The following is a 50395-nucleotide window of genomic DNA, read 5'->3' as shown; positions in this document are numbered from 1 at the left end:
ACGCTCGTCGGGTGCGACCACGGCCATCACATAGGACTGGCGCGTGGGAACATCCATCTGCGAGATCGAGCATCGGAGAAGGAAGACGGCGATGCTCAGCGGCAGCGTCGGCATCGCAGGAACCAGCATCAGCAGGAGGTTCGACGGGATGTGGGTGAACACCATCGTCCGAATCAGACCAATCCTGCGTGCCAACGGCACGGCCGCCAGGGCCGAGGCGCCTGCCAGCAGGTTGGCTCCGAAGAAGATCGCCCCAAGTGTCGACGGCAGAGTGCCGAAGCGCAGATGAAACCAGTAGACCACGATGCTCTGCACGACGAATCCGCCGCCGAAGGCGTCCAGGGCGAACAGGGACGAGAGCTTCAGCACCACCTGTGTGGACCGGTGGAGCCCGAGCAGCACGGGCGCGCGCCGCTCGACGCCGCGAACAGGCGGAAGTTCGACGGCCGGCGTGAGCCGGGCGAACAAGCCGGCCAGGACCACGCCCAGGCCAGCATAGACCGCGATGAGGACGCGGAAACTGGTGAGCGGCGACCATCCGGACCGTTGCAACCCAGAGACGACGCTCCCTGCGACCAGCGCGCCCAGGGCCGTCGCGACGGACCCAGCCAAGTGGTACCGCGCAAAGACGGCCGTTCGCTCGCCGTCGCCGACGATGTGAGCGAGCGCTGCCTGCTCGATGGACAGGAACGGCCCGACCTCGTTGCCGCTGGGACTGATCACGCCAATCGTGGCAGCCAGTACCAGGAGCCAGTAGGTCTGGGTGACGCCAAACACGGCGCCGGCCCCAGCCAGCAGGAGCGCCCCGATCGCCAGCATCTGCCGTCGGCCAGCTCGATCGGCCCTCGTGCTGATCCACAGCGAGATCACCGTGTCGCCCACCAGTGTCAGAGTGAGCAGCAGCCCGATCCTCGGTCCGGACACGCCAATCTCTGCCAGGTAGAGGACGAGGATGATCGAGATGAGCCCGTAGCCGAACAGACGAATGAACCGAGTCAGAAACAGCAGACGGCCGTCACGGGACAGCGCGATTCCCGGCTGTGTCCCGCCCGGGCTGGATCGCCGCCCTACCTGTGATGTATCATTGCACACATCATAGTAGTAACAAGCATTACGCCACACGTCAAGCTGGAGGCGAATGTCATGAAGTGGATTACTCGCTGCGATGTCCACGGGGACCGCGTCGCATGCCCCTGGCTGATCAGGCGGTTCATCGTCGGGCCGTTGGCATGGGATTCGCGTTGACCGGTGTCAGTGACGGTGAACGTCTCGTTGGGCAATGGCCTGTGTACGATGCCCTGTACGCCTACGCGTTGCGTGGCTCCGCCTGACCCTGCTGGCTCGGGCATGAGACGGGCCGTCACGCACGTGCCGGTTCCTAACGAAAACTTAAGATTCGGCCGGGCCAGCCTCCGCCTATCCTTATTACCGTGACCGGGACGATTTTGGTGGTCGAAGACGAGGCCAAGGTGGCGCACGCGCTGCAGGAAGGGTTGCTGCCGGGGTGCGACGGCCTCCACGTACTGACGAGCCTGCGCGGGCGCCAAGTGCGCACGCCGGTCGTCGTGCGCATCATCCGGTCGGTGGCGCCGCTCGAGGAGGAGTTGCGCCGGCTCCTGCTGGTCCTCGGGCTCGGCCTGCCGGTTGCCTTGGGCCTGGCTGGTGGCGGCGGGTACGTGCTCGCCCGACGAGCGTTGGCGCCTGTCGGGGACATTGCGAAGCGCGCGCGGGTTATTACGGCCGAGCGCCTGGCGGAGCGAGTTCCGGTCGGCAACCCTGGTGATGAATTCGGTCAGCTGGCCGTCGTCCTCAACGACACGTTCGCGCGCCTCGAACGGTCGTTCGAGCAGATGCGCCGGTTCACCGCCGATGCCTCGCACGAACTGCGGACGCCGCTGACGGCCATTCGTAGCGTCGGCGAGGTGGGCCTGGAAGAACCGCGGGAGGCCAGCGCCTACCGAGACGTCATCGGGAACATGCTGGAGGAAACCGATCGGCTGACGCAACTGGTCGATAGCCTGCTGTTGCTGTCGCGGGCCGACGCCGGCCAGGTGGTGCTTCACCGCGAGGCCGTCGACCTCGCCGCACTCGCGCGCGAGGTCGCCGCGCACTTGGGCGTGCTCGCCGAAGAGAAGGGGCAGCAACTCCGAGTGGATGTCGACGGCGCGGTCGACGTGCAGGTGGATCGACTGGCCGTCCGCCAGGCCCTCATCAACCTCCTGGACAACGCGATCAAATACGCTCCAGAGCGGAGCGACATTCGGGTCGAGCTGCGCTACGAAGGAACCGCAGCCCTCGTGGATGTCGTGAATCTGGGCCCTGGAATTCCCGCGGAGCATGCCGTTCGCATCTTCGACCGTTTCTATCGGGCTGACCCGGCCCGAACGCGCGCGGACGGCGGAGCGGGCCTCGGACTCTCCATCGCACGGTGGGCGATCGAAGCGAATGGGGGCACGCTGCGCCTGGCATCGTCCCGTGAGGGTGAGACGCGCTTCCGAATTTCGCTGTTCAGAGGCTGATGTCGTTGGGTCACTGCGGAGTAGCCGGAGGAGCTTCGATGAAGAACCGATTCTCGCTCGTCGTTGCGATTGCCGCGACCGCCCTTGCGGGCGCGCAGGCCCAGACCACGCGGACCATCACGTTCGACCAAGATAAGGTCGGCGGGGTGCCGCAGGGCTTTTCGACGGCGCTCACAGGCCAGGGAAAGCCGGGCGTCTGGGTCGTGATGAAGGACCCGAAGTCGCCAGAAGGCGGGAACGTGCTGGCGCAGACGGACGCAGATTCGACCGACTACCGGTTCCCGGTGTGCGTGCTCGACGATCTGTCCGCCAAGGACCTCGACCTGAGCGTCATGGTCAAGCCGGTCACCGGGCGCGGCGACCAGGCCGCCGGCCTGGTCTGGCGCTACCAGGACTCGAACAACTACTACATCGTCCGGGCGAACGGCTTGGAGCACAACGTCGTGCTCTACAAGGTGCAACAGGGCCGTCGGACCGATTTGCCACTGAAGGGCGCCGGCCGCACCTACGGGAAGCAGGTGACGGTGCCGTCCGGACAATGGAGCACGCTGCGCGTGACGGTGGCCGGGCCGCTGTTCACGGTCTACTTCAATGGCGAGAAGCTCTACGAGGTCGAGGACGCGACGTTCCCAGGTGCCGGCAAAGTCGGCGTCTGGACGAAGGCGGACTCGGTCTCGTACTTCGACAACCTGACGATCAGCCCCAAGTGATAGGACGCCGTGCGGTGCCCGCCGTCGTGTCGGCCAGGCCCTGAGTCCATCGAGTGATCGTGCATCGGAGGTCTGGCCCGTGAGCGGACGTCGTCGTTCGAATCTTGTGCAAGTCCTCGCGCTGGCTGCCCTCCTCGGAACGGCGGCCGTGGGCGAGGCTCAGACTGCCGGCACGCCGGCGTCAACGGTCACCGCGCCGACCGCCGGAGCGTCGCAGACACGCGCGCCCGCCCAGCCGGCCGGCAACCCCTACACGCTGAAGGCCGGTGCTCTCTCGACGGACCTCCGCATCGACGGGATCCTCGACGAGGGCGCCTGGGCGACGGCGGAGGCGATCGAGAACCTGACGATCATCGAGCCGCAGCAGGGCGTCGCCCCCACCGGACGGACCCGGGTGCGGGTGCTGGCAAATTCGGTGGGGCTCGTGTTCGGCGTCGAATGCGATGACCCCAATCCCCGCGGCATCGTCAGCTACACCAAGCAGCGCGATGGCGCGATGAGTTCGGAAGACCACATCGAGATCGTCGTGGATCCCTTCATGGACGGCCGGTCAGGCTACGTCTTCTGGGTGAACCCGAGCGGCGCTCGGTATGACGGCCTGATCAATCCCGGTTCGGCCGACGTCAACAGCAACTGGGACGGCATCTGGGAAGCCGCCACCAAGCGAACCGACCGCGGCTGGACCGCGGAGGTCCGCATCCCGATCCAGACCCTGAGCTTCGCCAAGGGCAAGACCGCCTGGCACTTCAACATCCAACGGCGGATCCAGCGGCTTCAGGAGACGGACCGGTGGGCAAGCCCGCAGCGTGACTACAAGATCACACGCATGAGCCGGGCGGGGCTGCTCACGACGCTGCCGGAGTTCGATCTCGGCCTGGGTCTCTCGGTGCGCCCCGCCGGCATCGCCGGAGGCGGCGTCCCGATTCAGGGCGCCGATTTCGAGAACGACAGCCACGCCAGCTTGGACGTGACCCAGCGCCTGGGGCCAAATCTGCTCGCCTCCGGATCGGTGAACACGGATTTCGCCGAAACAGAGGCCGATGCGCGGCAGACCAACCTCACCCGGTTCTCCCTGTACTTTCCCGAAAAGCGGACGTTCTTCCTCGAGGGCGCCGACATCTTCCAGTTCGGGCCCGGTGGGACGGACGTCGTCCCGTTCTTCAGTCGGCGCATCGGACTCGTGGACGGCCAACAGGTGCCGATCCGCGCTGCGGGGAAGGTGAACGGCCGTGTCGGGAACACGAGCGTCGGAGCGTTGGTCGCTCGCACGGGGAACGAGGACGCCGTCGCCCCCGCCGCCACGATGGGCGTCGTCCGCATCAAGCAGAACGTGCTGGGGGAATCGACCGTCGGCATGATCGCGACGTTCGGCGACCCCCAGGGCGCGGCCGGCAGTTGGCTCGCGGGCGCCGACTTCACCTACCAGACGTCGCGGTTCCGTGGCGACAAGAACTTCCTCGTGGGCGTGTGGGGCTCGCTGATGGATCGGTCCGACGTGGCCGGTGACAAGACGGCCGCCGGATTCAAAGTGGGGTATCCCAACGATTTGTGGAATGTGTCTTTCAGCGCGCGTCGCGTCGGCGACGGCTACCAGCCGTCGCTTGGCTTCGTGCCGCGTCCGGGCGTCTACAGCTACGACTTCGCGGGCGAATTCGATCCGCGGCCGAACTTCTGGCACATCCGCCAGATGTTCAACGAGTTCAGCGTGTCGGCCGTCACCGACCTGCAGGGGCGCTGGGAGACCTACAGCGTGTTCACCGCGCCGGTGAATTGGCGCTTCGACAGCGGCGACCGTATCGAGTTCAACTGGGCGCCCGCCGGCGACAACCTCAGAGACCCGTTCGAGATTTCGGCCGGAGTGGTCATCCCGCCCGGTCCATATCACTGGACACGGTGGCGGCTCGAGGCGGGCACGGCCAACAAGCGGAAGCTGAGCAGCCAAATCACCTGGCGTTTCGGCACGTTCTACAGCGGGAGCCTCGACCAGGTGCAGCTGACACTGTCATGGAATCCGATCGCGCTGTTCACGTTCAGCCTGTCTGGTGAACAGGACTTCGGGCGGTTGAAGGAAGGCGATTTCGACGCGACGCTGATCGGCACGCGGGTCAAGTTCAACGTGTCGCCGAACCTGAACATCAGCAGCTTCGTGCAATACGACACCACGAGCCAGTCGGTGGGGACGAACAGTCAACTGCGATGGACGTTTCGGCCGGTGGGAGACCTGTTCGTGATCTACAACCACAACGTGCGCGATCTTGGCACGCCGATCGGCTGGGCCAGGGATTCGAATCAGCTGCTGATCAAGATGCAGTACGCGTTTCGCTATTGACCCGATGGAATGGCCGGTGAGCGTGTCGCCCAATGCCTTGGCCGTGGCCGTCGTCTTCTCAGCGGGCGTCGGCGTGTTCTTCGGTTTCTACCCGGCACGAAAGGCCGCGCAGCTCGACCCGATCGACGCGTTGCGCTTCGAGGCATAACGACCAGTGCGGTGCGACCGGCCGTGTCACTCCACGCCGGGCGCCGCAGGAGGAGAGAGAGATGAAGTCGCCCGTAATCCGATCACTCATGACGGTGGCCGTCGCCGGGCTCGCTTCCATCGCGCTCACGGGTGCTGATCAGCCGCTCGCACTCGTGAAGACCATCCCGCTCCCGGGCGTCGAGGGCCGCATCGACCACCTGGCGGTCGAGCCGGGGGGAGCGCGGCTGTTCGTGGCGGCGTTGGGTAATAACAGTCTCGAGGTGCTCGACCTCTCCGCCGGACGCCATCTTGCCAGCGTGAAAGGCCTGAAGGAACCTCAGGGCATCGTCCACATCCCCACGCCGCCGCAGGTCGTCGTCGCAAACGGGCAGGGCGCGGTGGAGTTTCGCGCAGGCGACGACCTGCGCGTGGTCAGGAGCGTGGCGCTCGGCGAGGACTCGGACAACGTGCGGTACGACGTGAAGGCGAAGCGCATCTACGTTGGCTACGGGAGCGGCGCGATTGGCGCCATCGATGCGACCGACGGACGCCAGCTTGGCGACGTTCCAGTCGGCGGCCACCCGGAGTCGTTCCAGCTCGAGGCAGCCGGCTCCCGCATCTTCGTGAACGTGCCGGCGGCAAAGCAGGTCGCGGTGATTGATCGTCTGTCGATGAAGGTCGTCGCGACGTGGCCGCTGACCGAGGCGGCGTCCAACTTCCCGATGGCGCTCGACGAGGCCGGCCACCGCCTCTTCATCGGCTGCCGGAAGCCCGCCAAGGTCCTGATCGTGGACACCTCGTGCGGCAAGGTGACGAGCGCGGTGGACATCGTCGGCGACACGGACGACATCTTCTGGGACTCCGCGCGAAAGCGGCTCTATGTCATTGGCGGACAGGGATTCGTGGACGTGCTGCAGCCGGACAGCGCGAGCCTCGTTCGCTCGGCGCGCATCCCAACAGCCGCCGGTGCGAGGACCGCACTATTCGTGCCCGAGCAACATCGTCTTTACGTCGCGGTGCCGCACCGGGGCGCCCAGACCGCGGAGGTCCGAATCTACGACGTGAAGGACTAGAGGCGCCCGCCGGTTGGCGCCTTGGCTACCGCATCCGTATCCGAAGCCAGCGTCCCGAGTTGCCGGAGGCCTCATGCACCCAGCTTGACGTCAGCCGAATATCGCCTCTTCAATAGACTGCGGTCGCGTGGCCATGTGCGTTCCGACGCATGTGTGCCATGACTCTGCCGCAGAGTCAGCCGATTTCCTGATTGGCATGGACGGCGTCTTCGGATGACGGTCACCATCAGATGACAAAGAGCGGACTCGGGTTGTCTCGAGACACAACCAGCAGGACGTGGTATTTCGCGCGGCTGAGGGCGACGTAGAGCAGGCACCTTGCATCCAGTGTATCGGGAAGAGTCTTCTTGTCGCAGGGCATGACGACCACGCTGTCGCACTCCAACCCTTTGGCCGTGTAGATGATGCTGATCGCTCTGGGCGGCGGCTTCGGCCGCGAGTAGGTGCGGCGGTGCGTAATCTCCTCAAGTCCGGCATCAGGTGTCTCGAAGCCACCAAGACGGATGGCGTCCCGGAACTCGCAGTAGCAGTCCATCTCAACCTCCTCGAAGGCGCGCCGCCGGCAAAGGGATCGTGAAACGCCGGCAGCTTGTAGCGATCGAAGAGTTCCTTCGCCCGCGGGTGGTCGGCGTTTTCCGCGCAGGTGTGTCGCCAGCTCTGCCAGATTTCCGCCCGGGCGGCCTCCAGCACCGCCTCGTTGGTCGTGTTCTCCCACTTCACCAAGTTCTTGATGATCTCGAACAGCCGCTGGCGTTCCTTCTCCTGCTTCTTCTCGGTTGGGAAAAGATCGGGATGGGCCGAAGGGTCGTCCACCATCTGGGCGAAGATGACCGCCCGCGCGGCGGCCAGCGGCCGTGAAGATCACCGACATCGAGGCGCTGACGCCAGCCCTCTGGCAGCCGGCCCGCGACCTGTAGCTCGCTTACCTCTGACTTACGAAGGATAGGGTCCTGCGTCAGCCGTGCCGGTAGTTCCGCCTGGGGATCCCTTGGCTTGGCCTTGGTGATTGTGTCGCGCCTCCGATTCCAGGCTCAGACGTCTCGCCACCTCCGCGAGGTCTCCGCTCTCAAACTGTGGCGAAGGGCAATCGCCATCGCAATGGCCTGGGGGAATCGCGCCGGCGGGATGTTCTCGGACTTGCCGACGGTGTCGACGAACAGGTCGTCGATGTAGAGTTCTTCGAGCAGCAGCAGGAAGAGAGCGCCATTCCATTTCAGTCCGGTCAGGCGCCGGGCGAGTTCCCTCAGCGCGGGGATCCGCGAGTTTGCGCGCCAGTCGGTCAGCTCGGTGCCCGCCTAGCCGCGTTCGCGTGCGCGGTCTTTGGTTGGGATCGGACGGCGGCTCGCTCGGCGTTTCGGCTTCCGGCCCCGTGCTTCTCTCATGGCAGTTCCCCCCGGCGTTGACCGCGTGGAGACTCCGAACTGCCCTAATCCAATTGCACCGGCTGGACCTGGTTGTTGAGGTGATGAATTCCCAGCTGGCCATCAGCCGGATGATCGCCGAGGGCCACAACGACCATACGGTCATGGCGCTCTCCGGCCACTCATCGACGCGTATGCTCGAGCGGTACACCCACCCCACCCAAGAGCACAAGATCGGGGCGCTCGAGTCGATCGGGCAGGCCCTGGACGCCACAATCGCCCGAACGAGCCCCTGTACGCGCAAAACGCGGGAGTGAAATCCCGCGTTTCTCTGAGCATATTGTTTGGTGGACGGCAGGAGGCTCGAACTCCCGACCTCCGCGTTGCGAACGCGGCGCTCTCCCAGCTGAGCTAGCCGCCCACTCTTAGACGGTCCGTCGCGACCGCCGACGGAATCACGATTCTAGCATGCCATCGAATCCCGCCGCAACGAAACGCGCGGGACGACGCAGGGGAGAAACGCGTCCGAGACCCACCCCTGCCGCCCGCGAACAGCACTGCTGCTGAGCGCCGGCAACGCGGCATCTCAGCCGGCAGCGACGTGGTGACGCCTGCCTTTCCCGGCGTCGCACGGGTGCGTTTTCGCACAGAGCGATCGCTGGCACTCCAATTGCCATCCTGTGACCGCGAGGGCGCGACGCACCAAGAGGAGCCTCCTGCGGGACGCGTCAGAACGCATTGGTTCTCGCGAGAACGGCGCCATGTGGGACTGGATCAACTGCTACCTGCTCGGACGACACGAGAACAGCGTGTGGTGCAACCAGGGAACAGTGCACCTGAAGTGTATGCGCTGCGGACATTGTTCACCCGGATGGGATGTCGAACACCACGACGCGGCCGCGCGCGCGGCACGAGCGCGCCGCCGATGGTTGTTCGCGCAGATTCGAACCGCGGGACCGAAGTAACGCACTCCTTTCGGGCAGGCCGAGCCCCCACGTCCCGCGGAGTGCGCCCCGACTTTCCACCTCGACTTTCCGCGCTTGACACCGTCTCGGACCGGCGGGGACAATACGCCATGCCCGTTCAGCGCATCTCCAAGGAAGATCTGAGGCAGCGGCTCGAGGGCGATGCGGCCGCGCGCCCGACGATTCTCGACGTCCGCCTGAAGTACCCGTACGAGCACAGCACAATCCTGCTGCCGGGTGCCATTCGCATGGCGCCAGGGTCGATCGACTCGTCGCGCATTCCGCGCAACCAGGACGTCGTGGCGTACGATTCGGATCCGGACGAGATCTCGAGTTCCGGCGTGGCCACCGAGTTGATCAAGCAGGGCTACCGCGTGTCGGTGCTCGCCGGCGGCATCGCCGCGTGGGCCGGTGCCAACTTCCCAACCGAGTCGAAGACGGCCCCAAAGCCCTCGCCTCCGGCAGCCGCCGCGAAGGCGTAGTCGGACGAAACGCGCTGTGTCCTCCACGCGCCTGCGCCTGCTGGCCGCGGCCTCCCTGGCGGCCGTCGCCTTCCTGCTCTACGTCACCACACTGCTTCCCGGCCAGGATCTCGGCGACACGGCGTCGTTCCAGACCGTCACCGGCCGGACAGTCCTGACGCCGCGAGAGGGCTACCCGCTCTACTACGCCGTCACCAACGTCTTCCTCCACCTCCTGCCTGGCGAACCCGCGCGCGCCTGCAACCTCGCGTCGGCCGTGGAGGCGGCGCTGGCGGTTGGCCTGCTGGTGCTCGTCGGCGCGGAAGTCGGCGGCACGGTCGTCGCCGGACTCGTCGCGGGACTGTTCCTCGCCGGCTCCTACACCTTTTGGTCGCAGGCCATCATCGCCGAGGTCTACTCGCTCCACCTCTTCCTGGTCGGCGCCTGCGTGCTGGCGCTCCTCGCGTGGCATCGGCGGCCGACGCTTTCGCGGCTGTCGCTCTTCTTCGGCATCTTCGCGATCGGATTCGGCAACCACCTGTCGATGGTGCTGTTACTGCCGGGCTTCGCGCTGTTCCTGCTCGTGGCCGCCCCCGACGGTTTGCGGTCGATGCTGCGGCCGCGCGTCGTGCTCCTCGCGGTCGGCATCGCGTCGCTCGGCGCGCTGCAGTACTACTGGAACTTCTCCGCCCTGATCGCCGAGCCCGACCACGCCGGCCTCGTCGAGATGCTGAAGTCGTTCTGGTTCGACGTGACGAAGACCGACTGGCGCGCCGTCATGGTCGTCGGAGTTCCCAACTCGACGATTGGCGACCGGTTCGCCATGTACTGGTTCGACGTCGGCCAGCAGTTCGGCGTGGCGGGCGTGATGGCCGCGCTCATCGGCCTGTGGGCGGCGTGGGTGCGCCGATGGCAGATCGGGCTGCTGCTGGCCGTGTTGTGGATCGTCAACTGGGGCTTTGCGTTCACCTACAACGTCGGCGACACGCACGTCTTCTATCTCCCCTCACACTGGGCGATCGCGCTGGCCGCCGGGTGCGGCGCGGGCTGGCTGGTCGAGCGCGTGGACCTGGCTGGCGCGCCTCCGCGGGGCGCCGGACCACGTCGCGCCTGGCAGGTACCGGCCCGTGTGGGCGCCGCCCTGGTTCTGCTGGCCTACCCCGCCTGGCGGGCCTACGACACCTACCCGGCGATGGATCGCAGTCGCGACTGGGGCCCGAAGCAGTTCTACGACGGTCTGGTCGCGGGGCTCGACAGCAACCGCGAGATCCTCGGCGCGGACATGAACTGGCAGTTGCACAACGGCCTCGACTACTACAGCAAATGCACCCGCCCGGATCTGGTCATGTTCGACGTCCCGGAGATCATGCTGACGTTCCCGTTCCTCGTATGGCACAACCAGGAGATGGGACGTTCCGTCGCACTGACCGAAGGCTCGGCGGCGATGCTGCGGGCGGCGTACGGCGATCTGCTGCCGATTGAGCGTGACCCCAGGGCCGCACAGCCGACGCTTGCAGAGAAGATTGCCGCGCTGCCGCGCGGGACGAGTTACGTGCTCGGACTCATCGAGGGCGATCCCGACACGCCGGTGGACCAGGCTGAGCTGGCCAATGCCGCTCGGGCGCTGGGATTGCGCCCGAACGACCTGCCGCGAGCCCGATTCGCCGTCCTGGCCGGCCGAATCGGCGAACCGCCCGTTGCGCGGGAGGCCGGCGAGCGGCCGTTCCGACTGAGGACGGCAATGGCCGGCCACCGCCTGGATGTCCGCATGGAATGCTGGCTGCCCGCCGACACCATCCGGCGCATGGGCTTCGGCCACGTCATCGTCGATCGACGGCACGCGCTCACGCTCGACCGCGGCGTGTCGTTCGTCGCGCTGAACGAGGACGGAACGCCACGGGCGACCGGGTGGCTCGGCGGCCTGTTCACGCCCCAGACGCGGTTCATCATCCGGCCGGGTAAGTGATATCGTTGCTGATGAGCCCGTTGGGCCAACATGCTGACTATCGCCGCTGCCGTGTTCGTCTCGATGCTCGTCGCGACGCCTGCCCCGCCGCAGGCGTCGAGGCCGGCGCAGGACCTCGCCCGCGACCTCCAGAGGAAATACGATCAGGTGCGCGACTTCTCGGCCGACTTTCTGCACACCTACGAAGGCGGCGTGCTGCGGAAGAAGGTCACCGAGCGCGGAACGGTGCTGATCAAGAAGCCCGGCAAGATGCACTGGACCTACACGTCGCCCGAGAAGAAGGAGTTCGTCTCCGACGGCGTGAAGATCTACTCGTACGTGCCGGAGGATCGCCAGGTCGTCGTGACGACGGTGGCGCCGGCCGACGAGGCGAGCAGTCCGGCGCTGTTCCTGGCAGGCAAGGGCAATGTGTCGCGCGATTTCAAGCCGTCACTGGCCGACTTCCCAGGCATCGGACCGGGAGAGGTCGCGCTCAAGCTCGTGCCGTCCGCGCAGCAACGGGAGTACGACTGGCTGGTGCTCGTGCTCGATGTATCCAGCCTGCAGATTCGCCGGCTCGTGACCACCGACGCCCAGGGAGGCACCTCCATGTTCGTCTTCACGAATCTGAAGGAGAACGTCGGGCTGCCAGACAAGGCGTTCACGTTTGTCATCCCGCGCGGAGTGGAGCTGATTACAGATGCAACCCGCTCGCGCTAGTGGACCGCGGCTTTGCGCCGGCCCACGCTGCCTCATCGGCGTTCTTCTCCTGCTCCTCGTCACCGGGTGCGCGTCCACGCAGATCGCGCGGCGCGGCCGCGAGGCAGAGGCACGGCAGGACTACGATCGTGCCGTCGCCGAGTACACGCAGGCGTTACGGCTCAACCCCGGCAACCTCGACACGCGCCTGGCGCTCGAGCGCTCGAGACTCCGGGCGGCGGAGTTCCACTTCGGCCGCGGGCGCCGGTACGCGGCGGTCGGCAAGCTGGAAGAGGCGCTCGTCGAGCTGCAGATTGCATCGGAGTTGAATCCGACGAGGGGTGACATCGACAAGGAACTGCGGACGGCCCGAAGCCAGCTGCGGGCGCGCGTGGCGGTTGCGCGGGAGGGCAAGACGCAGCTCGAAACGCTCATCGAGCGGACCCGCGACATCCCACCGCCGGGACTCGACCTTCCGCACGACATCAAGCTGCCGGCATCGCTCGTCTTCCGCGAGGCGGGCAGCCGCGACGTGTTCACCGCGCTCGCGCGCTTCGCCGACGTGAACGTGCTGTTCGACCCCGCGTTCCGCGACGTGCCGGTGTCGATCGACCTGCGCAACGTCGACTTCGAGAACGCGCTGAACGCGCTGTCAAGCACGACACGTAACTTCTACCGCGTCACCGCGCCCCGGGCGATCACGATGATCCCCGACACGCCGGCCAAGCGCCGGGAGTACGAAGAGGAAGTCGTCCGGACGTTCTTCCTGAGCAATGCGGATCTCAAGGAGACGATTGACCTGCTGCGGATGGTCATCGATCTGCGGCGGATTGCGCCGACGACGGCCACCAACGCCATCACCATCAAGGACACGCCAGAACGAATCCAGGCTGCCGGCCGGGTGATTGCGGCCATCGACAAGGCGCGGCCGGAGGTCGTGGTCGACGTCGAGTTGCTCGAGGTGGATCGCACGCACATGCTCGAGTACGGCATCCAGCTCGCGTCGCCAGGCTCGACGCAGAGCCCAGGCATCGACGGACAGGCCGAGGTCAACCGCACCGGGATGACGCTTCGCGACCTGACGGCCCTCACGTCGTCCAGCGTCTTCCTGACGGGCCTGCCGTCGTTGTACTACCGGCTGATGAAGAGCGACGGCAACACGCGGACGCTCGCGAACCCGCAACTTCGGACCTCTGAAGGCATCACCGCGCAGGCGAAGTTCGGCGACCGCGTCCCGGTGCCGATGACGACGTTCTCGCCGATCGCCACGGGCGGCGTCGCGCAGCAGCCCATCACGTCGTTCAATTACGAGAACATCGGCGTCAACATCGACCTGACACCGCGCACGCACCACAACGACGACGTGTCGCTGCAGCTCAAAGTCGAGGTGAGCAGCATCTCCGGCAAGGGTTACGGCGACCTGCCCACGTTCGGCAACCGTTCGGTGACGACGGTAATCCGTCTGAAGGACGGCGAGACGAGCATCCTCGGCGGGCTGATTCGCGACGACGAGCGGACGGTGCTCGACGGCATCCCTGGCGTGAGCGACATCCCGGTCGTCGGCCGCCTGTTCGGCCGCAATCACCGCGAGCGCCAGCAGACCGACATCATCCTCACCCTGACCCCGCACATCATCCGCGTGTTGGATCTGTCTGAGACGGACCTGCGGCCGTTTCGCATCGGTCGCGATTCTGGCGGGAACTTCCTGGAGCCGCCCGTGGAGATTCCGCCCCGCGACGTGCCGAAGCCGCCCATCAAGGAAATCAAATAGTCGTTGCCTGCGGCGCCCACCACGCGCCCGGCTCAGGCCTCGATGCGCTCGACCTGCGCCCCGAGCGCCTGCAGATGTCCCGTCAGGTTCGCGTATCCGCGCTCGACGGTTTCGAGCGGGCCGAGGCGGCTCAGGCCGTCGGCCGCGAGAGCAGCGGCAGCGAGGGCCATCCCGGAGCGGAGATCGCGCGTGTCGAGCGTCCGGCCGCGAAGGCGCTTCGGACCGGTGACGATGATCCGGTGCGGATCGCAGAGGAACAGATCGGCCCCCATGCCGCTCAACTGCTCGAGCGCGAACAGGCGCAGTTCGTACATCCAGTCGTGCAGCAGCGTGCGGCCGGTCGCCTGCGTGGCCAGCACGGTGATCAGGCTGATGAGATCGCTCGGCACGCCGGGCCAGAGGCCGGTGACGATGCGGGAGCCGCCGACGGGCGACGAGGGCACCACGCGAAGCAGGTTGTCCTCGAGTTCGCAGCGGACCTGCATGCGGTGGAGCACCGATGCCACGACCTCCATGTCGGTCGCGCGCACGCCCTCGACGTCGATCGCCCCACCGGTCACGGCTGCCACGACGGCCCAACTGCCGGCCTCGATGTAGTCGCCGCTGAGGCGATGCGAAGCGCCCCGCAGGCGGGCGGCGCCCTCGACGCGGATCGTGTGGGTTCCTTCGCCGGTGACGCCCGCGCCCATCTTCCGCAGGAACTCGCAGAGCTCGACGACGTGCGGTTCGCAGGCGGCGTGGCGAATCTCCGTGGTGCCCTTGGCCGCGGCCGCGGCCAGGAGGGCCGTCTCGGTGCCGGTGACCGAGGCCTCCTCGAGGTACATCGAGGCGCCATGGAGTCCATGCGGCGTCTCGAGCACGTGGCCCTCGCCTTCCAGTTCGCGAGCACCCATCGCGCGCAGCGCCTCGAGGTGCATGGCGATGGTTCGTCGCGCCGGAAAGTCGCCTCCCGGCGCCGCGAGGCGCGCGCGGCCGAGGCGCGCGAGCATGGGACCGAGCAACAGTACCGACCCACGCAGGCGGCCGACGAGGGCGCTCTGGGGCTGGTCGCGCTCGACCTTCGCGCAGCGAATCCGCAGCGTGCTGGTGCCGATGCCGTCCACGGTCGCGCCGAGATCCGCGAGCAGGCGCGCCATCACGGTCACGTCGCTGATGCAGGGCACGTTGGTGAGGACGCATTCCTCGTCGGTCAACAGGCAGGCTGCAACGAGCGGCAAAGCGGCGTTCTTGTTGCCGCCAACGACCAGCCGTCCGGACAGGGGACGACCGCCTTCGATCAGGAGTGTGGACATAGATTGACCGGGCAGGACCTCAGCCCTGCCGCCCGACACATCGGATTTCCTCGCGCAACTCTACCCCGAATCGCTCGCGCACGGTACGCCGGCACAACGTCATCAGGGCCCAAATGTCGGCCGCCGTCGCGCCGCCCTCGTTGACGATGAAATTGGCGTGGGTCGTTGAGACTCGTGCTCCGCCGATCGCGTGCCCCTTGAGGCCGGCGCGGTCGACGAGCGCGCCGGCGGACGGCGGGATGCCCTCCGGCAACCGATCGCGCGCCGGATCCGGATTCTGGAAGATGCACCCGGCGCTCGGCGTGTGGAGCGGCTGCGTGCGCTTGCGGTGCGCCAGTGAGCGCCGCGCGATCTCGCGGAGGTCGGCGGGATCGGCGCCGGGGCGAAGGAGGAATGTCACCGACAACGCGATCTCGCCGGTCTCCTGGAGCCGGCTCCGATCGTACGCGAAACCGAGGTCGCGCGCCGGCACTTCGGCGATGCGGCCATCCGGCGCCAGGAGCCTGACGCACTGAACCAAGTCGCCAATCGAATGCCCGCCGTAGTGGGCGTTGCCGAAGACGGCGCCGCCGACGGTGCCCGGCGTGCCCGCCCAGGCCTCGAGTCCCGCGAGACCACGCCCGATCGTCCAGCGGACGACGCTGTTCAGCAACACGCCGGCGTCGGCCCTCACCTGCGAGCCCCCGTCGAGGCCGACGTGTCCCCCCTTTGGACGAACGACAACACCACGAATGCCCGCGTCCGACACGAGCACGTTCGACCCGCCTCCGAGGATCGTCACCGGGAGACCGTGCCCGCGCGCGAGCGTGACGGCCCGCGCCAGTTCATCGCCGTCGCGTACCTCGAGCAGCCAGTCCGCCGGCCCGCCGACCCGGAAGGTGGTCAGGGGCGCGAGCGGCACGTATTCCCTCAGCCGCTCCGGTCCGAACGCCGCATCAATGGCCTCGGTCCACGACATCGACGTCTCCCACGGCGCCCGATCACCACGGGCACCACGAACACCAGGTCCCTGACGATCAGCCAGCGGCGCGCAGCGCGTCCATCACCTTGCCGTGGATGCCGCCGAAGCCGCCGTTCGACATCAACACCACCTGGTCGCCTTCCTTCCGCTCCCGCACGAGCGTGGATACGATCTCGTCCACGCCCTGAATGTGGCGGGCTCGCCGGCCCGGCCGTTCGATGTCCGCAACCAGTTGGTCGACCGACAGCCGCTCCGACTCGGGCAGGTTCGATCGGAACACGGCCGCGATGATCACATCGTCGGCCGCCTCGAACGCCTCGGCGAACGCCTGCTGGAACACCTTGCGGCACGACGAGGCGGACCGGGGCTCGAAGACGGCGCGGATTCGGGACGACGGATGCGCGGCACGCAGGGCGCGCAGCGTCTCCGCGATGGCGGTCGGGTGGTGCGCGAAGTCGTCGTAGACGGTCACGCCGGCGACCGTGCCGAGGGCTTCGAGGCGGCGCTTCACACCCTTGAAGCTGGAAAGGCCGTCCGCTATCGTGCCCGGGTCGAGACCGACCGCATGGCCGATGGCAATGGCGGCGAGCGCGTTGCGCACGTTGTGCGCACCGAGCAGCGGCAGGTGGAACTGGGCGTAGCTCTTTCCCCCGAATCGCACGCCGAACAGCACGCCGCCGTCTTTCACGCGCAGATCGTAGCCATACCAGTCGGCGTCGGACGCCAGCCCGAACGTCTCGACAGGTGAGCGCGCGAATTGGTGCATCGCTGCCGCCTCCGGGCTGTCGGTGCCGAGGAGCAGCAGGCCGTGGCCGGGCACGAGGTTGACCAGGCGCCGAAACGCCAGCCGGATCTCGTCCAGATTCGCATAGATGTCCGCGTGGTCGAACTCGATGTTGCCGATGACCGCGATGTCCGGCAGATACTTCAGGAACTTCGCCGTCTTGTCGAAGAACGCACTGTCGTACTCGTCGCCCTCGATGACGAACTCGCGCCCCTGTCCGAGGCGGTAGCTCGACCCGTCCGCGCCGAAGTTCGCCGCGATCCCGCCGACGAGCATGCTCGGGTCGCGGCCACCCACCGTCAGCAACCAGGCCGCCATGGACGTCGTGGTGGTCTTGCCGTGCGTGCCTGCCACCACCACGGACCGCGCGCCCCAGAGGAACTGCTCGCGCACGGCCTCCGGCAGTGAGCAGTGACGGATCTTCCGATCGAGCACCTCTTCGACTTCTGGGTTCCCGCGCGACACCGCGTTGCCCACGATCACCAGGTCGAGATCCGCCGTGATGTGCTCTGCCCGATAGCCCGACAGCGTGTCGATCCGTTCCTCGGCGAGGAACGTGCTCATGGGCGGATAGAGGTTCTGGTCCGAGCCGCGAACGTCGAACCCTTCCTGCTTGAGCATGGCCGCAAGGGTGGCCATCGCGGTGCCGCCGATACCGATCAAGTGGATGCGTTTCATGGTTGTCGTCGCCAAGGGCACGGGCGAGACGCCCGCGCGATACCTGTCACCGAGGCAGCCCGTGCCGCTCAAGCGGCCGCCTCTAGTCGGTCACGGCGGCCTCGGTAATGGCCACCACCGAATGCGGGCCCGCCACCACGCGTGCAGACACGCCGAACGGAAGCGTCAGCGCCGGGCCAGCCGTATGGCCCGACGGCAGACCGAACAACACGGGCCCGGGAAACTCCGACGCCAAATCCGCCAGCACGCTCCGGCCCGTCAGCGAGCTGTCGCCAGGCTCGTCGCAGCCCGGAAACGTGCCGAACACGATGGCCGTCGCGCGACCGAGAATCCCTGCCAGCCGGAGCTGCGTCCACAGCCGATCGAGGCGATACGGCCGTTCGTTCACGTCCTCGAGGAAGAGGATGCAGCCGGCAGGCGGGTCGAACGCGTACGGCGTGCCGAGCGACGCGCACAACTGCGTGAGGTTCCCGCCGTAGAGCGCGCCACCGGCCTCGCCGGGTTTCACCGCCTCCAGGTCCGACGCGGTCAACTCCCCAATCGGATCCAGGCTCGCTACCGCCCCGAGGAACGACCGCTTGTCGTAGCCGTCAGCCCCGCGGTCGAGGCGGCCCGCCACGGTCGGGCCGTGCATCGATACCATGCCGCAGTTGCAGGACACAAATGCGAGCAGCGACGTCAGGTCGCTGTAGCCGACGATCGGTTTCCTGGCCGTGCGGATCTCGTCCACATCCAGGAACGGCAGGACCTGCACGCTCCCGTATCCGCCGCGCACCGACAACACCGCGCGAACGGACGGGTCTGCCAGGGCCCGCCGAAGGGCGCCGGCGCGCGTCCGCGCGCTGCCAGCCAGGTACGCGCGTCGTTCGAACAAGCTCTCGTCGTAGGCCGGCTCGAATCCAAGGCGACGAATCTCCGCGAGCCCCGCCTCGAATTCGTCGCGCTGAAACGGGCTGGCCGGTGCGACCACGGCCACACGATCGCCGGTCCGGAGTGCTCGCGGCTTCAACATGGTCGTCAGACGAAGCGTCGCATCTCCTCCGCAATCAGCTGATGAGTCGTACAGCCCAGCACGGACGGGAGCGTCGCGGCTGGTTTCGGTCGCCAGGATCGGCCCAGCGAGACGCCGGCAAACCGTTCTTTCGCGAACCGCTGATGCTGCAGGGCATTCTCGATCCGCTTGTAGGAGATCTCCTCCTGCTCCACCGCATGGACGAGCGCTTCGAGGGCGCTGGCGTGAGCCGCACAGTCCGTGCCGCACAGCAGCGCGACGTCACAACCTGCGGCGATGGCACCGCTGACCGCACGCTCGCGCGACATCCGCGCCGAGATGGCCTTCATCTCCAGATCGTCGGTGAACACGAGGCCGTCGAAGCCGAGTTTCTCTCGCAGCAGTCCCTGCACGATCGGCTTCGACAGCGTCGCCGGGTGCCGCTCGTCGAACGCCGGAACCAGGAGGTGCCCCGTCATCAACGCCGCGACATGCGCGTCGATGGCCGCCCGGAACGGCACGAAATCCACGGCGTCGAAGGAGTCGGGCGGGTTCTCGATGAGCGGCAGATCCAGGTGCGAGTCGACGCCCGCAGCGCCGTGCCCGGGGAAGTGCTTGCCGCAGGCCGCCACGCCGCCGTCCTGCAACCCCCGGATGATTGCCGTCCCCAACGAGGCCACGGTGTCGGCGCGGTCGCTCAGTGCGCGGTCGCCGATGGCGGGGTTCTTCGCGTTCGTGAGCACGTCGAGCACGGGCGCGAAATCGATCGAGATGCCCACTTCCCGCAACTCGAGCGCCAGCGCACGCGCGAAGCGCTCGGCCAGGGCTGCGTCGCCCGAGCGGCCCAGCGCGGCCATCGGCGGCCATTCGGTGAACCCCCTCTTCAGCCGGGCGACCCGGCCGCCCTCCTGGTCGATGCCGACCCAGAGAGGAAGATCACGCGCGAGTTGTCGCGCCTCGACGGCAATCTCGGCCACCTGCTCGGGCGTCTCGACATTGCGCGCGAACAGGATGATGCCGCCGAGATCGAACTCCCGCGCCAAGGCCGCGATCTCCGGCGGCAGTGTCGTTCCCGCGAACCCCACCACCGCCAACTGCCCGACATGTCGATGCAAAGCGACCGGCACGATTGGATCCTCCCCGGTTGATCATTATAGGCGCTGGGCCCTGGGCACCGGTCTCCTGGCTCCTGACTCCTATTCCGTGACGCTATAATATGTCGTGCTCATTCATTCCTCCGCTCCGACCCGCATCGATCTGGCTGGCGGCACCATCGATATCTGGCCGCTCTATCTGTTCCACGATCAGGCGCAGACGCTGAATGTCGCGATCAGCCTGCTCGCACGCGCGACGATTGAGTCGCGCGACGACAGCCGCATCGCCATTCGGTCCGAGGACACGGGGCGGTCGATCGAGGTGGCCGACTTTCGCGAGCTGACGCTCGACGGTGACCTCAGCCTGCTTCGCTGGTTGCTCCACTTCTTCCGCGCCAAAGGTCTCACGTTGACGACCCGCGCCGAATCTCCGGCAGGAGCCGGGATCGCCGGCTCGTCGGCGCTCAATATTGCCGTCTGCGGCGCCATGTCCCGATGGACGGGCGCAAACTACGACCACGAGACGTTGCTGCGCATCGCGATGAACGTCGAGGCCCAGGCGATCGCCGTGCCGACCGGCGTGCAGGACTACCGTCCCGCCCTCTACGGCGGCATCTCCGCCGTCGAGCTGGGCGTCGACACCGTCACGCGCGTCGCGCTCGAGGTGGATCCCCGCGAGCTCGAACGCCGAATCGTCCTCTGCTACACCGGCGCGCCGCGCAACTCGGGCACGAACAACTGGGAGATCACCAAGCGGCACATCGACGGCGATCGTCAGGTCTTCGACTGCTTCGAGCGGATCCGAGACACGGCCGTGCGGATGCGCCAGGCGCTGGCGCGCGAGGATTGGGACGAAGTCGGCCGGCAGGTTGCCGCCGAGTGGGAGAATCGCAAACGGCTCGCGCCGGGCGTCACCACGCCGTTCATCGAACAGCTCATCACGAAGGCCGGCCAGGCGGGCGCGACGGCGGCCAAGGTCTGCGGCGCGGGCGGCGGCGGCTGCATGTTCTTCTACGCGAAACCAGCGGACACCGACGCCGTGCGGCGCGCCGTGGCAGACGCCGGCGGCCGGTTGCTCGACTTCAAGGTCGAAACCGAGGGACTTCGGATTGGATAACCTGGCCATTGCGCGCATCCTGGGTGAGATCGGCGACCTGCTCGAGATCAAGGGCGAGAACCCGTTCAAGATCCGCGCCTACCGGACGGCCGCTGATACCGTCGCGAACTGCCCGGAGCGGGTCGCCACCCTCGACGCCGCGCAACTGCTCGGTCTGCCGGGAATCGGCAAGGACCTCGCGTCGAAGATTCTCGAACTGGCCGACCACGGCGCCATCACGTTCCACCAGGAACTGCTCGCGGAGTTCCCGGTCACTCTCCTCGACATGATGCGACTGCAGGGTGTCGGACCGAAGACTGTCGCACTGCTCCATCGCACGCTGAACATCTCCACGGTCGAGGGCCTCGAGGCGGCGGCCCGCGAAGGCCGGCTGCGCGGGCTCAAAGGCATGGGCGCCAAGAAGGAGGCGCTGATCCTCAAGGCACTCGACGAACGGCAACGGCACCTAGGCCGGCATCTGCTCGCCGAGACGCACGACGTCGCCACGGCGCTGCTGGCGCACCTCGGAGCGATCGCCCCCGCGACGGAGTTCATACCGGTCGGGAGCCTGCGGCGCGGCACCGAGACGTGCGGCGATCTGGACGTCCTGGCGATCGGCGGCGAGCCGGCCCTCATCGAGGCCTTCACGAAGTATCGACTGGCGGAACGCATCCTCGGCCAGGGCGACACCAAGGGCAGCATCCTGCTCCGCGGCGGCTACCAGGCGGATCTTCGGCTCGTCCCGCGCGAGAGCCGCGGCGCGGCCATGCAGTATTTCACCGGCTCGAAATCCCACAACATCGCGCTGCGTGACCGCGCGATGGCACGTGGTCTCAAGCTCAACGAATACGGCCTCTTCAACAACGCCAGTGGCGCCGCGGTCGCAGGACAGACGGAAGCGTCGATCTACGAGGCGCTCGGCCTGGCGTACATCGAGCCCGCGCTGCGCGAGAACCGGGGCGAAATCGAGGCGGCTGCCAAAGGCCTGCTGCCGAACCTCGTCGATCTGTCGGACATCAAGGGCGAGTTGCACTGTCATACGGATGCCACGGATGGCCGCGACTCAATCGAGGCGATGGCGGCCGCCGCCCGCGAGTCGGGTTTGTCCTACCTCGCGATTACCGACCACAGCCGGGCGCTGGCGATGGCCGGCGGGTTGGACGAGCAGGCGACGCTCCGCCACGCCGCGAGAGTACGCGCGATCGGCGCGAGACTCGAGGGCATCACGCTGCTGGCCGGCATCGAGTGCGATATCCGCCCCGATGGCTCGCTCGATCTCGCGGAGGACTGCCTGGCCCAGCTCGACGTCGTCATCGCCTCCGTGCACTCCGCGTTCAACCAGGATGAAGGACAGATGACCGAGCGGCTGCTGCGGGCGATCGAGTCGCCGGTCGTGGACATCATCGGCCACCCGACCGGGCGGTTGCTGCTCCGCCGCGATCCCTATGCCGTCGACATGGGACGGATCGTCGACGCGGCCGCGCAACACGGTGTGGCGATGGAGATCAACTCACAGATCGATCGGCTCGATCTGAACGACGTGCACGCGCGGCTGGCGAAGGAGCGGGGAGTCAGCCTGGTGATCGACACCGACGCACATTCGGCCGGCGGTTTCGCGATGCGGCGCTGGGGCGTGACCGTTGCGCGCCGGGCGTGGCTGAGACCGGAAGACGTGCTGAACACGCGGCCAGTCGATCAGTTCCTGGCCACCCTTCGCAGGAACACGCGGGCAGGCCACTGACCGACCGGCTGCCGACGGGAAAGCTGCCGTTCTAGCGTCGACGCGTGGCGACGTCAGACTTCTGCACCTTGGCGGCCTGTCCGCCTTCCGGCGATTCCGCCTGTCCGCCTCCCCGCCTCCCCGCCTTCTGCGGCGCCACGGCGTCCCGCCACTCGGCGCGCATCTGCGCGAGGCCGTCCATGAAGACCGCGACGCGGTCCCGTTCATCCTCGTCGTCGATCGTCTTCAGCAGATCGATCGCCTTGTCCAGGTCTCTGGCAATCGTGGCGCGCGTCGCGCGCCGGTACAGCTTCTTGATCTCGGCAGCGGGGTCCATCAGCGCCTCCGGCCTTCGCCATGGACGAGGAGCCGGCGGGCGGTCGTCCTCACCGCCTCCGGGATGTTGCGATCCATCGACAGCATCCTCATGTCGCGCTCGGTCAGGCGATTGATGAGCGTCAGCGAGATGCCAACCGGAGTCTTCGCGTTCCTGGTCAGCGCGGCGATCACCGAGTAGTTCTTCGTCCAGCTGCGGTTCGTCCCGACGAGGCGCAGGACCTCGTCCGAGACGTTCGACATCCGGGCGATCGCCTCGACCTCGCTCTCGGACAGCTTCGGACTGCTCAGCACCGCGGCGGCCACCAACCGGTTGGCATCGCGAACGAGGATGGCCCGCTCCTCGCGGGTCCCGGTCATCGCCACCTTCACGCGCTCGCTCACGCTGAGCATGGCGAGTCGCTGCGCTGCCCCCTTGCGCTCTCCTTCGTCGTCAGGCGCGCCGGCTGGAGCCGCGTCGGGGGACGTCGCCGGTGTGTCCGAAGGTTCGGACACCTGAACCAGCGGCTCGCCGAGAGCGTCGTCGGGAGCAGCCGTTGTCGGCGAGATGCCGCGCGCGGCAAAGAAATCACGCATGCCGGCATCGACGTCCGGTCGCGCCAGGTGTGCCGCGACCGCCGCTACCGGAAGCAGGGCCAGTGTGGACTCCGCGGCCGCCGCCACGTCAGAATCGGCATCGGACACCAGCAGCATCAACAACTGGAGTTGCTCGTGCACGCGCGGCGCGAGCGCGCCGCGGGCGGCAAGCAGGCGGACGTCGCGCGGCACATCACCGCGCTGGAAGCATTCGACGAGCGGCGTGCGGGACGCTACATCCACGATGGGTCCAGACTAGCGAGGTTCGAGGAACGTCTTCAGGTTCTGGGCGTTGATTCGCGCGGTAGCAACCTGGCCGGCCGTGCCCAGCGGACGGCCAGGCTGACCGTCGAGCGAAAACGCCATTGCGCCGGCATCACCCACCGTGAGGCTGACCTCACCGTGCAGGTCGAGGTCCTTCCGTTCGCCGGGCCTCATCGTCGCCGTGAAGACCTTCTCGCCGTTGACCCGAACCGTCACCCAGCACTGGTCCTTGGGGACCAGGCTCAAGCGGAATCCACCGGGTTGTTGCACCGCTGGCTGCGTGGCAGGCGCCGGTGGAGTGGCCGTCGTCTCAGACGGCGCAGGCTGCGGCGACGTGGCGGCCTGTGTCTGGCCGGCAGCCCCTGCTGCGGGCGTGATCGTCGTATCCGGCAGGGCAGCCGTGGCGGGCGGCGCGAGTGCCGGCGGAGCGGGTCGCGGCGGCGCCGGTTCGGTCGCCTCCACCGGCTTCGCCGTGGGCGTAGCCGACGGGTCCTTCAACAGCGGCAGCCGTCCGCCGAAGCCGAAGTACATCACGATGAGCACGAGCGGCAGGCTCCAGCCGATGATCCGCCTGGTCCGGCCGGTCGCCGGCTCGTCATCGACGACGATCTTGTCCGGATTGGCCTCGTACGGGGTCGGCGTCTCTTCGGCCCCGGCGTCGGGGAACCGCGTCACGAAGCGGCGCACCGCCTCATCGACGTCGAGACCGACCTCCCGCGCGTACGCGCGCACGAAAGCCCGCGAGAAGATTCCGCCCGGCAACCGCGAGACGTCATTCCGCTCGAGCGCCTCGAGCGCGGGCACGGAAATCTTCGTCGTGGACGCGATATCGCGAAGGGAGATGCCGGCGTGTTCGCGGGCCTGCCGCAGGAACGCGCCAAAATCGTCTTCAGGCATGAATCGCCAACGTCATCTGGACACGAGGCCGCATCGGAAGGATGAATTGCGGCTTCATGTTAGGAAATCACCCGGTGTATGTCAAACGTCGCCCGCCACTCCCGCATCGACGCCGCCAGATGGCTGAAGCCGCCCGCGTGAGGCTGGAACAACCGGATCGCGGCCACACCGGCCGCGCCCGCCGCAGCGATGGCGGGAAGCGTCTCGGGCGTGACGCCGCCGATGGCGAGCACCGGAACCCGCACGCCGACCGCGGCACGATTCAGCTCATCGACGCCGACGGTTGTCTCCCCTCCCGGTTTCGACGGCGTCGGGAAGATCGTGCCGAGCACGAGATAATCCACAGCTCCTTCCGCGGCGACGCGGACGGCTTCGGCCGCGCTGCGGACCGACCGCCCGACGATCAGCCCCGGGGCGATCGCCCGCACGCGCTCGGCCCTGACGGAGTCGCCGCGCAGGTGGACGCCGTCCGCTCCGGCCGCGCAGGCCACATCCGCACGATCGTTCACGACCACTCTCGTCCGGGTGCCGGCCGCCCGGCGGGCGCACTCGTGCAGAATCCGGGTCAACTCGCGGGCGTCGACGTCACGCTCGCGCACGTGCACCAAATCCACCCCCGCGCCGACGGCTGCGTCAATCTGCTCGAACAGCAGATCGACGGCCGAGCGGGTCTGGCCGTGCAGCCGCTGCAGGGCGAGCCGGTCGGTCACCAGGCAGAACACGGGCGGCACAATCGCGCGCGGGACGGGCATGTCAGTGGTGGCGCGCGGTGAAGAGCGAGAAGAGTTCGGCGAGTCCGGCCGCGATGTTGATGACGCCGAGCCCGGTCACGGCGCCGCGCACGAAGTCGTTCCGCATCACCGCGCCGAGAAACGGCAGCGCGTGGCTGAAGTAGTTGCGATCCCAGAACGCGAGCCACGGCACGAACACGAGGAGCAGACCGACCTCGAGGAAGTAGACGATGAACAGCAGGCGTGTCAACAGGGGGACCTCTCACGCCTTCTGTGACAGGCGCTCGACCTGCGCCGCCACGTCGCGGTAGTCCGGCGCATCGGCTTGAAGTTCGAGAAAGACCGCCAGCGCCCGCACGATCTCTCCAGCCTCAATGAGCAGCGCCCCGAGTTCGTACAGGACTTCGTGGGACGCGTCGGTGGCGGCCGGAGCAGATTCGGCGGCGCGCTCGAACCAGTCGATGGCATCGTGGACGTGACCGGAGTCGCGGTGCAGGCGGGCCAGCATGGCCGAGGCGTCGAACCGGTGGCGCGGAGAGCGCACCACGCCTTCGAGCGTCCGGATCGCCGCCTCCAGATCGCCGGCATCACGGTAGGCCAACGCCAGGCGATACTGCTGTCCCGGGTCCCCCCCCTGACGAGCGGCATCGTCCCGGAAACCCTCGAACACGCGCTCGAGATTCTGACGTTCGACGGGTCCCGAGCGCGTCGCGCCCCCGGCCGGCGGACTGATGTCGAAGGAGATGTCGCCCATCGCGTCGCTGAGGTCGATCTCCATCACGTCGCCGCCGCCGTGCTCGTTCGAGTCGACCCCGAAGATCGTCGTAAGGTCGATCTCCGCCGGGCCGAGCGGAGCCCGACCATCGGCCGCCCTGGCCTTCGACCTGGCTTTTGCCGGCGGCGGCGCCGCCTCCGTCATCTTCGCGACTGGCGCCTCCGGTGCCGTCGCCTCGCCGGGGTTCGAGTCCATCGCGAAGTCGGTGCTCGTGAACGGCGAGTCGCCGCTCAGTCGGTCCGCGATAATCGAGTCCGGCTCGGGCTCGCCGAGCATGACCAGCGCCGACCGGAACCGCTCGATATTGGCCGACTCCCACGGCTCGCGGGCGACCAGATCCTCGGCGATCACTCGTGCTTCGTTCCCGCGTCCCGCCTTCAGGTACGCATCGGCCAACTGCGCCTGCGCGGCGTACATCGTGGCGTCGAGGCCTCCGTCCACGCAGATCTCGACGAGCTTCATCAGCGCGGGAATATGGCCCGGCACGCGGGTGACGTACTCGTGGAGGGCCGACGCGGCAGCCGGCCAGTCGCTGTCCGCCACGCCCGCATCGGTCGCGACGTCGATGCACTGGAACGCCGCGTCACTGTTCTCTTCGCAGAGCCGGCATCCCAACAGGACGACTTCCTCGCGGCGCGTCGGATCGCGCTCCAGGACCTTCGCGGCCAGCGCACGGCCATCGTCCAGGCGCCCGCCTCGCAAGTCGACCTCCGCCAGGCTCAACAGCAGTTCCGGATCGACGATGTCGCCCGACAGGCAGGCACGGGCCTTCTCGAGGTCTCCGCTCGCGATGTAGCTGCGGGCGAGCTGGCCTCGCGTGTCGTTGTCCTCCGGGTCCTCCTGGAGCGCGCGCTCGAGCGCCACGAGGGCCTCATTGGCCTGACCCCGGGCATACAGCTCGGCGGCGATCGCCTTGAACTCGCGTGCGGCGGTGGCGTAGGTGATGGCCCGCTCGATCTCACCGGCCGCCAGGCACCGCTCCACGAGCGCCGAACGGACTTCGACGTTGTCCGGGGCAACACTGAGGGCTTCTTCGAGCGCCCGGAGGCTCTCCGGCATGCGCCCGCGCTGCTGGAAGTCGGCGGACAACTGGATGAGACGCTGGAGTGCGCCGGCGACGTCTCCCAGTTCGTACGCGGCCTTCGCCGCCGTGATCCCGGCGTTGAGGTCGTTCGGGTCCAGCGCGCCGATGCGCAGTTGGATCTCGGCCGCGCCACGCTTGTCGCCCCTCTTCAGCCGCCGGTCGGCGACGTTGGCCAGCGTGGCCTTGGCGTCCGCCATCAGACCCTGCCGCTCGGCAATCTCCGCCGCGCGCAGCGCCGCGTGCTCCTCGTCCGGTTTCAGCTTGAGGATCTTCTTGTAGACCGCAGCCGCCCGAGGCAGGAACCCCTCCTCGAAGAAGTGGTCCGCGATGCGGGTGTAGTGTTCGATCGCGCTCTCGACCTGGCCGGCACGCACCAGCAGGTCGCCCACCGCGTTGACCGTGCTCCAGTCACGCGGCTGTTCCGCAATGACGTGCAGGTACTCCGCAATCGCCTGGTCCAGCCGGCCCTGGCGAAGGAACTTCTCGGCCTTTCGGAGTGTGGCGTCGCGATCGATGGCCACCGCGCCTCTCACCTCAACAGCAGTTTGTGGACGAACCGACCGCAAACCTCTCCCGCTGAAGACTATCGGTCGAAGGCCGGGCCTTCCCCAGTATCCCTGGTGCCGATCGTCTCGTCGATCGTATCAAAGAGCGACGGCGGGCGGAACGACCGTCTGTGGTTCGCCGAATAGCCGCATCGGCCGAGTGCCTCGAGGTGTTCGGCCGTCCCGTACCCCTTGTGCCGGTTGAAGCCGTAGCGGGGGTCGGCCTCGTGCAGCCGGCACATGAATCGATCCCGCACGACCTTCGCCACGATCGATGCGGCAGCAATCGCCGCGCACCGCGCATCACCGTGGACAATGCCCCGCTGGGCGACCATCAAATCCGGGATGCGGAACGCATCGACCAGGACGAAATCCGGCAGCGGATTGAGCGCCAGCACGGCGTTCCGCATTGCGCGGAGCGAGGCCCGATGAATGTTCAGACGATCGATCTCTTCCGGTTCGATCGAGGCCACGGCCCACGCCAGCGCGTGCCGCGTAATCTCGTCGTGAAGGCGTTCCCGCTCCGCAGGAGGCAGGAGCTTCGAGTCGCGAAGTCCCGGAATGTGATGGTCGGGATCGAGGACGACGGCCCCCGCCATCACGGGGCCGGCCAGGCACCCGCGCCCGACCTCGTCCACGCCGGCGATTCTGACGAATCCGAACCGGCGCAGCGAGTTTTCGACCGTGCGGGCGGCCCGTGGGCGGCTCATTGGTGGACCAACACGGAAGCAGCAAACAGGATTCAGGGGTCAGGGGCTGGCTCCTGGCTCCTGGCTGCTGGCTCCCGAGTCACGCCGTGCGCTTGGTTTCCTTCATGCGCGCGGCCTTGCCCTTCAACTCGCGCAGGAAGTAGAGCTTCGCGCGGCGCACGCGTGCGGACCGGACGATGTCCACGTGGTCGATGATCGGCGAGTGCAGCGGAAAAATGCGCTCCACGCCCTGACCGAACGAGACCTTGCGCACGGTGAACGTGGCGCGCGCACCGCCGCGGTGCATGCCGATCACGATCCCCTCGAACACCTGGATCCGTTCCTTGTCGCCTTCACGGACCTTCACGTGTACGCGGACCGTGTCTCCCGACTTCATCTGGGGCCGCTGCTTGAGCTGCCCGCCCTCCACCGCTTCAATCGCGCCCATCGTTCGTATCCTCCCGTCGCACAGGGGCAACCTCCCGGTCGGCCCTGCCAGGTCGTGCGGGGGCGGCCGGCCGGTCGTCCCCACGGTGTAGCTTCAATTCGCGCAGGATCTCGCGTTCTTCCTCGTCCAACTCGGCGGCGGCCAGCAGTTCTGGCCGTCTCGCCAGGGTTCGTTCGACCGCCTGTTGCTTCCGCCACCGCCGGACCTGGGCGTGGTGCCCCGACAAGAGCACGTCGGGAACCGTGAAGCCGCGGAAATCCGCCGGGCGCGTATAGTGCGGGTAGTCGAGCAACCCGCGCGTGAACGACTCGAGCACAACCGACTGTTCGTCACCGACCGCACCGGGCAGCAGCCGCGTCACGGCGTCGAGCACGACCAGCGCCGGCAGTTCGCCGCCGGTCAGCACGTAGTCGCCAATCGAGAGTTCCTCGGTCGCCACCTGCTCGCGCACCCGCTCGTCCACGCCCTCGTAGCGGCCGCACAGCACCACCACGTGGTCGAGCGCACTCAACCGGACGGCATCGGCCTGGCAGAACGGCCGGCCCTGCGGCGACGTCAGGATGATCGCGGCGGCCTGACCGCGCGTCTCGCGGATCCGTTCGACCGCGAGAAACAGCGGCGCCGGCTTCAGCACCATCCCGGGGCCGCCACCATAGGCCACGTCATCGACCGTGCGATGGCGATCCTCGGTGAACTCGCGAAGATCGAGGACCGTCAAGTCCACGAGGCCGCGATCGATCGCCCGCCCCAGGATGCCCTCGCGCGTCGGCCCCTCGAACATCCGGGGAAAGATCGTGACGATATCGAACTTCACGGGCGGCGATTCACTTCCAGCAGCCCTTCGGGCGGATCGACCACGATCCGCCGGGCGGCCACGTCGATGACGACGCAGATGGCCTGGGCGATCGGGATCAACACCTCGCCTCCAGGTCCGCTCACCACCAGTCGACTGGTCCCCATGTCGCCTTCGACCTTGGTCACCTCACCCACCCGGTCGCCCCGCGTCGTTTCGACCGCACAACCCACGAGGTCGTGACGATAGTACATGGCGGGCGGCAAAGGTGCGAGGTCCGCCATCGGGACCCGAAGCTCGACACCCGCCAGCGCCTCGGCGTCGTTCATCGTCACGACGCCGTCAATCCCGACGATCGGGCGCCCGAGGTGCACGCGCATGCTCGCGATCCGCAGACGCTCGACGCGCCCGCCCCGCAAGGCGTGCAGCACCGCCCCCGGCCGAAACCGCTCCTCGACGAAGTCGGTCTCCGGGTTGACGATGACCTGGCCCCGATTGCCGTGGGCGCGCGCGATCCGCCCGACGACCGCGTAGTCGTCCCAGTCGTCCACTAGCGCCCGTCCGGCTCCCGGATTTCGAGCGTGGCGTCGTAGTCGTGATACTCGGCGGCGACCGCCACCAGCGTGCGCAGCGCCGACGCCGTGCGCCCCTGGCGTCCGATCACCCGCCCGAGATCGTCGGGCGCGACAAACAGTTCCACCACGGACATGCCGCGATGGTCGGCCTCGGTCACGCGCACGGTGTCCTGGTCGTCCACCAGGGCTCGGGCCACGATCTCGACCACGTCTCGCGCCTCGCTCACTGGGCGCTCACCGCCGGTGCGGCCGCAACCGCCTCGGGCTTGTTGGTGACGTGCCCGGCGAGCAGCGTGCGAACCGTCTCGGACGGGCGCGCGCCCATCTTCAGCCAGTGCGCGATGCGATCGTGCTCGACGTTGACGGTCGCCGGGACGGTCCGTGGGTTGTAGTGGCCCACGATCTCCACGACGCGGCTCCCCGTGGCCTGCTTGGATTCACACACCACCAGACGGTAATGCGCCTGCTTCTTCGAACCGATCCTGCTCAGACGAATCGCCAGCATCGAACACCCTTTCAATCCTTCGACGTTCTACGTTCGGACCGGCCTTGCAGCGGCCGGCCATGGCCTCAGTGGAACTTCCCCATGCGGCGCAACTTCTTGAGCGCACCCTTGCCGCCGCCAGAGAGACCGCCCAGCGACTTCAACATCTTCCGCATCTGCTGAAACTGCTTCAACAGGCGGTTGATCTCCTCCACCGACGTCCCGCTGCCGCGCGCGATCCGCTTCCGGCAGCTGCCGTTGATTACCCGGTAGTCGGTCCGCTCGGCCGGCGTCATCGAGTTGATGATCGCCTCGACACGGGACAACTGCTTCTCGTCCGGCTTGTTCTCCGCCAGCTGTTTCAAGTTCCCCATGCCCGGGATCATCCCGATGATGCTCTCGAGCGGTCCCATCTTGCGGATCGTCCGCAGCTGGTCACGAAAATCCTCGAGCGTGAAGTCGTCGGTCCGGAGCTTCTGCTCGAGCCGCTGGGCGTCGTCCCGGTCGATGACCTGCTCGGCTTTCTCGATGAGCGACAGCACGTCACCCATCCCGAGCAGCCGCGATACCAGCCGGTCGGCGTGGAACGGCTCGATGTCCTCGAGGCCTTCCCCGCTCCCGACAAATGCAATCGGCACGCCGACGACCGCCACGACCGACAACGCGGCTCCACCGCGCGCGTCGCCATCGAGCTTGCTGAGCATCACGCCCGTGACGCCGACGCGACGGTTGAACTCGCCGGCGCTCTTGATCGCGTCCTGCCCGGTCATCGCATCGGCGACGTAGATGAGATCCGACGGCGATACCGCGGCCTTGATGGCCTGCAGTTCCCCCATCAACTCGTCGTCGATGTGCAGCCGGCCCGCCGTGTCGACGATGACCACGTCGAAGCCCAGGTTCCGCGCATCGGCCAGCGCGTCAGCCGCGCGCCGCACCGGGTCCATCTGGCCCGGCGGATCGAACACCCGGAGCTGAGCCTTCTGACCGAGCACGTTCAACTGCTGGATGGCGGCCGGACGCCGCACGTCGGTCGACACCAGCATCGGATGCCGGCCCTGGCGCGCCAGCCACGTTCCCAGCTTGCCCGCGGTCGTCGTCTTGCCAGACCCCTGCAGGCCGAGCAGCAGGACGACGCGCGGCGACTTCGAGGTTTGCTGGAGGCCGCCGCCGGCATCGCCGAACAGCGCCAGCATCTCGTCGCGGACGATGCGGACCACCTGCTGAGCGGGCGTGAGGCTGCGGAGCACGTCCTGCCCCATCGCGCGGTCGCGCACGCGGTCCACGAACGCCTTGACGACCTTGAAATTGACGTCGGCCTCGAGCAACGCCATGCGGATCTCGCGGAGCGCCGACTCGACGGTCGCTTCCGTGAGACGTGCCTCTCCGCGGAGCGAGCGGAACACGTCCTGCAGGCGGTTACTGAGGGTATCGAACATACGCCGGCCGCACGTCCGACCGGGGTCCGAGGCGGCCTGCAACGCGCGGGCGCGCAGATCCTGCCCTAACCCCATGTCGGGCAAACCCTTATCGTAGCCGGGTGAGAGCAGCAATGTCAATCTCGCTGCGCGAGTCCACCCGCCGGGATTCCCCGACGATCCGACAATCTACTTGCCCGGAGCCCCGGTCCTGCGTAGCATGCGAGCTGAGCCGGCACCCGGAGCGCATCCTATGACCCGATGGAGCGATGCGGTGATCGCCCTGCTCGACGAGCAGGGCATGACGCAGACGGAACTCGCGCGACTGGCCGGCGTTCACCCCGAAACGGTGAGCCACGTCGTGCATGGCGGCCATTGCTCCACTGAAACCCTCGAGAAGATCGCCGCCGCCCTTGATGTCGATCTCGGCGAGTTGTTCGGCGCACCCGTTGACGGCCGGGAAGCCAGCCTGAAGCGCGATCGAGTCGTCAGTGCCGTCCTGCGAGAACTGTCCTCGGCCGTCTCGTCCGCCGTGATGCAGGAACTCTCCGAACGTCAGAAGCGCCGCGGCGGCCGGCAGCGCGTGGTCGAGGTGAAGCTGCCCTTCTCCGACGCGGTCTGAACGGTCGAACCCCGCTACCACTGCTCTTCGAACAGCGCGTCCACGTATTCATCCGCCGAAAACGGGATCAGGTCGTCGATCGATTCGCCGACGCCGACGTAGCGGATCGGCAGCTTGAGGTCGTTCGCAATGGCGACGGCCACTCCGCCCTTGGCCGTGCCGTCGAGTTTGGCGAGAACGATGCCATTCACGCCGGCGACACCCATGAACTCGCGAGCCTGCGCGAGCCCGTTCTGCCCCACGGTGGCGTCGAGCACCAGCAGGACCTGCTGGGGCGCCCCGGGCACATCGCGCGAGGCGATGCGCCGAATCTTCTCGAGCTCGTGCATCAGGTTGACGCGCGTGTGAATGCGGCCGGCCGTGTCCACCAGGATGGGGCTGCGACCGCGCGCCTTGGCCGACGCAATCGCATCGTAGACCACGGCGGCCGGATCGGCGCCCTCGTGCGCCCGCACGATGTCGACACCGGCACGCTTCGCCCAGATCTCGAGTTGCTCGACGGCAGCCGCGCGGAACGTGTCGGCCGCACAGATGAGGGGGAACGCTCCGTTGGATCTCAGGAGATATGCCAGCTTCCCGACGGTTGTCGTCTTGCCCGTGCCGTTCACGCCCACGATGAGGACGACTGTCGGCGTCGACGCGGCCGCCTCGCTCGCAGCGACCTGGGCCGCAGCGTGCTCCTCCGCCGCGTCGAAGATGGTGTGGATTTCCTGCTTGACCAGGTCGCGAAGGCTCTCGCCGCGGCGCACGCGGGTCTTGACGGCGGACACGATCCGTTCGGTTGCGGCAACGCCGACATCGGCGGAAATCAGGAGTTCTTCGAGGGCCTCGACGGTCTCGACATCGACAGGCTGGCTGCGCCGTTCGGGCGCATCCGCGCGCTTGACGATATCCTCGAAGCGCTCGACGAGCTGCTGTTTGGTGCGGGAGAGGCCGTCACGAAGCCGATCGAAAAAGCCCATCCAGCGATTCTATCACCGGCGATCGACCTCGACCCGCTGCGGACGCAGCATGAGTTCCTCAGCCGCGAGCCGGGGGTTCTTTCTTCCTTCGAGTACCTCGGCCATCTGCGCTGCGATGGGCAGCTCGACGCCGTGGCGCCTCCCGAGCGCCAATGCCGCTCCGGTCGTCCGCACACCCTCGGCGACCATCCGCATGCCGCCGAGCACCTCGGATACGGATCGGCCCCGTCCGAGTTCGATGCCGAACTGGCGGTTTCGCGAGAGGTCCCCCGTGCAGGTCAGCACGAGATCGCCCAGCCCCGACAGACCTGCCAGCGTCTCGCGGCGCCCGCCGAGCGCGTGCGCCAACCGGGAGATCTCCGCGAGCCCGCGGGTGATCAGACCGGCCATCGCGTTGTGCCCGAGGCCGAGGCCTTCGACAACGCCCGCGGCAATGGCAATCACGTTCTTGAGCGCGGCCCCGATCTCCACGCCCATGACATCGTCGGTCGTGTAGATGCGGAACAGGCGGCCCCGGAACTCCGCCTGCACGAGTTCGGCAGCGGCCTGATTGGCCGACGCGGCGCAGACCGCGGTCAGCAGTCCGAGCGCGACCTCGCGTGCGAAACTGGGGCCGGACAGCACGACCACGGGGCGGTCGGGGCCAAGTTCCTGCGCGATGACCTCCGAGGCACGCAGCATCGTGTCGACCTCGAGTCCCTTGGTCGCGCTGACGATGGTCGCCTTCGGATGGATGAACGGCGCGGCGGCCTTCAGGACGCCACGCGTGCCGTGCGACGGCGTGACGACGAGCACGATCTCGACACCGCGCAACGCGTCTTCGAGACCCTCGCACGGACGCAACGAGTCGGGCAGCTCGATCCCGGGCAGGAACAGGCTGTTCTCCCGGCGCTCTCGGATATCGGCGACAACTTCCGCCTCGCGGGCCCACAGTCGGACGCTGTGCCCGTTTCGAGTCAGGTGCGCCGCCAGCGCGGTGCCCCAACTGCCCGCTCCGAGTACTCCGATGTCCTTCATTGGGAGTGATGATACTCGAAACCACGGCCCGGCCGGCAAGGCAGGCCCTCCTGGCTCAACGCGCCAGCACCGAGGTCATCACCGCGGAGTACGTGGGGCCCTTCGGCGAGAGGCGGCTCTCGAACAGCGTGACGTGGCCGACCTGGCAGCGGCCGACCTCGGTCGGCGGGAGGCTGGACAGGACGCCCTGGGCGCGCGAACCGAGGGGCGCCTTGACGCGGCCGATCGTCAGATGCGCGCGGAACGGCCGATCCTCCCGCTCGAAACCGAGGCCATCGAGTCGGGTCTCGACCTCATGGTGAAGGGCGACCAGCGCGCGCGCACCGTCGGTGACGCCCATCCAGATCACCCGCGGCGGCCCCGACGGCGGGAATGCGCCGACACCGGCGACCGCAATGTCGAAGCGTGACGTGGCAAACGGCGGTGTGAGGCGGGCGATCACACCGTTCGCCCGGGAGGCATCGACCTCACCGAGGAACCGCAGGGTCAGATGGAGGTTCTGCTGCGCCACCCACGTCACGCTGCGGCGTGCGTTTCCCCGCCGAAATTCCTGGTCCAGGCGCTCGGCGACCGCCGCCGCGCTCCGTCGCACCACGTCGTCGAGTTCAACCGCGATGAAGAGGCGCATGGGAAGACCCGCCGCCCGCCAGGTGTCGCAAGAGGTTCAGCGCCGCCTGCGATGCCTGGAACTTCACCGACTCCCGCCCGCCCAGGAACTGGAACCGGTGCACCGCGTCTCCGCCGGGCCAGACAACCGCAATCACCACCGTGCCGACCGGCTTCTCGGCGCTGCCTCCACCGGGCCCCGCCACACCGGTGATGCCGACGGCCACCTCCACGCCGGCCCGTTCGCGGATCCCGTGGGCCATCGCCACGCCGACCGCCTCGCTCACCGCACCGTGGGCCGAAATCAGCTCCGCCGGCACACCGAGCAGTTCCGTCTTTGCGCGGTTGCTGTAGCAGACGACCCCGCGATCGACATAGTCCGAGCTGCCCGCCACGTCCGTCAGCCGCGACGCGACCAGGCCTCCCGTGCAGGACTCTGCCGTTGCCACGCGCCATCCGTGTTCCCGAAGCCGATCGCCGACAACCTGCTCGAGCGGACGTCCGTCAGTGCTGTACACGTCGTCGCCAAGGACGGCCAGCATCTCGTCGGTCGCACGCGCCAGCGTCGTGTTGCCCTCCGCGACGCTGCTGGCGGATACCGAGAAGTGCAGTTCGATCTGCCCCGGGACGGCGAGGATGCTGGTCGAGACCGGCGGCTGCCACTCGGTCCAGGTCGAATACACCGGCTGCGCCAGTTCTTCGATCGCCGATTCCGAGCGCCCGGCAATCTTCAGCACACGGCGGTAGAGGCGGGCGCCGGACGTCAGAGGCGCGAGCCGTTCGGCGACAACGGCGTCGAACATCGGACGCATCTCGCGCGGCGGACCGGGGAGCAGCACGATCGCGGTGCCCTCGTGCTCCAGCCACTGCCCGGGCGCGGTACCGTTCGGGTTCGGGAGCACGGTCGCGCCGCAGAGGACCTGCGCCTGCGTGCGGTTGACCGCGGGCATGTCGAGTCCCCGCTTCGCGAAGCGCTGGCGGATCCGCTCCAGAATGGCCGGGTCCTCTTCGATCGCCGCACCGGTCGCGTCCGCCACCGCCAGCCTCGTCACATCGTCCTCGGTTGGCCCGAGGCCACCGGTGAGGACGAGGAGATCGGTCCGCGACAACGCGCCGGCAATCACCGCCGCCAGTTCGGCGCGCCGATCGCCGACGATCAGTTTGGCCAGGACCTGGATGCCGATGTCGTTCAGCTTCGACGTGATGAACAGGGAGTTGGTGTCGGACCGAAACGGTGTCAGCAGTTCACTGCCGACGGCGATGATGATCGCTCGCTTCATGACTCTGGTGTCACGCGTTACCGCAGCGCTGGCACGAGCCAGATGATCAGCCGGAGCGCCATGTTCCCGTAGATCCCCGCCACGGCGTCGTCGGCCATGATTCCAAGCCCGCCAGGCAGACGCTCGCACTGCCGGGCCGGGAACGGTTTGAACACGTCGAAGAGGCGGAAGAGCAGAAAGCCCAACAGCACACCGATCCAGCTGACCGGCAGGAACAGCAGTGTGAGCAGCATGCCGATCACTTCATCGAGAACGACCTGACCGGGGTCCGTCCGGCCGTAGTGGGCCTCCGCCTCCGAGCCCGCCCAACACCCGGCCGCGAACAGGACGACGATGACGGCCACGTCGAGCGCAGGCATGCCAGCCCACCGCAGGAGGAGATAGAGGGGAATCGCTGCGGCCGACCCGGCCGTCCCGGGTGCGATCGGGAAGTGCCCCACATAGCCGAACGTCGCGAGAAGGATGGCGAGTCGACTCTTCATGACCACATGGGAAACGTGGGTGGATCAGGAGGCGACGGCCCGAATGACACGAGTGTTCGCCATCCGGTCGTGCAACCCGCGACAGCCGTGATCGAACGCCGCCGGCAGCAAACCCAGTCCAACGGGCAGAAGGCCAAGGAACCCGACAAGCGTCCGAATGAGCGTTTGCCCGATCGACACGGGCCCTTCGTCGCGCGACACGACCTTCAGACCGAAGGCCATCTTGCCAAGCGTCTGGCCGCTTGCCGCCGTCAGCAGCACCATGTACCCGCCGTTCATCAGGAGGAGGAACGCCAGGGTCGGCCACACCGGCAAGATGCCCAGTTCGGCCGTCGCCAGGCGGCACATCCGCAACGTGAAATACAGGACAGCGACGTCGAGAGCGACCAGCAACACAACATCGAGCAGCGACGCCGCCAGCCGACGCTCGGCACCCGGCGCCGCATGCGGGCCCGCCTCCACCGCGGCTGCGTCCGACGAGTTCGCCATGGGCTCGTGCGAAGCGAGGTCGGCCTCGGGGAGCAAGCCGAGATCGCGCTGCGGATCCGACAGGCGCGCGGGGTTCGGGCGCGTTCGCGCCACAGGTGTGGACCGACGAACCGACAGAGGCGGTGTCGGCGCGCTCCCAGGCTTTACGAGCGGCGTCTCGTCGAGCTCGCCGAACAGTGGCAGGTCTGCAGGCCCCACGGCTTCGCCCGACGGTATTCCCGGATCGAGGGTGGGGTCCTGACGACGGCGCGCTGTCCTGGTGGCCGGCGTCGGACGAGGCGGCCTCTTCGCCTCACCTAGGTCGAAATCGGCCAGCGGACCAATCGCCTGATCCGGTCGGAGCGAGAGGTCGGACGCGGGCGGGTTCGACGAAGACAGCGAGAAATCGTACCCGCAGTTCCTGCAGCGTTCGGCCGGCTCGAACCCGATGTAGCCGCACTTGGGGCACTTCATGGTTCCCTGACCGGAGGAGTCGCGGGGGTGAGCGACGGCGGACCAGGCAGCACACCCTTTCCCTCGTCGGCAAGCAACGCGCGCTGGATGTCCTCGCGGACGCGAGCTGCCTCCGACCGCAGGCTGTCACCGGCGGGTATCCCCTCGACGAGACGCAGGGCTTCCCGGGCGTGGCCCGAGGCCAGGAGAGCCCGCGCGCGCTCGAGATCGATCTCGGCCGGGCGCGGCACCGGAAGCGGGTCCTCGGTGGGACGCACGGTGGTCCCCGCGTAGGACCCACGCCAGTCCAGCAGGAAGAACGGCGAGGTGCTCCGATCGAGGGACCCCTGAAGATACAGAAACACGAGCGCCCCGACCGATAGCACCAAGGCGGGCACCACCCAGGTCCGACGCCGAAAGCGATTCCCGACGGCCGGGTCGCGCCTGGGTCGACGCCGCTCGGCGCGGCGACCCGGGCGCGCATCACCGAGCGAACCCGGTCGGTCGAGTCGCGCGAGCCGATCCAGGAACGCCAGCGCCACCTCGTGCGGACCGCCGCGGTCCACCGCCGCGGTGAGCAGGCGCCGGGCATCGTCGGTCTCGCCCCGATTGAACGCGTCGACACCGCGGTGCAGCAGTTCGTCCGACTCACGTTGGCGCTCGCCGATGGCGCTGCGGGCACGGTCGATGTAGGCCTTGGCGCGGGCGTGCCCGCGGTCGAAGAACAGCACGCGCGTCCACGCACTAATCGCCCGGTCGTACTCGCCGGCGAAATACTGGTCGAGCCCCGTCAGCAGGAGCTGTTCGACACGGCTGTCGCGTTCGGTCGCCGTGAGACCATCCGGGCTGAGTGACGGATCGGTGCGAGCTGGGTCGGGCATAGCCGAACGGAAGGTGGACGCGAGGGGATTATATCAAAAGTGCCCGGTGCCCTATGCGGGATCCTCCTCGCGGTCGGCGGACCGGCTGACGATCCCGAGGGCGCGCATCTTGCGGTAGAGATTGCTGCGTTCGACGCCCAGCAGATCGGCCGTTCGAGAGATGTTGCCGTTCTGCGCGTTCAGGGTCCGGAGAATGAACTCGCGCTCGAAGCGCGTGCGGGCGGCCTGCAGCGAGACCGGCTCGGCGCCGGGATCCGCCGCGGCCGGCTCCGGTTCGACGGCGAACGACCCGTCGAGAAATCCGAGATCGCGAACGCTGATCGTGTCGCCCGGTACCATGATGATCAGTCGCTCGATCACGTTCCGCAGTTCGCGGACGTTGCCCGGCCACGGATACTCCTGCAGGGCGGCAATGGCGCTCGCTTCGAGCGTCTTCATGCGGCGACCGTACTCCCGGGCGAAACCGGCCATGAAGTGCTCGGCGAGCAGCGGGATGTCCTCCTGCCGGTCGTGCAACGGGGGCACGAAGATCGGGATGACGTTCAAGCGGAAGTACAGATCCTCGCGGAAGCGGCCGGCACGGATCTCGACGGGCAGGTCCTTGTTGGTGGCCGCCAGGACCCGCACGTCGACGCGCACGCCCGCCGTGCCGCCGACGGGCTCGACCACTTGTTCCTGGAGGACCCGCAGCACCTTCGCCTGCGTCTTCAGGCTCATGTCGCCGATCTCGTCGAGGAAGATCGTTCCCCCGTCCGCCACCTCGAACTTGCCACGCCGGTCGCTCACGGCGCCGGTGAAGGCCCCCTTGACGTGGCCGAACAGCTCGCTCTCGATCAACTCCTCGGGAATCGCCGCGCAGTTCACTTCCACGAACGGACCCGTCCGCCGGCGGCTGAGGGCGTGGACCGTGCGCGCGACCAGTTCCTTGCCGGTGCCGTTGTGCCCGTAGATCAGCACCCGACCGTTGGTCGGCGCGGCCATGGCCACCTGCTCGCGCAGCTGTCGCATGGCGTAGCTCTCGCCGATCATCTGCAGGTTCCGATCGACGCGCGCCCGCAACGCGCGGTTCTCCGCTTCGAGGCGGCGCTGCCGCAGCGCATTGCGCACGACGAGCATCGTCTTGTCGAGGGAGAGCGGCTTCTCGATGAAGTCGAATGCCCCCAGCTTGATCGCCCGCACGGCCGACTCGATGTTGCCGTGCCCGGAGATCATGACCACCTGCACGTCGAGCTGGCGCTCGCGCAGGCGCGCGAGCGTCGCCAGGCCGTCGGCGCCGGGCAGCCAGACATCGAGCAGGATCAGGTCGAACGCGACGCGCGTGACGCGGTCGAGACAGGCCTCCCCGCTCTCCACGGCCTCGACCTGGTAGCCTTCGTCCCGCAGCACGCCGGACAGTGCGCTCCGCACGCCAGGCTCATCGTCTACGATCAGAATCGTCGGTTTCACGAGACACTCTCAGGAAACAGGAGTCAGGAGCCACGCTACGCGGGCAGCTCGATGGTGAAGCGCGTACCCGTCGGCGCATTGTCGGCCACGTCAATCGTACCGCCGTGCTCCGCGATGATCCGCCGCACGATCGCCAGGCCGAGTCCGCTCCCCCGCCGCTTGGTCGAGTAGTACGGCAGGAACAGCTTCTCGCGCTCGCTGGCCGGAATGCCAGGGCCATTGTCAGCCACGACGACGCGCGCCACGCGCTCGGTGGCGGCGTACTGGACCTCGATGGCGACGTGCCCGTGCCGATCCATCGCCTCGATCGCGTTGTCCACCAGGTTGATGACCACCCGGCGAATCTGTTCAGGATCCACCCGGACCATCGGCATCCCGGGCGGCGCCGTACTCTCGATCTTCACCTCCCGGAACAGGCCGACGTAGAGCGACAGCGTGTCGGCGAGCAGGCCCGCGAGATCGGTCGGAATCCGCCGCGGTGCCGGCATGCGCGCGAACTGCGAGAACTCGTCCACCAGCGCCTTGAGCGACTCGACCTCGCCGACAATCGTCTTCGTGCACTCCTCGACCAGCGCACGCGTGGGCGGAGGGGCCGTCTGGAAGTGACGTCCGAGCCGTTCCGCGCAGAGCTGAATCGGCGTGAGCGGATTCTTGATCTCATGGGCCAGGCGGCGGGCCACTTCCCGCCACGCCGCGACCTTCTGCGCACGGATGAGTGGTGTGATGTCGTCGAAGACCAGGACCGTGCCCTCGATGGCGCCGCCCTCGCCGTGCAGCGCGGTCGCGGCCGCGGCCAGGTGCAGTTCCCGACCGTCGTGCGCGAGGCCGATTTCCTGAGGCGGCGGGTCCTGTCCCTCCTGGCGCGCCCCCTCGACCAGGGCGACCAGCGGCTGCAGGTCGGGGCGGCTGAGCAGTTCGACGGCCGGACGTCCCGTCGCCACCTGCCCGTCGAGGGCGAGCAGCCGAGCGGCCGCGGAGTTGATCGTCGTGACATGTCCCGATGCGTCCAGCGAGATGACCCCCGTGGTGATCCGCTCGAGAATCGTCTCGATGTACCGTCGACGCGCCTCGACCTCCTGATGCTGCCGCTGCTGATCGCCGGCCGAGCGCTCGAGATCGCGGCGGCTGCGCCACAACTCGCCGGCCATCGTGTTGAACGCCTCGACGAGCGCACCGAACTCGTCGCTCGTCTCCGGTTCGAGCCGGTGGTCGAGATGCCCGGCGCCGATCTCGCGGGCCGCGGCCGCCAGCCGCTGGATCGGCCGCGTGATTCGCTTGGCGAGGTAGAGCCCCATCCACGTGGCGCTCACGAGGATCATCAGCGTCACCATCAGGAAGAACGAGATGTAGACGCCGATCAGAGGGTTCCTGAGGACGCGCAATTGGTTGTACTGCTCGAACGACTCGGTCATCCGACGCGCGCGCGTGGACATTTCACCCGTGAGGAAATCGGAGGCGACGATGACCGCGGCAGGCGCACCGTCGTTGCCGCGAACGGGCGACGCGGCCCGCACGAGTTCGCCGCCGCTCCCGAGCGGCTCGATGGCGTGCGTCTCCGTGTTCTCCGCCACCACCCGTTCGGCCAGGCGGTCGGCCGACGCGCGGTTGTAGTCCGGCGGCAGCGACGGCGAGCGGACTTCGGCCACCGGCAGCACGTCGGGCCGCGGGCCGCGCCCCGGCGACACGCGGTAGACCTCCACCATCCCGATGCGCTGTTGCGCGACCTCGGGAGAGATCAACTCGAACACCTTCGTCACGTCGGCGTCGGGAAAGCCGAGCGGCGACAGCACCCGGCCGATCCTTCGAGAGGTATCGGACACCAGCTTCTGGCGTTCGCGGTAGTAGTCCGCCGCCGTCCGGTTCGCCGACGCGACGATCTCTTCCATCGGCGCGTTGAACCATCGGTCGAGGCTGCTGCGAATCAGCTCGCTCCCGACGAACAGCACCAGCATCGACGGGATCAGCGTCAGCGCCAGCAGGACCGCGACGAGCTTCGAGCGGAACCGGGCGAACGGCAGGCCACGCCGCCGCTCGACCATCATCTTCACGATGTTCCGCGCGAGCACGAAGACGAGGGCCAGAATCATCGCCAGGTCGGCGGCCGACAACGCGTAGAGGACGAACTCCGTGAGGAAGTCCGGCGAGAGGCGCGACGAGCGGCTGGCGAACGTCAGCGTCGCACCGAGCGCAGCGATCAACAGGGCAATGCTGGCGACAATCAGGATCGGGTTGTCGCGAAACGGACGACGCCCCTGCGCACTCCGCCGGGGCGGAGCGGATCGTGGCGCCGGAGCGGTATCCCGCAGGCTGAGCATCTACTGGATGACGGTGAAGCGCACGTAACCGGTGGTGGCCCCTTGCTCCCACGGCCAGAACAGGAGCCAGTTGACGCGCGGCCGGGTGATCGCCCGAACGCGCACGTAGTACTCGACATTGCCCTCGAGCTGTGCCGTGCTGAACAGCGGCAGTTGCTTGAAGACCGTCAGCCACTCGCGCACGAGCGATTCGTCCTCGGTGAGGCGCGGCTCCTCGCCGCGACCATCCACGGTGCGGGCGAGCCGGTGCTGCCGTGTGAGATTGTCGAACCGGACGCTGGCGGTGACGGTGGACGAGGCGATCGTGCGGTCGAACCAGAGCAGCCCATCGCGCCGCAAATCGATCTCGTAGGTAATCGTCGCGGGCAGACCGCTGCGGATCGCCTCGCGCAACTCGTCCGTGAACCCGTTCGAGAGGGTGAACGACACCAGGATCCGGCCGTCCTTGGCCAGCGTCACCACCTGGAGCCCTTCAGTGCCCGCGGCCAGCACCGGTGCGGCCGGCCACGCCCGCCAGGCGGAGGCGCCCACCAGAAGGACCGTCAGGAGCGTTCCCGTCAGGAATCTCCGTGTCATTCGCCCGCGTTCAGCAGTTCCTCGAGCTGCTTCCTGAATTCCCCGACATCGCGGAAGTTGCGATACACCGACGCGAACCGCACGTAGGCAACCTCGTCGAGATCCTTCAGCGCCTGCATCACGAACTGCCCGACTTCCGCCGTGGCAATCTCCTTCTCCGGCCGCTCCTGGAGCGTCGCTTCAACGCGGTCCGCCACCTTCTCGAGCGTCGAGACGCTCACCGGGCGCTTCTCACACGCCTTCAGCATACCGCCAATGAGCTTCTGGCGCTCGAAGCGCTCGCGGCTCCCGTCCTTCTTCACCACCATGTACGGAATCTCGTCGATCCGTTCATAGCTCGTGAACCGGCGGCCGCAGTCGAGGCACTCCCGTCGCCGTCGGATGACCTCGCCTTCCTTGCTCTCCCGCGAGTCCACCACCTTGTCGCCCAAGTGGCCGCAGTACGGGCATTTCATCTGGCTCCCTCCTCCTCCGCCGTGGCCGAATCGGCCAGACGCCGCATGCGGCCCAGGGTCAGACCTTCCTGGGCCATGAAGACGATGCCGAGAAGCGTCACCGGCACGAACGAGATGGCGTGCAGGACGATCGCCGCCCCAACCGCCCGGTCGTTCGGCGCGTGAAAGAACGACGTCACCGCAATCCGGTATGCCTCATGAAACCCGCCCACCGCCCCCGGCGTCGGAACCAGCACACCGGCCACCAGCACGGTGGTGAGCAGGAACGATCCGACATACGACATCTCGATGTGGAACGCATGGGTGACGAGCCACGCGCCCGCCGCAATCGAGAGCCACAACGGGAACGACCAGACGAACACCATCACCAGTTGCTGCGGCCGGCGGACCGCCGACAACCCCTCCGCGAAGGTCCGCGCCATGCCGTCCACCAGACGCGCCAACCGCGCGGGCAGCACACGCTCGACCCGCGCGGACAGCCGGCCCACGGTCTCGGGCCGACCAGCGAGCACGAAGAACACCACCAGCACGGCCACTGTCACCGCGGCAACCACGAGACCACTGAGCTTCACGGCGTTGAACACCCGCGGGTCGGCGTCAACGACCGCCGGATCGTCGAGCAGCAGGAACACCGCGAACAACGCCAGCACGGTCACCATGTCGAACACTCGCTCCAGGATCACCGTGGCAAACGTGGCGGTCGCGCTCAGGCCCTCGCGCCTCGCCAGGACATACGGGCGCAGAAACTCGCCGGCGCGCGCCGGGAGCAAGAAGCTGGCAGCGAATCCCATCACCGTCGCTCGAAATACGTTCAAGAACCGGGTCGGACCGAGTCCCTGGAGCAGGTACTGCCACCGGATCGACCGGCTGGCATAGGTCGTCATCGTCATCACGACCGCGACGAGCACCAGACCGATGTCGCCTCGACGGATCTCCGCCCAGACGCCGGCCAGATTCGCGTGACGGAGAAACCACGCAAGCAGGGCGACAGCCAGGACGAAGACGACGATGGTTCGCAGGTGGGCACGCATGCGGCGCGATGGCACTCTACTATAAGAACCCACTCAGGTCTACGGCGCCTGGGCCGCCCATAATCCTGCCCTTGCGGTGATCGGGCACCGCCCGGTATCATGGCGGCCTTCGCCTGTTCCCGACGTGACGTGTGCCAGACGCGAGGTTCTCCGATGGCGCTGCCGGCCCCGCTGCTCACGACGAGGTTTCCCGAGATTTCGCCAAGCCGATGCGGCAAGGTTCGTGACCTCTACGAGGTCGGCGACGACCTCGTCATCGTCGCCACCGACCGCATTTCGGCGTTCGACTACGTGCTCGGCTCCGGTATCCCGGACAAGGGGAAGGTCCTGACGCAACTGTCGGCCTTCTGGTTCGATCTGACGGCGTCGGTGGTGCCGAACCACGTCCGGTCGACGGATCCGGCGGAGTTCCCGGCGCCGCTGCGGCCCCACGCGGACGTGCTGCGCGGCCGCTCGATGCTCGTGCGCCGCAGCCGACCGGTCCCGATCGAGTGCGTCGTCCGAGGATACCTGGTTGGGTCGGGCTGGGCCGAGTATCGCAAGAGCGGAACGGTGTGCGGCATCGCACTCCCGGCCGGCCTGCGGGAAGCAGACCGCCTGCCCGAACCGATCTTCACACCTTCGACCAAGGCCGAGAGCGGACACGACGAGAACATCAGCGAGGAAGAGGCCGGCGAGTTGGTTGGACGCGGCCTGATTGGCCGGTTGAAGGCGCTCTCGCTGAAGGTGTACGCGATGGGCGCCGCGCATGCCGAAACCCGCGGCATCATCGTCGCCGACACGAAGTTCGAGTTCGGGCTGGCGGCCGATTCGGCAGACGGCGACGAGGTGCTGCTGATCGACGAGGTCCTCACGCCCGACTCGTCCCGCTTCTGGCCCGCCGACGGCTATTGCCCCGGGGGGGGCCAGCCCAGCTTCGACAAGCAGTTCGTCCGCGACTACCTCGAACAGATCAAGTGGAACAAGCAGCCGCCCGTGCCGTCGCTTCCCTACGAGGTCGTGGCGAAGACGCGCGACAAGTACCTCGAAGCGCTGCGTCGGCTGGCCGGCCACGAACTGGACGCCCGGAGTTGATGTGCGCGAGCGGCTCGAACGCCTGATCGCGGAGATGGTGGACCGGGGCATCCTGTTCGAGGACGCGGTGTCGGCCTTCGAACGCGCGTTCATCGATCGCGTGCTGGAGCGCCACGAGGGCAATTTGTCGTCCGCGGCTCGCGAGCTGCGCATCCACCGGAACACCCTCAGCCGCAAACGGGCGGAACAGAAGCTGCGACGCTAGCGTCGATCCTCGACATCCCCTGCCACCGCGTGTTTGCACTCATGCCTCTTCGCCGTGACTGCCGCTCTCGCGCTGGAGGGTCACGCCCGAGCACCGCGCAGCTCCGGGTTGCCGGCCTCGCACGACAGCCCACGCAAAACCGAGAAGCGTCTCGACTGCCCCACGCCCCTTGACAGCGCTCACAGAGGGGCTATAATTGGCACTCGAGCATATCGAGTGCTAACAGTATCGCGTTCGGGTGCTAACTCCGGCACCCCGCGAGTGCCAAACCGCCCCGGCGCGCCGCCGGGCCGTGCAACCGCAGATTCAGTGGGGGTAACATCGATGAAAGCCAGACCGCTACACGACCGAATTCTCGTCAAGCGCATCGAAGAGGGTGAACAGAAGATCGGCGGCATCATCATCCCGGATTCCGCCAAGGAAAAGCCGCAGCAGGGCAAGGTTGTCGCCGTTGGAGCCGGCAAGGTGAAGGACGACGGCGGACGCATCGCGCTCGACGTCAAGGCCGGCGACACGATCCTCTTCGGGAAGTACTCGGGCCAGGAAATCAAGCTCGATGGCGAAGATTTCCTGATCATGCGCGAAGAGGAAGTGCTGGCGATTCTCGAGTAGTCGATCCCTGCAATTCACCCAATCCTGAACGGAGCAGACCACGATGGCAAAGCAGATTATTTACGGCGAGCAGTCACGGCAGGCCTTGTTGCACGGGGTCAACGCCCTCGCCGATGCAGTGAAGGTCACCCTCGGCCCCAAGGGCCGCAATGTCGTCCTCGACAAGAAGTTCGGATCGCCGCTCATCACCAAGGACGGCGTGACCGTCGCCAAGGAGATCGAGCTCAAGAACCCGCTCGAGAACATGGGCGCCCAGATGGTGCGCGAGGTGGCGAGCAAGACCTCGGACATCGCGGGTGACGGCACGACGACCGCCACGGTACTCGCGCAGGCGATCTACCGCGAAGGCTCGAAGAACGTGGCCGCCGGCGCGAACCCGATGGAACTGAAGCGCGGAATCGAGCGCGCGGTCGAGGTGGTGATCGAGTCGATCAAGAAGCTGGCGAAGCCGGTCAAGGGCAACATGATCGCGCAGGTCGGCACGATCTCCGCGAACAACGACAAGACGATCGGCACCATCATCGCCGAAGCGATGGAGAAGGTCGGCAAGGACGGCGTCATCACGGTGGAAGAGGCCAAGACGCTCGAGACCTCGCTCGAGGTCGTCGAGGGGATGCAGTTCGACCGCGGCTACCTGTCGCCCTACTTCGTGACCGACCCGGAACGGATGGACGTGGTGCTCGAGAACCCGATCATCCTCATCCACGAGAAGAAGATCAGCTCGATGAAGGACCTCCTCCCGGTCCTCGAGCAGGTTGCCCGCATGGGTCGTCCGCTGCTCATCATCGCGGAAGACGTGGATGGCGAGGCGCTCGCCACCCTCGTGGTGAACAAGCTGCGCGGGACGCTGTCGGCAGCCGCGGTGAAGGCACCGGGCTTCGGCGACCGTCGCAAGGCCATGCTCGAGGACATCGCGATCCTGACCGGCGGCCGGGCCATCACGGAAGACCTGGGCATCAAGCTCGAGAACATCCGCATCGAGGACCTCGGCCAGGCCAAGAAGGTCACGATCGACAAGGACACCACGACGATCGTCGAGGGCAACGGCACGGCCAAGGACATCGAGGGCCGCGTCAAGCAGATCCGCGCGCAGATCGATGACACGACCTCGGACTACGACCGCGAGAAGCTGCAGGAACGCCTCGCGAAGATCGTCGGCGGCGTGGCGGTGATCAAGGTCGGCGCCGCGACCGAGACCGAGATGAAGGAGAAGAAGGCGCGCGTCGAGGACGCGATGCACGCCACCAAGGCCGCCGTGGAAGAGGGCATCGTGCCGGGCGGCGGCGTCGCACTGCTGCGCGGCGTGATCGCGCTCAACAAGCTGAAGCTCGACGGTGACCAGCAGATCGGCGTCAACCTGGTGAAGCGCGCCATCGAGGACCCGATGCGCTGGATCGCGAACAACGCCGGCGTCGAGGGCTCGATCGTCGTCCAGAAGGTGCTCGAGAGCAAGGACGAGGAGTGGGGCTTCAACGCGCAGGACGAGAAGTACGAGAACCTGGTGCAGGCTGGCGTCATCGACCCGGCGAAGGTCGTGCGCACGGCGCTCCAGAACGCCTCGTCGATCGCCTCGCTGCTCCTGACGACCGAAGCGATCGTGTGCGACATCCCCGAAGAGAAGAAGGAGTCGGCGATGCCTGGCGGTCCCGGCGGCGGGATGGGCGGGATGTACTAAGAAGTCGATGATGCGCGTCAGTCGATGACGCGCGCCAGTCGGTGCATCTCGATAGTCAGTGGGCCCGGTGGGCGGTCACGCCTGCCGGGCCTTTTTCTTACCTACCGCAGCGTGAATGCAAGTTCGATGGAGATGATGACGGGAACCGGCTGGCCCTGTTTCTTGCCCGGCATGAACCGCCACTGCTTGGCGGCCTTGACGGCTTCCTGATCGAGCCCGAACACCGGGTCGAGTGACTTGACGACCTGCACGTCGGTCACCGTTCCGTCCGGCAGGACGACGCACTGGACGATGACGGTTCCCTGGATCTTGGCGCGCATGGCGTCAGCCGTGTATTGCGGCTTGACCTCGCGGATCAGCACCGGGTTCTCGACCCCACTGCCCGGTCGATACGCGCCGCCGCCCGTCCCGCCGCCGTAACCAGGGCCGAGGCCCGAGCCGGTGCCTGGGCCGATGCCTGTACCGGTCCCCGTGCCCGCGCCGCCCCCGCTCCCCGGGCCGAGAGAGAGCGACGAGGTCGATACGCCGTCGAGCGTGCCAGGCAGGGTCTGCGTGGACGCGCCAATCATCATCGCGGGGATGTTGAGCTGCTGCTCGGGAACCGGCTGGTCCTTCGGCTGCACTTGCGCAACCGGCTTGACTTCTGGCGGCTTCTCGACCGGAACGCTGATCTTCTGCTTCCCGGGCAGTTCGGCCTTCCGTGGAGGCGCCTGCATCCGGTTGCCGCCGCCGCCGCCGCCACCGCCGGGCCCCGGTTCGTTGGTCCAGATGATGTCGTGCAGCGGAATCTGGTCCATCGGCTGGCCCGTGAAGCCGCCGGGCGCGTACCGCGCGATGAGGAACACCAGCACGGTGATGCCGACGTGGGCGAGCAACGACACCATCGCCGCCGACGCCACGCGTTCCTTGCGGGGTTGCTCGAAAAGAAAAGGCAATTCGGTGCCAGGACGGTCGCCGAGATGGACCGACAGGTGCCCAACCGGGGCGCTCAGGTCGCGGGTGGTCGTCGAAGTGTCAGACATGGGCACTGGGGCCGCTCACTTTTCTATGATCGCGCAGCCCGTCTCTTCGAGCAACTGCAAATCGAATGCCCGTCGAGGTTTGCCGTAAACCCACCGACTTTCGAGGGTGCCGACAACTCGACGGGACCGCGGCGCGTAAATCAGTGACGCCTCCACAGGACAGCGCCCACCCGGCGTCTCCGCCGGACGACGTCGAAGCGCCTCACATGGGATTTGCCCGAGCAGACCGGAACGTCACGACCGCAACCCAAATCTCACGTGCCGCGTCATGGCTCACGGCCGCTGTGTCCCGCCCGGGATCCGCCCTACAACCGGCCGGTCCAGGCGCCGATGGCGGCATTCCCGCCACCGTAGCAGTGCAGCGTGGACAGCGCATCGGCCGCGCGAGGTTCGCTTCGGACGGCCACGAGCACCCCACCGCGCACGGTCAACGTCTCGAAGATGCGGCCGTCGTGCGGCTGGAATCCGACCCGCGCCAGTGTCGCCGCCAGTCCTGTCCTGGCCAGGTCGCCCGCCTTGTCGTCGAGCGCCGACAGGAGGCTTCCGACCGCAACGACCGATCCGACGCCGTGCAGGTCGAGCTTGTCGGGCGTCCTGCCGAAGACCTTCTGAAGCAGGCCGGCCGTGTCGGCCCCGTCCTTCGCCAGCAGCGTCAACGCCTCGGCTGAGAATCCCTGGCGCTTGAGGGCATCGACCCCTCGTTCAGCCGAGGCCACGTCCTTGAAGACGCCAATCGTGTATCGACCCGTTTCAACGGCAGCCATCAGCACCTCATCGATAGACCGAAACCGTCAACCCCACCGTGAGAGCGCCCGATCGGCGGCGCCCGTTTCCTCGAGCACGCCCGGAACGGCCGTCACCGGCCGGACCGCGCGGCGCGCCGATACTGCCCCAATCGCACCTGACGCGGCATGACCTTACTGTAAGCTTGATGAGGGCCGGCTTCAAGCCCGCCCGTGAGCCACATCCTCGTCGCAATCGTGGTCGCGCGGTTCGAGGCGAGCCCAGGCCGGGCACACAGGC

The 50395-nt window shown here is 67.5% G+C and carries 51 protein-coding genes and 1 tRNA gene; 17 read left to right on the top strand and 35 right to left on the bottom strand.

The window, feature by feature from the left end:
* The coding region (locus tag VGK32_10145; GenBank protein ID HEY3382118.1) for an MFS transporter at positions 1-1092 on the bottom strand (1092 nt) is incomplete at its 3' end.
* Positions 1093-1430: 338 nt separating this feature from the next.
* Between VGK32_10145 and VGK32_10140 the strand changes: the two genes are divergently transcribed.
* The 5 genes from VGK32_10140 to VGK32_10120 all read left to right on the top strand — a co-directional run bounded on the left by VGK32_10140 (position 1431) and on the right by VGK32_10120 (position 6760).
* The gene (locus VGK32_10140) at positions 1431-2519 is read left to right on the top strand and encodes an ATP-binding protein (protein ID HEY3382117.1); all 1089 of its coding nucleotides are present in this window, start codon (positions 1431-1433) and stop codon (positions 2517-2519) included.
* A gap of 38 nt (positions 2520-2557) precedes the next feature.
* Complete coding sequence (locus tag VGK32_10135; GenBank protein ID HEY3382116.1) at positions 2558-3229, top strand: family 16 glycoside hydrolase; 672 nt, start codon at positions 2558-2560, stop codon at positions 3227-3229.
* 79 nt (positions 3230-3308) lie between these two features.
* Positions 3309-5558: a DUF5916 domain-containing protein gene (locus VGK32_10130; protein ID HEY3382115.1), complete on the top strand. Its 2250-nt coding sequence runs from the start codon at positions 3309-3311 to the stop codon at positions 5556-5558.
* Between the two features lie 16 nt (positions 5559-5574).
* Positions 5575-5706: a hypothetical protein gene (locus VGK32_10125; protein ID HEY3382114.1), complete on the top strand. Its 132-nt coding sequence runs from the start codon at positions 5575-5577 to the stop codon at positions 5704-5706.
* A 61-nt stretch (positions 5707-5767) separates the two neighbouring features.
* Complete coding sequence (locus tag VGK32_10120; protein HEY3382113.1) at positions 5768-6760, top strand: hypothetical protein; 993 nt, start codon at positions 5768-5770, stop codon at positions 6758-6760.
* Positions 6761-6986: 226 nt separating this feature from the next.
* Here the strand turns inward: VGK32_10120 and VGK32_10115 are convergent, their stop codons facing one another.
* Complete coding sequence (locus VGK32_10115) at positions 6987-7295, bottom strand: ATP-binding domain-containing protein (protein HEY3382112.1); 309 nt, start codon at positions 7293-7295, stop codon at positions 6987-6989.
* A 930-nt stretch (positions 7296-8225) separates the two neighbouring features.
* Here VGK32_10115 and VGK32_10110 point away from each other — a divergent pair.
* On the top strand, positions 8226-8438 hold the full coding sequence (locus tag VGK32_10110; GenBank protein HEY3382111.1) for a hypothetical protein: 213 nt from the start codon (positions 8226-8228) through the stop codon (positions 8436-8438).
* A gap of 28 nt (positions 8439-8466) precedes the next feature.
* Here the strand turns inward: VGK32_10110 and VGK32_10105 are convergent.
* Positions 8467-8542, bottom strand: a tRNA-Ala gene (locus VGK32_10105).
* Positions 8543-9196: 654 nt separating this feature from the next.
* Between VGK32_10105 and VGK32_10100 the strand changes: the two genes are divergently transcribed.
* From VGK32_10100 to VGK32_10085, 4 genes are read left to right on the top strand one after another with little or no spacing between them, the layout of a single operon-like run.
* Positions 9197-9568, top strand: a complete 372-nt coding sequence (locus tag VGK32_10100) for a rhodanese-like domain-containing protein (protein ID HEY3382110.1) — start codon at positions 9197-9199, stop codon at positions 9566-9568.
* A 16-nt stretch (positions 9569-9584) separates the two neighbouring features.
* A complete protein-coding gene (locus tag VGK32_10095; protein ID HEY3382109.1) occupies positions 9585-11513 on the top strand; it encodes a DUF2723 domain-containing protein in 1929 nt (642 codons plus the stop codon).
* A 30-nt stretch (positions 11514-11543) separates the two neighbouring features.
* A complete protein-coding gene (locus VGK32_10090; GenBank protein HEY3382108.1) occupies positions 11544-12212 on the top strand; it encodes an outer membrane lipoprotein carrier protein LolA in 669 nt (222 codons plus the stop codon).
* Positions 12193-13962, top strand: a complete 1770-nt coding sequence (locus VGK32_10085; GenBank protein ID HEY3382107.1) for a hypothetical protein — start codon at positions 12193-12195, stop codon at positions 13960-13962. The genes VGK32_10090 and VGK32_10085 overlap by 20 nt, the downstream gene beginning before the upstream one ends.
* Before the next feature lie 32 nt (positions 13963-13994).
* On the opposite strand, the gene murA is transcribed toward VGK32_10085, so the two are convergent.
* The 5 genes from murA to nagZ form a co-directional block, all read right to left on the bottom strand.
* Entirely contained in the window at positions 13995-15254 is a 1260-nt protein-coding gene (gene murA, locus VGK32_10080; protein HEY3382106.1) for a UDP-N-acetylglucosamine 1-carboxyvinyltransferase, read from the bottom strand.
* A gap of 19 nt (positions 15255-15273) precedes the next feature.
* On the bottom strand, positions 15274-16212 hold the full coding sequence (murB, locus tag VGK32_10075) for a UDP-N-acetylmuramate dehydrogenase (protein HEY3382105.1): 939 nt from the start codon (positions 16210-16212) through the stop codon (positions 15274-15276).
* A gap of 58 nt (positions 16213-16270) precedes the next feature.
* Entirely contained in the window at positions 16271-17677 is a 1407-nt protein-coding gene (gene mpl, locus VGK32_10070; protein ID HEY3382104.1) for a UDP-N-acetylmuramate:L-alanyl-gamma-D-glutamyl-meso-diaminopimelate ligase, read from the bottom strand.
* Positions 17678-17759: 82 nt separating this feature from the next.
* Positions 17760-18689, bottom strand: a complete 930-nt coding sequence (locus tag VGK32_10065) for an LD-carboxypeptidase (protein ID HEY3382103.1) — start codon at positions 18687-18689, stop codon at positions 17760-17762.
* Between the two features lie 5 nt (positions 18690-18694).
* Positions 18695-19795 carry a beta-N-acetylhexosaminidase gene (nagZ, locus tag VGK32_10060; GenBank protein ID HEY3382102.1) on the bottom strand — a complete coding sequence of 367 codons (1101 nt, stop codon included), beginning with the start codon at positions 19793-19795 and terminating at the stop codon, positions 18695-18697.
* A 94-nt stretch (positions 19796-19889) separates the two neighbouring features.
* On the opposite strand from nagZ, the gene VGK32_10055 reads away from it, so the two are divergent.
* Both VGK32_10055 and polX read left to right on the top strand, forming a co-directional pair.
* Positions 19890-20879, top strand: a complete 990-nt coding sequence (locus VGK32_10055; GenBank protein HEY3382101.1) for a hypothetical protein — start codon at positions 19890-19892, stop codon at positions 20877-20879.
* Positions 20872-22599: a DNA polymerase/3'-5' exonuclease PolX gene (polX, locus tag VGK32_10050; protein HEY3382100.1), complete on the top strand. Its 1728-nt coding sequence runs from the start codon at positions 20872-20874 to the stop codon at positions 22597-22599. The genes VGK32_10055 and polX overlap by 8 nt, the downstream gene beginning before the upstream one ends.
* Positions 22600-22630: 31 nt before the next feature.
* On the opposite strand, the gene VGK32_10045 is transcribed toward polX, so the two are convergent.
* From VGK32_10045 to ffh, 13 genes are all read right to left on the bottom strand, one after another.
* Positions 22631-22915, bottom strand: a complete 285-nt coding sequence (locus VGK32_10045; protein ID HEY3382099.1) for a hypothetical protein — start codon at positions 22913-22915, stop codon at positions 22631-22633.
* Entirely contained in the window at positions 22915-23733 is an 819-nt protein-coding gene (locus VGK32_10040) for a hypothetical protein (protein ID HEY3382098.1), read from the bottom strand. Before VGK32_10040 ends, VGK32_10045 begins: the two co-directional genes overlap by 1 nt.
* Positions 23734-23745: 12 nt before the next feature.
* Positions 23746-24651, bottom strand: coding sequence for a RodZ domain-containing protein (locus VGK32_10035; GenBank protein ID HEY3382097.1), 906 nt, complete (start codon positions 24649-24651; stop codon positions 23746-23748).
* Positions 24652-24710: 59 nt separating this feature from the next.
* Positions 24711-25403, bottom strand: coding sequence for a thiamine phosphate synthase (locus VGK32_10030; protein HEY3382096.1), 693 nt, complete (start codon positions 25401-25403; stop codon positions 24711-24713).
* A gap of 1 nt (position 25404) precedes the next feature.
* Entirely contained in the window at positions 25405-25632 is a 228-nt protein-coding gene (locus tag VGK32_10025) for a hypothetical protein (protein ID HEY3382095.1), read from the bottom strand.
* Between the two features lie 12 nt (positions 25633-25644).
* Entirely contained in the window at positions 25645-27762 is a 2118-nt protein-coding gene (locus tag VGK32_10020) for a tetratricopeptide repeat protein (GenBank protein HEY3382094.1), read from the bottom strand.
* Between the two features lie 62 nt (positions 27763-27824).
* On the bottom strand, positions 27825-28496 hold the full coding sequence (locus tag VGK32_10015) for a ribonuclease HII (GenBank protein HEY3382093.1): 672 nt from the start codon (positions 28494-28496) through the stop codon (positions 27825-27827).
* 79 nt (positions 28497-28575) lie between these two features.
* Positions 28576-28923 (bottom strand): 50S ribosomal protein L19, encoded by a 348-nt coding sequence (rplS, locus tag VGK32_10010; GenBank protein ID HEY3382092.1) that lies wholly within the window; start codon positions 28921-28923, stop codon positions 28576-28578.
* Positions 28910-29737, bottom strand: coding sequence for a tRNA (guanosine(37)-N1)-methyltransferase TrmD (trmD, locus tag VGK32_10005; protein ID HEY3382091.1), 828 nt, complete (start codon positions 29735-29737; stop codon positions 28910-28912). Before trmD ends, rplS begins: the two co-directional genes overlap by 14 nt.
* On the bottom strand, positions 29734-30267 hold the full coding sequence (gene rimM / locus VGK32_10000) for a ribosome maturation factor RimM (GenBank protein HEY3382090.1): 534 nt from the start codon (positions 30265-30267) through the stop codon (positions 29734-29736). Before rimM ends, trmD begins: the two co-directional genes overlap by 4 nt.
* On the bottom strand, positions 30267-30518 hold the full coding sequence (locus VGK32_09995) for a KH domain-containing protein (protein ID HEY3382089.1): 252 nt from the start codon (positions 30516-30518) through the stop codon (positions 30267-30269). The genes rimM and VGK32_09995 overlap by 1 nt, the downstream gene beginning before the upstream one ends.
* Positions 30515-30796, bottom strand: a complete 282-nt coding sequence (gene rpsP, locus VGK32_09990; protein HEY3382088.1) for a 30S ribosomal protein S16 — start codon at positions 30794-30796, stop codon at positions 30515-30517. The genes VGK32_09995 and rpsP overlap by 4 nt, the downstream gene beginning before the upstream one ends.
* A gap of 65 nt (positions 30797-30861) precedes the next feature.
* Positions 30862-32211: a signal recognition particle protein gene (ffh, locus tag VGK32_09985; protein HEY3382087.1), complete on the bottom strand. Its 1350-nt coding sequence runs from the start codon at positions 32209-32211 to the stop codon at positions 30862-30864.
* A 199-nt stretch (positions 32212-32410) separates the two neighbouring features.
* Between ffh and VGK32_09980 the strand changes: the two genes are divergently transcribed.
* A complete protein-coding gene (locus VGK32_09980) occupies positions 32411-32812 on the top strand; it encodes a helix-turn-helix transcriptional regulator (protein HEY3382086.1) in 402 nt (133 codons plus the stop codon).
* A gap of 14 nt (positions 32813-32826) precedes the next feature.
* Here VGK32_09980 and ftsY read toward each other — a convergent pair whose 3' ends face one another.
* The 12 genes from ftsY to VGK32_09920 are packed head-to-tail and all read right to left on the bottom strand — an operon-like array spanning position 32827 to position 44784.
* Positions 32827-33774: a signal recognition particle-docking protein FtsY gene (gene ftsY / locus VGK32_09975; protein ID HEY3382085.1), complete on the bottom strand. Its 948-nt coding sequence runs from the start codon at positions 33772-33774 to the stop codon at positions 32827-32829.
* 12 nt (positions 33775-33786) lie between these two features.
* Positions 33787-34791, bottom strand: a complete 1005-nt coding sequence (locus VGK32_09970; protein HEY3382084.1) for an NAD(P)H-dependent glycerol-3-phosphate dehydrogenase — start codon at positions 34789-34791, stop codon at positions 33787-33789.
* A 55-nt stretch (positions 34792-34846) separates the two neighbouring features.
* The gene (gene thpR / locus VGK32_09965; GenBank protein ID HEY3382083.1) at positions 34847-35419 is read right to left on the bottom strand and encodes an RNA 2',3'-cyclic phosphodiesterase; all 573 of its coding nucleotides are present in this window, start codon (positions 35417-35419) and stop codon (positions 34847-34849) included.
* A complete protein-coding gene (locus VGK32_09960; protein HEY3382082.1) occupies positions 35397-36677 on the bottom strand; it encodes a competence/damage-inducible protein A in 1281 nt (426 codons plus the stop codon). The genes thpR and VGK32_09960 overlap by 23 nt, the downstream gene beginning before the upstream one ends.
* Before the next feature lie 17 nt (positions 36678-36694).
* Complete coding sequence (locus tag VGK32_09955) at positions 36695-37159, bottom strand: phosphatidylglycerophosphatase A (GenBank protein ID HEY3382081.1); 465 nt, start codon at positions 37157-37159, stop codon at positions 36695-36697.
* Between the two features lie 24 nt (positions 37160-37183).
* On the bottom strand, positions 37184-38101 hold the full coding sequence (locus tag VGK32_09950; GenBank protein HEY3382080.1) for an RDD family protein: 918 nt from the start codon (positions 38099-38101) through the stop codon (positions 37184-37186).
* Positions 38098-38961, bottom strand: a complete 864-nt coding sequence (locus tag VGK32_09945; GenBank protein ID HEY3382079.1) for a hypothetical protein — start codon at positions 38959-38961, stop codon at positions 38098-38100. Before VGK32_09945 ends, VGK32_09950 begins: the two co-directional genes overlap by 4 nt.
* Positions 38962-39012: 51 nt before the next feature.
* Positions 39013-40407 (bottom strand): sigma-54 dependent transcriptional regulator, encoded by a 1395-nt coding sequence (locus VGK32_09940; protein ID HEY3382078.1) that lies wholly within the window; start codon positions 40405-40407, stop codon positions 39013-39015.
* Positions 40408-40442: 35 nt separating this feature from the next.
* Positions 40443-42722: an ATP-binding protein gene (locus tag VGK32_09935; GenBank protein HEY3382077.1), complete on the bottom strand. Its 2280-nt coding sequence runs from the start codon at positions 42720-42722 to the stop codon at positions 40443-40445.
* Positions 42723-43298, bottom strand: a complete 576-nt coding sequence (locus VGK32_09930; protein HEY3382076.1) for a DUF4390 domain-containing protein — start codon at positions 43296-43298, stop codon at positions 42723-42725.
* Positions 43295-43753, bottom strand: coding sequence for a transcriptional regulator NrdR (gene nrdR / locus VGK32_09925; GenBank protein HEY3382075.1), 459 nt, complete (start codon positions 43751-43753; stop codon positions 43295-43297). Before nrdR ends, VGK32_09930 begins: the two co-directional genes overlap by 4 nt.
* The gene (locus VGK32_09920; GenBank protein HEY3382074.1) at positions 43750-44784 is read right to left on the bottom strand and encodes a lysylphosphatidylglycerol synthase transmembrane domain-containing protein; all 1035 of its coding nucleotides are present in this window, start codon (positions 44782-44784) and stop codon (positions 43750-43752) included. Before VGK32_09920 ends, nrdR begins: the two co-directional genes overlap by 4 nt.
* Positions 44785-44937: 153 nt before the next feature.
* Between VGK32_09920 and VGK32_09915 the strand changes: the two genes are divergently transcribed.
* The 4 genes from VGK32_09915 to groL all read left to right on the top strand — a co-directional run bounded on the left by VGK32_09915 (position 44938) and on the right by groL (position 48350).
* A complete protein-coding gene (locus VGK32_09915; GenBank protein HEY3382073.1) occupies positions 44938-45858 on the top strand; it encodes a phosphoribosylaminoimidazolesuccinocarboxamide synthase in 921 nt (306 codons plus the stop codon).
* A gap of 1 nt (position 45859) precedes the next feature.
* Positions 45860-46063, top strand: a complete 204-nt coding sequence (locus VGK32_09910) for a helix-turn-helix domain-containing protein (GenBank protein ID HEY3382072.1) — start codon at positions 45860-45862, stop codon at positions 46061-46063.
* Between the two features lie 324 nt (positions 46064-46387).
* Positions 46388-46675 (top strand): co-chaperone GroES, encoded by a 288-nt coding sequence (gene groES, locus VGK32_09905; GenBank protein ID HEY3382071.1) that lies wholly within the window; start codon positions 46388-46390, stop codon positions 46673-46675.
* Positions 46676-46718: 43 nt separating this feature from the next.
* Positions 46719-48350: a chaperonin GroEL gene (gene groL / locus VGK32_09900; GenBank protein ID HEY3382070.1), complete on the top strand. Its 1632-nt coding sequence runs from the start codon at positions 46719-46721 to the stop codon at positions 48348-48350.
* A gap of 101 nt (positions 48351-48451) precedes the next feature.
* Here the strand turns inward: groL and VGK32_09895 are convergent, their stop codons facing one another.
* Together VGK32_09895 and VGK32_09890 are read right to left on the bottom strand one after the other, a co-directional pair.
* Positions 48452-49372, bottom strand: a complete 921-nt coding sequence (locus tag VGK32_09895; GenBank protein ID HEY3382069.1) for a TonB family protein — start codon at positions 49370-49372, stop codon at positions 48452-48454.
* A 305-nt stretch (positions 49373-49677) separates the two neighbouring features.
* Positions 49678-50136: a hypothetical protein gene (locus tag VGK32_09890; protein ID HEY3382068.1), complete on the bottom strand. Its 459-nt coding sequence runs from the start codon at positions 50134-50136 to the stop codon at positions 49678-49680.
* Between the last annotated feature and the right edge of the window lie 259 nt (positions 50137-50395).

This window comes from Vicinamibacterales bacterium, from assembly GCA_036504215.1.
Lineage (GTDB): Bacteria > Acidobacteriota > Vicinamibacteria > Vicinamibacterales > Fen-181 > FEN-299.
Note: the sequence above shows the minus strand (reverse complement) of the source record. Positions and strands in the feature narration are given on the sequence as shown.

Bases quoted from the DNA above. Each gene is read 5' to 3' on its own strand.
- VGK32_10135 (HEY3382116.1), top strand. From the start codon at position 2,558: ATGAAGAACCGATTCTCGCTCGTCGTTGCGATTGCCGCGACCGCCCTT.
- VGK32_10120 (HEY3382113.1), top strand. From the start codon at position 5,768: ATGAAGTCGCCCGTAATCCGATCACTCATGACGGTGGCCGTCGCCGGG.
- VGK32_10115 (HEY3382112.1), bottom strand. From the start codon at position 7,295: ATGGACTGCTACTGCGAGTTCCGGGACGCCATCCGTCTTGGTGGCTTC.
- VGK32_10110 (HEY3382111.1), top strand. From the start codon at position 8,226: ATGAATTCCCAGCTGGCCATCAGCCGGATGATCGCCGAGGGCCACAAC.
- VGK32_10100 (HEY3382110.1), top strand. From the start codon at position 9,197: ATGCCCGTTCAGCGCATCTCCAAGGAAGATCTGAGGCAGCGGCTCGAG.
- VGK32_10090 (HEY3382108.1), top strand. From the start codon at position 11,544: ATGCTGACTATCGCCGCTGCCGTGTTCGTCTCGATGCTCGTCGCGACG.
- VGK32_10085 (HEY3382107.1), top strand. From the start codon at position 12,193: ATGCAACCCGCTCGCGCTAGTGGACCGCGGCTTTGCGCCGGCCCACGC.
- murA (HEY3382106.1), bottom strand. From the start codon at position 15,254: ATGTCCACACTCCTGATCGAAGGCGGTCGTCCCCTGTCCGGACGGCTG.
- murB (HEY3382105.1), bottom strand. From the start codon at position 16,212: ATGTCGTGGACCGAGGCCATTGATGCGGCGTTCGGACCGGAGCGGCTG.
- mpl (HEY3382104.1), bottom strand. From the start codon at position 17,677: ATGAAACGCATCCACTTGATCGGTATCGGCGGCACCGCGATGGCCACC.
- VGK32_10065 (HEY3382103.1), bottom strand. From the start codon at position 18,689: ATGTTGAAGCCGCGAGCACTCCGGACCGGCGATCGTGTGGCCGTGGTC.
- VGK32_10045 (HEY3382099.1), bottom strand. From the start codon at position 22,915: ATGGACCCCGCTGCCGAGATCAAGAAGCTGTACCGGCGCGCGACGCGC.
- VGK32_10035 (HEY3382097.1), bottom strand. From the start codon at position 24,651: ATGCCTGAAGACGATTTTGGCGCGTTCCTGCGGCAGGCCCGCGAACAC.
- VGK32_10030 (HEY3382096.1), bottom strand. From the start codon at position 25,403: ATGCCCGTCCCGCGCGCGATTGTGCCGCCCGTGTTCTGCCTGGTGACC.
- VGK32_10015 (HEY3382093.1), bottom strand. From the start codon at position 28,496: ATGAGCCGCCCACGGGCCGCCCGCACGGTCGAAAACTCGCTGCGCCGG.
- rplS (HEY3382092.1), bottom strand. From the start codon at position 28,923: ATGGGCGCGATTGAAGCGGTGGAGGGCGGGCAGCTCAAGCAGCGGCCC.
- rpsP (HEY3382088.1), bottom strand. From the start codon at position 30,796: ATGCTGGCGATTCGTCTGAGCAGGATCGGTTCGAAGAAGCAGGCGCAT.
- ffh (HEY3382087.1), bottom strand. From the start codon at position 32,211: ATGTTCGATACCCTCAGTAACCGCCTGCAGGACGTGTTCCGCTCGCTC.
- VGK32_09980 (HEY3382086.1), top strand. From the start codon at position 32,411: ATGCGAGCTGAGCCGGCACCCGGAGCGCATCCTATGACCCGATGGAGC.
- ftsY (HEY3382085.1), bottom strand. From the start codon at position 33,774: ATGGGCTTTTTCGATCGGCTTCGTGACGGCCTCTCCCGCACCAAACAG.
- VGK32_09970 (HEY3382084.1), bottom strand. From the start codon at position 34,791: ATGAAGGACATCGGAGTACTCGGAGCGGGCAGTTGGGGCACCGCGCTG.
- thpR (HEY3382083.1), bottom strand. From the start codon at position 35,419: ATGCGCCTCTTCATCGCGGTTGAACTCGACGACGTGGTGCGACGGAGC.
- VGK32_09960 (HEY3382082.1), bottom strand. From the start codon at position 36,677: ATGAAGCGAGCGATCATCATCGCCGTCGGCAGTGAACTGCTGACACCG.
- VGK32_09955 (HEY3382081.1), bottom strand. From the start codon at position 37,159: ATGAAGAGTCGACTCGCCATCCTTCTCGCGACGTTCGGCTATGTGGGG.
- VGK32_09950 (HEY3382080.1), bottom strand. From the start codon at position 38,101: ATGAAGTGCCCCAAGTGCGGCTACATCGGGTTCGAGCCGGCCGAACGC.
- VGK32_09945 (HEY3382079.1), bottom strand. From the start codon at position 38,961: ATGCCCGACCCAGCTCGCACCGATCCGTCACTCAGCCCGGATGGTCTC.
- VGK32_09935 (HEY3382077.1), bottom strand. From the start codon at position 42,722: ATGCTCAGCCTGCGGGATACCGCTCCGGCGCCACGATCCGCTCCGCCC.
- VGK32_09930 (HEY3382076.1), bottom strand. From the start codon at position 43,298: ATGACACGGAGATTCCTGACGGGAACGCTCCTGACGGTCCTTCTGGTG.
- nrdR (HEY3382075.1), bottom strand. From the start codon at position 43,753: ATGAAATGCCCGTACTGCGGCCACTTGGGCGACAAGGTGGTGGACTCG.
- VGK32_09920 (HEY3382074.1), bottom strand. From the start codon at position 44,784: ATGCGTGCCCACCTGCGAACCATCGTCGTCTTCGTCCTGGCTGTCGCC.
- VGK32_09915 (HEY3382073.1), top strand. From the start codon at position 44,938: ATGGCGCTGCCGGCCCCGCTGCTCACGACGAGGTTTCCCGAGATTTCG.
- groES (HEY3382071.1), top strand. From the start codon at position 46,388: ATGAAAGCCAGACCGCTACACGACCGAATTCTCGTCAAGCGCATCGAA.
- groL (HEY3382070.1), top strand. From the start codon at position 46,719: ATGGCAAAGCAGATTATTTACGGCGAGCAGTCACGGCAGGCCTTGTTG.
- VGK32_09895 (HEY3382069.1), bottom strand. From the start codon at position 49,372: ATGTCTGACACTTCGACGACCACCCGCGACCTGAGCGCCCCGGTTGGG.
- VGK32_09890 (HEY3382068.1), bottom strand. From the start codon at position 50,136: ATGGCTGCCGTTGAAACGGGTCGATACACGATTGGCGTCTTCAAGGAC.